At 69.0% G+C, this 56,446-nt stretch carries 51 protein-coding genes (1 of these 51 cut by a window edge); 28 read left to right on the top strand and 23 right to left on the bottom strand.

What is annotated here, in order from left to right; genetic code table 11:
* The 5 genes from DA1_RS22855 to DA1_RS22835 all read left to right on the top strand — a co-directional run.
* On the top strand, positions 1-418 hold the 3' portion of the coding sequence (locus DA1_RS22855) for a carboxymuconolactone decarboxylase family protein (RefSeq protein WP_034397208.1). 167 nt of this gene lie to the left of the window's left edge; the window shows 418 of its 585 coding nt (coding positions 168-585); its start codon lies beyond the left edge, outside the window; the stop codon is at positions 416-418.
* The gene (locus tag DA1_RS22850; RefSeq protein WP_034397206.1) at positions 408-1,514 is read left to right on the top strand and encodes an acyl-CoA dehydrogenase family protein; all 1,107 of its coding nucleotides are present in this window, start codon (positions 408-410) and stop codon (positions 1,512-1,514) included. The genes DA1_RS22855 and DA1_RS22850 overlap by 11 nt, the downstream gene beginning before the upstream one ends.
* Entirely contained in the window at positions 1,511-2,326 is an 816-nt protein-coding gene (locus DA1_RS22845) for an ABC transporter ATP-binding protein (RefSeq protein ID WP_013800535.1), read from the top strand. Before DA1_RS22850 ends, DA1_RS22845 begins: the two co-directional genes overlap by 4 nt.
* 93 nt (positions 2,327-2,419) lie before the next feature.
* Entirely contained in the window at positions 2,420-3,661 is a 1,242-nt protein-coding gene (locus DA1_RS22840) for an ABC transporter substrate-binding protein (RefSeq protein WP_016448371.1), read from the top strand.
* Positions 3,658-4,410 carry an ABC transporter permease gene (locus tag DA1_RS22835; protein WP_170962118.1) on the top strand — a complete coding sequence of 251 codons (753 nt, stop codon included), beginning with the start codon at positions 3,658-3,660 and terminating at the stop codon, positions 4,408-4,410. The genes DA1_RS22840 and DA1_RS22835 overlap by 4 nt, the downstream gene beginning before the upstream one ends.
* Positions 4,411-4,431: 21 nt before the next feature.
* Here DA1_RS22835 and DA1_RS22830 read toward each other — a convergent pair whose 3' ends face one another.
* On the bottom strand, positions 4,432-5,358 hold the full coding sequence (locus DA1_RS22830; protein WP_034397205.1) for a LysR family transcriptional regulator: 927 nt from the start codon (positions 5,356-5,358) through the stop codon (positions 4,432-4,434).
* Between the two features lie 165 nt (positions 5,359-5,523).
* Between DA1_RS22830 and DA1_RS22825 the strand changes: the two genes are divergently transcribed.
* The 8 genes from DA1_RS22825 to DA1_RS22790 all read left to right on the top strand — a co-directional run bounded on the left by DA1_RS22825 (position 5,524) and on the right by DA1_RS22790 (position 15,369).
* Entirely contained in the window at positions 5,524-6,540 is a 1,017-nt protein-coding gene (locus DA1_RS22825; protein WP_034397204.1) for a porin, read from the top strand.
* Positions 6,541-6,576: 36 nt separating this feature from the next.
* A complete protein-coding gene (locus DA1_RS22820; RefSeq protein ID WP_013800540.1) occupies positions 6,577-7,554 on the top strand; it encodes a Bug family tripartite tricarboxylate transporter substrate binding protein in 978 nt (325 codons plus the stop codon).
* Positions 7,555-7,565: 11 nt separating this feature from the next.
* Positions 7,566-9,425, top strand: coding sequence for a CocE/NonD family hydrolase (locus DA1_RS22815; RefSeq protein WP_034397199.1), 1,860 nt, complete (start codon positions 7,566-7,568; stop codon positions 9,423-9,425).
* An 82-nt stretch (positions 9,426-9,507) separates the two neighbouring features.
* Complete coding sequence (locus tag DA1_RS22810) at positions 9,508-10,320, top strand: SDR family NAD(P)-dependent oxidoreductase (protein WP_034397198.1); 813 nt, start codon at positions 9,508-9,510, stop codon at positions 10,318-10,320.
* A 109-nt stretch (positions 10,321-10,429) separates the two neighbouring features.
* The gene (locus DA1_RS22805; RefSeq protein WP_034397197.1) at positions 10,430-12,106 is read left to right on the top strand and encodes a VRR-NUC domain-containing protein; all 1,677 of its coding nucleotides are present in this window, start codon (positions 10,430-10,432) and stop codon (positions 12,104-12,106) included.
* Positions 12,103-14,457: an ATP-dependent DNA helicase gene (locus tag DA1_RS22800; protein ID WP_034397196.1), complete on the top strand. Its 2,355-nt coding sequence runs from the start codon at positions 12,103-12,105 to the stop codon at positions 14,455-14,457. Before DA1_RS22805 ends, DA1_RS22800 begins: the two co-directional genes overlap by 4 nt.
* Before the next feature lie 80 nt (positions 14,458-14,537).
* On the top strand, positions 14,538-14,891 hold the full coding sequence (locus DA1_RS22795; RefSeq protein ID WP_034397195.1) for an energy transducer TonB: 354 nt from the start codon (positions 14,538-14,540) through the stop codon (positions 14,889-14,891).
* Between the two features lie 88 nt (positions 14,892-14,979).
* Positions 14,980-15,369, top strand: coding sequence for a VOC family protein (locus tag DA1_RS22790; RefSeq protein WP_012207608.1), 390 nt, complete (start codon positions 14,980-14,982; stop codon positions 15,367-15,369).
* Positions 15,370-15,391: 22 nt separating this feature from the next.
* Here the strand turns inward: DA1_RS22790 and DA1_RS22785 are convergent, their stop codons facing one another.
* Complete coding sequence (locus DA1_RS22785) at positions 15,392-17,176, bottom strand: monovalent cation:proton antiporter-2 (CPA2) family protein (RefSeq protein ID WP_034397194.1); 1,785 nt, start codon at positions 17,174-17,176, stop codon at positions 15,392-15,394.
* 138 nt (positions 17,177-17,314) lie between these two features.
* On the opposite strand from DA1_RS22785, the gene DA1_RS22780 reads away from it, so the two are divergent.
* From DA1_RS22780 to DA1_RS22765, 4 genes are all read left to right on the top strand, one after another.
* Positions 17,315-18,175: an ABC transporter ATP-binding protein gene (locus DA1_RS22780; RefSeq protein ID WP_034397193.1), complete on the top strand. Its 861-nt coding sequence runs from the start codon at positions 17,315-17,317 to the stop codon at positions 18,173-18,175.
* 5 nt (positions 18,176-18,180) lie between these two features.
* Entirely contained in the window at positions 18,181-19,032 is an 852-nt protein-coding gene (locus DA1_RS22775) for an ABC transporter permease (RefSeq protein ID WP_034397192.1), read from the top strand.
* 5 nt (positions 19,033-19,037) lie between these two features.
* Complete coding sequence (locus tag DA1_RS22770) at positions 19,038-19,853, top strand: ABC transporter permease (protein ID WP_016452672.1); 816 nt, start codon at positions 19,038-19,040, stop codon at positions 19,851-19,853.
* A gap of 336 nt (positions 19,854-20,189) precedes the next feature.
* Positions 20,190-20,660, top strand: coding sequence for a RidA family protein (locus tag DA1_RS22765; RefSeq protein ID WP_034397191.1), 471 nt, complete (start codon positions 20,190-20,192; stop codon positions 20,658-20,660).
* Positions 20,661-20,683: 23 nt separating this feature from the next.
* Here the strand turns inward: DA1_RS22765 and DA1_RS22760 are convergent, their stop codons facing one another.
* The 7 genes from DA1_RS22760 to DA1_RS22730 all read right to left on the bottom strand — a co-directional run bounded on the left by DA1_RS22760 (position 20,684) and on the right by DA1_RS22730 (position 28,946).
* Complete coding sequence (locus tag DA1_RS22760) at positions 20,684-20,893, bottom strand: oxidoreductase-like domain-containing protein (protein WP_013800552.1); 210 nt, start codon at positions 20,891-20,893, stop codon at positions 20,684-20,686.
* Between the two features lie 97 nt (positions 20,894-20,990).
* Positions 20,991-25,256, bottom strand: a complete 4,266-nt coding sequence (locus DA1_RS22755; RefSeq protein WP_034397190.1) for an IPTL-CTERM sorting domain-containing protein — start codon at positions 25,254-25,256, stop codon at positions 20,991-20,993.
* A 30-nt stretch (positions 25,257-25,286) separates the two neighbouring features.
* Positions 25,287-25,829, bottom strand: coding sequence for a phage tail protein (locus tag DA1_RS22750; RefSeq protein WP_034397189.1), 543 nt, complete (start codon positions 25,827-25,829; stop codon positions 25,287-25,289).
* A gap of 23 nt (positions 25,830-25,852) precedes the next feature.
* On the bottom strand, positions 25,853-26,353 hold the full coding sequence (locus DA1_RS22745) for a phage tail protein (RefSeq protein ID WP_034397187.1): 501 nt from the start codon (positions 26,351-26,353) through the stop codon (positions 25,853-25,855).
* A gap of 19 nt (positions 26,354-26,372) precedes the next feature.
* Positions 26,373-26,894, bottom strand: a complete 522-nt coding sequence (locus DA1_RS22740; RefSeq protein ID WP_034397185.1) for a phage tail protein — start codon at positions 26,892-26,894, stop codon at positions 26,373-26,375.
* A complete protein-coding gene (locus DA1_RS22735; RefSeq protein WP_034397184.1) occupies positions 26,891-27,733 on the bottom strand; it encodes a GNAT family N-acetyltransferase in 843 nt (280 codons plus the stop codon). The genes DA1_RS22740 and DA1_RS22735 overlap by 4 nt, the downstream gene beginning before the upstream one ends.
* A 292-nt stretch (positions 27,734-28,025) precedes the next feature.
* A complete protein-coding gene (locus DA1_RS22730) occupies positions 28,026-28,946 on the bottom strand; it encodes a LysR family transcriptional regulator (RefSeq protein WP_034397182.1) in 921 nt (306 codons plus the stop codon).
* 83 nt (positions 28,947-29,029) lie between these two features.
* Here DA1_RS22730 and DA1_RS22725 point away from each other — a divergent pair, with 83 nt between their 5' ends.
* From DA1_RS22725 to DA1_RS22705, 5 genes are all read left to right on the top strand, one after another.
* On the top strand, positions 29,030-30,265 hold the full coding sequence (locus DA1_RS22725) for an alpha-hydroxy acid oxidase (RefSeq protein WP_034397181.1): 1,236 nt from the start codon (positions 29,030-29,032) through the stop codon (positions 30,263-30,265).
* Between the two features lie 52 nt (positions 30,266-30,317).
* The gene (locus DA1_RS22720) at positions 30,318-30,995 is read left to right on the top strand and encodes an RraA family protein (protein WP_034397180.1); all 678 of its coding nucleotides are present in this window, start codon (positions 30,318-30,320) and stop codon (positions 30,993-30,995) included.
* Positions 30,995-32,059 carry a hydroxyacid dehydrogenase gene (locus tag DA1_RS22715; protein ID WP_034397179.1) on the top strand — a complete coding sequence of 355 codons (1,065 nt, stop codon included), beginning with the start codon at positions 30,995-30,997 and terminating at the stop codon, positions 32,057-32,059. Before DA1_RS22720 ends, DA1_RS22715 begins: the two co-directional genes overlap by 1 nt.
* A 65-nt stretch (positions 32,060-32,124) precedes the next feature.
* On the top strand, positions 32,125-33,114 hold the full coding sequence (locus tag DA1_RS22710; RefSeq protein WP_034397178.1) for a tripartite tricarboxylate transporter substrate binding protein: 990 nt from the start codon (positions 32,125-32,127) through the stop codon (positions 33,112-33,114).
* A 44-nt stretch (positions 33,115-33,158) separates the two neighbouring features.
* Positions 33,159-34,115 carry a Bug family tripartite tricarboxylate transporter substrate binding protein gene (locus DA1_RS22705; RefSeq protein ID WP_034397177.1) on the top strand — a complete coding sequence of 319 codons (957 nt, stop codon included), beginning with the start codon at positions 33,159-33,161 and terminating at the stop codon, positions 34,113-34,115.
* 88 nt (positions 34,116-34,203) lie between these two features.
* Here the strand turns inward: DA1_RS22705 and DA1_RS22700 are convergent, their stop codons facing one another.
* The 9 genes from DA1_RS22700 to DA1_RS22660 all read right to left on the bottom strand — a co-directional run bounded on the left by DA1_RS22700 (position 34,204) and on the right by DA1_RS22660 (position 42,979).
* Positions 34,204-35,208 carry a fimbrial protein gene (locus DA1_RS22700; RefSeq protein WP_230590943.1) on the bottom strand — a complete coding sequence of 335 codons (1,005 nt, stop codon included), beginning with the start codon at positions 35,206-35,208 and terminating at the stop codon, positions 34,204-34,206.
* Positions 35,209-35,493: 285 nt separating this feature from the next.
* The gene (locus DA1_RS22695; protein ID WP_034397175.1) at positions 35,494-37,392 is read right to left on the bottom strand and encodes a family 2A encapsulin nanocompartment cargo protein cysteine desulfurase; all 1,899 of its coding nucleotides are present in this window, start codon (positions 37,390-37,392) and stop codon (positions 35,494-35,496) included.
* Between the two features lie 12 nt (positions 37,393-37,404).
* Positions 37,405-38,337, bottom strand: a complete 933-nt coding sequence (locus DA1_RS22690; RefSeq protein ID WP_013800566.1) for a family 2A encapsulin nanocompartment shell protein — start codon at positions 38,335-38,337, stop codon at positions 37,405-37,407.
* A gap of 82 nt (positions 38,338-38,419) precedes the next feature.
* Positions 38,420-38,692 carry a helix-turn-helix domain-containing protein gene (locus DA1_RS22685; protein WP_012207587.1) on the bottom strand — a complete coding sequence of 91 codons (273 nt, stop codon included), beginning with the start codon at positions 38,690-38,692 and terminating at the stop codon, positions 38,420-38,422.
* Entirely contained in the window at positions 38,689-39,603 is a 915-nt protein-coding gene (gene epsC, locus DA1_RS22680; protein WP_013800567.1) for a serine O-acetyltransferase EpsC, read from the bottom strand. Before epsC ends, DA1_RS22685 begins: the two co-directional genes overlap by 4 nt.
* Positions 39,604-39,615: 12 nt before the next feature.
* Positions 39,616-40,095, bottom strand: a complete 480-nt coding sequence (locus DA1_RS22675; protein WP_034397173.1) for a rhodanese-like domain-containing protein — start codon at positions 40,093-40,095, stop codon at positions 39,616-39,618.
* A 162-nt stretch (positions 40,096-40,257) separates the two neighbouring features.
* A complete protein-coding gene (locus DA1_RS22670; protein ID WP_034397172.1) occupies positions 40,258-41,628 on the bottom strand; it encodes an Nramp family divalent metal transporter in 1,371 nt (456 codons plus the stop codon).
* A gap of 45 nt (positions 41,629-41,673) precedes the next feature.
* Entirely contained in the window at positions 41,674-41,916 is a 243-nt protein-coding gene (locus DA1_RS22665) for a hypothetical protein (protein WP_034397171.1), read from the bottom strand.
* Positions 41,917-42,007: 91 nt separating this feature from the next.
* Entirely contained in the window at positions 42,008-42,979 is a 972-nt protein-coding gene (locus DA1_RS22660) for a ferritin-like domain-containing protein (RefSeq protein WP_034397170.1), read from the bottom strand.
* A gap of 312 nt (positions 42,980-43,291) precedes the next feature.
* Between DA1_RS22660 and DA1_RS22655 the strand changes: the two genes are divergently transcribed.
* Complete coding sequence (locus tag DA1_RS22655) at positions 43,292-43,855, top strand: fasciclin domain-containing protein (protein WP_013800571.1); 564 nt, start codon at positions 43,292-43,294, stop codon at positions 43,853-43,855.
* 41 nt (positions 43,856-43,896) lie between these two features.
* On the opposite strand, the gene DA1_RS22650 is transcribed toward DA1_RS22655, so the two are convergent.
* The 4 genes from DA1_RS22650 to DA1_RS22635 all read right to left on the bottom strand — a co-directional run bounded on the left by DA1_RS22650 (position 43,897) and on the right by DA1_RS22635 (position 46,898).
* Positions 43,897-44,841: a DMT family transporter gene (locus tag DA1_RS22650; RefSeq protein ID WP_099752836.1), complete on the bottom strand. Its 945-nt coding sequence runs from the start codon at positions 44,839-44,841 to the stop codon at positions 43,897-43,899.
* A 13-nt stretch (positions 44,842-44,854) separates the two neighbouring features.
* Positions 44,855-45,475: a GlxA family transcriptional regulator gene (locus tag DA1_RS22645; protein ID WP_034397168.1), complete on the bottom strand. Its 621-nt coding sequence runs from the start codon at positions 45,473-45,475 to the stop codon at positions 44,855-44,857.
* An 83-nt stretch (positions 45,476-45,558) separates the two neighbouring features.
* A complete protein-coding gene (locus DA1_RS22640) occupies positions 45,559-46,362 on the bottom strand; it encodes a helix-turn-helix domain-containing protein (RefSeq protein ID WP_034397167.1) in 804 nt (267 codons plus the stop codon).
* 8 nt (positions 46,363-46,370) lie between these two features.
* Complete coding sequence (locus DA1_RS22635; protein ID WP_034397166.1) at positions 46,371-46,898, bottom strand: winged helix-turn-helix transcriptional regulator; 528 nt, start codon at positions 46,896-46,898, stop codon at positions 46,371-46,373.
* A gap of 160 nt (positions 46,899-47,058) precedes the next feature.
* Between DA1_RS22635 and DA1_RS22630 the strand changes: the two genes are divergently transcribed.
* The 4 genes from DA1_RS22630 to DA1_RS22615 all read left to right on the top strand — a co-directional run bounded on the left by DA1_RS22630 (position 47,059) and on the right by DA1_RS22615 (position 52,674).
* Complete coding sequence (locus tag DA1_RS22630; RefSeq protein ID WP_034397165.1) at positions 47,059-47,865, top strand: SDR family NAD(P)-dependent oxidoreductase; 807 nt, start codon at positions 47,059-47,061, stop codon at positions 47,863-47,865.
* Positions 47,866-47,936: 71 nt separating this feature from the next.
* The gene (locus DA1_RS22625) at positions 47,937-48,353 is read left to right on the top strand and encodes a tautomerase family protein (RefSeq protein ID WP_034397164.1); all 417 of its coding nucleotides are present in this window, start codon (positions 47,937-47,939) and stop codon (positions 48,351-48,353) included.
* 56 nt (positions 48,354-48,409) lie between these two features.
* Entirely contained in the window at positions 48,410-48,862 is a 453-nt protein-coding gene (locus DA1_RS22620) for a GNAT family N-acetyltransferase (RefSeq protein WP_034397163.1), read from the top strand.
* A gap of 998 nt (positions 48,863-49,860) precedes the next feature.
* The gene (locus tag DA1_RS22615) at positions 49,861-52,674 is read left to right on the top strand and encodes a beta-helix domain-containing protein (RefSeq protein ID WP_034397161.1); all 2,814 of its coding nucleotides are present in this window, start codon (positions 49,861-49,863) and stop codon (positions 52,672-52,674) included.
* 4 nt (positions 52,675-52,678) lie between these two features.
* Here the strand turns inward: DA1_RS22615 and DA1_RS22610 are convergent, their stop codons facing one another.
* Complete coding sequence (locus tag DA1_RS22610) at positions 52,679-53,668, bottom strand: tripartite tricarboxylate transporter substrate binding protein (protein WP_012207573.1); 990 nt, start codon at positions 53,666-53,668, stop codon at positions 52,679-52,681.
* A gap of 234 nt (positions 53,669-53,902) precedes the next feature.
* Between DA1_RS22610 and DA1_RS22605 the strand changes: the two genes are divergently transcribed.
* Positions 53,903-56,116: a rhodanese-like domain-containing protein gene (locus DA1_RS22605; protein WP_034397160.1), complete on the top strand. Its 2,214-nt coding sequence runs from the start codon at positions 53,903-53,905 to the stop codon at positions 56,114-56,116.
* Positions 56,117-56,446: the final 330 nt, after the last annotated feature.

Below are 56,446 nucleotides of genomic sequence, written 5' to 3'. Positions count from 1 at the left end.
CGCCCAGCTCACGCTGGCCGAGCGCGAGGTGGTGCAGATCACGGCGGCGCGCATCCATGGCTGCGACTTCTGCGTGGCCGGCCACACCAAGCTGGCCTTCAAGCAGGCCGGCCTGACCCAGGCCGAGGTGGTGGCGCTGCAGGACGGCCGCGACACGGGCCAGCCGCGCCTGGACGCCGTGCGCCGCTTTGCCGAAGCCGTGATCGCCACGCGCGGCGCCGTCGCCGACGAGGCCCTGGCTGTCTTCCATGCAGCAGGCCTGAGCGAGCAGCAGGCGCTGGAGGTGGTGCTGGGCATCAGCCTGGCCACGCTGTGCAACTTTGCCAACAGCCTGGCGCAAAGCCCCGTCAACCCGCAGCTGCAGCCCTATCTGCCCGAACAGTTCCGACAACCGCAGGAGAACGCACATGCTGGCTGATTCGCTGCGGCAGTGGCTGGACGCCCATGCCGACTCCCTGGACGAAGGCCCCGCGCATGCGCACGAAGTGCTGCCCCGGCTGGCGCAGCACGGCCTGTTCGGCCTGGGCGTGCCCGTGGCCGAGGGCGGGCAGGGCGGCAGCCTGGGCGATGCGCTGGAGGCCATTGCCGGCGTGGCCGGGCATTCGCTGACGGCGGGCTTCGTGTTCTGGGCGCAGCGCGCCTTTGTCGAATACCTGCTGCAGTCGCCCAACGCGGCGCTGCGCCAGCGCTGGCTGCCGGGCCTGCTGCAGGGCACGCAGGCGGGCGCCACGGGCCTGTCCAACGCCATGAAGTACCTGGGCGGCATCGAGGCCCTGCAGGTCGAGGCCGCTCCCGTCGGTGCTGCAGGGCACGCCGGCTCCGGCAACGCCGACGACCTTGAACTGCGCGGGCGCGTGCCCTGGGCCACCAACCTGGTGCCGCCGGGTCGCTTCGTGGTGGCCGTTGCCGCCTCGCGCAGCGACGGTGCAAAGCCCTTCGTGGCCGCGCTGCCCGGCGATGCGGCGGGCCTGCAGCGCAGCGCCGACCTGGACCTGATCGCGCTGCGCGGCAGCCATACGGCGGCGCTGTCCATCGAGGGGCTGCAGATCGGTCCGGCCGATGTGATCCATGCCGACGCCAACCATTTCCTGCCGCGCGTGCGGCCCGCCTTCATGGGCCTGCAGCTGGGGCTGTGCATCGGGCTGGCGCGCGCCTCGCTGGCGGCGGCCTCGGCCCGTGCCGGCGCCGGGCGCGATGTGCTGGGCGGCCCGCTGCAGCAGCAGCGCCACGCGCTGGAACTGGCCACGGCCACGCTGCATGCCGGTCTGTCCGACGGGCGTTTTCTTGACCGACCTCAAGCCCTGTTCCGCCTGCGCCTGGAATTGAACGACATCGTGCAGCAGTCCCTGCAGCTGGAACTGCACGCCAGCGGCGGGCGCGCTTATCATCGCGACCAGCCGCTGGGATTTGCGCGCCGTTGGCGCGAGGCGGCCTTCATCCCCATCGTGACGCCCAGCGTCACGCAGCTACAGGGCGCGCTGGCTGGCGCGGCCCTGGCAACCACCAGTTCATGACCCAGACGGAAGCTTTCTCCCCTGACGCTCCCGCGCCCGTGCTGCAGGCACGCGGCGCGGGCTTTGGCTATGCGCCCGGCAAGGCCGTGTTCGAGGACATCTCCCTGAGCATTGCCCCGCGCGAGATCGTCTGCCTGCTCGGCGGCAGCGGCTGCGGCAAGTCCTCGCTGCTGCGCGTGCTCGGCGGCCTCGAATCGCCGGACGGCGGCGCCTGGAGCCGGGGCGAGCTCCAGTTCCTCGGCCAGCCGCTGACCGCGCCGCACCCGCGCGCGGGCTTCGTGTTCCAGCAGCCCAGCCTGCTGCCCTGGCTGGACGCGCGGCGCAACGTGGGCTTCGGCCTGGACTTTGAGCGCCAGCCGAAGCTGGAGGCCGAGGCCCGCCGCCAGCGCGTGGAGCAGGCGCTGCAGGCCGTGGGCCTGGGCGGCAGCGGCGCGCTCTACCCCTCGCAGCTGTCGGGCGGCATGGCCCAGCGCGTGGCCCTGGCGCGTGCCCTGGCCCGCGAGCCGCAGCTGCTGCTGGCTGACGAGCCGTTCTCGGCCCTGGACGCCATCACGCGCGCCGAGATGCAGGAGCTGATGGTGGACGTGGTCCACCGCTGGCACACGGCCGCGCTGCTGGTCACGCATGACATCGACGAGGCCATCCTTGTGGGCGACCGCATCCTGCTGATGGGCGGGCGGCCCGGCCACATCGTGCGCGAATGGCGCGTGGACATAGCGCGCCCGCGCGAGGACCAGGCCGCTGCCGTGACCGCGCTGCGGCTGGACATCCTCTCGGCCCTGCACGGCGTGCGCCATGCGGCCCAGGCCTGATCTCCCTCGCCTGCCTGCCTGCCCGCCTGCCCATCCGCTTGCAGATCCGCCATTTCTTCGACTTCAACCATGCTCTTCTGAAAGGTCTTTCGCATGAGCTTCCAGGACCACCCTTCCTACACCCACATCTGCGCCTCGTCGGACTGCGGCTGCGGCCTCACGCGGCGCGACATGCTGCGCCTGGGCGCATTGGCCACGGCCTCGGTGGCCGCGCCGCTGCTGGCCGCAGGCGATGCGCGCGCCCAGGCCTTCAAGGGCGATGACCAGCCCGTGAAGATCGGCTACCTGCCCATCACCGACGCCACGCCGCTGCTGGTGGCCCACGGCAACGGCCTGTTCGAGGCCGAAGGCCTCAAGGCCGAGGCGCCGCGCCTGTTCCGCTCCTGGGCCCAGATCGTCGAGGCCTTCGTCTCGGGCCAGGTCAACGTCATCCACCTGCTCACGCCCTCCACGCTGTGGGTGCGCTACGGCGCCAAGTTCCCCGCCAAGATCGTGGCCTGGAACCACGTCAACGGCTCGGGCCTGACCGTGCTGCCCGAGATCCAGAAGGTGCAGGACCTGGGCGGCAAGACCGTGGCGATCCCGTTCTGGTACTCCATCCACAACATCCTGCTGCAGGACGTGCTGCGCAAGGCCGGCCTCACGGCCGTGACCCGCGCGCGCGGCGGCGCCATTGCGGCCAACGAGGTCAACCTCGTCGTGCTGGCACCGGCTGAAATGGTCTCGGCACTGGCCGGCAAGTCGATTGCGGGCTTCATCGTGGCCGAGCCCTTCAACGCCGCCGCCGAGATCGCGGGCGTGGGCAAGATGCTGCGCTTCTCGGGCGATGTCTGGAAGGACCACGCCTGCTGCGTCACCTTCCTGGCCGAGCGCGATATCGCCGACAAGCCCGAATGGGCCCAGCGCGTGACCAATGCCGTGGTCAAGGCCCAGCTGTGGACGCGCGACAACCGCCTGGCCGCCGCGCGCCTGCTGTCGAGCACCGGCGAGCGCCGCTACACGCCCCATCCGCAGCAGACGCTGTCCAAGGTGCTGGCCGCCACCGACTACGCCAGCTACGAGGCCAGCGGCGTGGTCGTCAACAAGGGCTGGCACCAGCGGCGCATCGACTTCCAGCCCTATCCCTATCCCTCGTACACCGAGCAGCTGGTGCGCGCCATCAAGGCCACCAAGGTCGAGGGCGACACGCGCTTCCTCGACAAGCTGGAGCCCAGGTTTGCGGCCACCGACCTGGTGGACGACCGCTTCGTGCGCAAGGCCATCCAGGCCGTAGGCGGCCCGCAGGTCTTCGGCATTCCGGCCGATTTCTCGCGCCGCGAAACCATCGTGGTCTGAGCCAGGTGTTGCGACGTATTGGATTGCCGCTGCTGGGCGCGGCCCTGGTCCTGGCCCTGTGGTGGGTGGGCGGCGCGCTGCTGGCGCGCAGCACGCCCGTGGCTGCGGCCTTTGCGCCCTGGCCTTCCCTGCAGGCGCTGGGCCAGCTGCTGACGGGCGCCGACATCTGGATGCACACCCTGCTGAGCCTGCAGCGCGTGGCCGTGGGCCTGCTGCTGGCCTTCGTGGTCGGCGTGCCGCTGGGCGTGCTGGTGGGCCTGTCGCGCGGGTTCTCGCAGGCGTTCTCGCCCGTGTTCCAGTTCCTACGCATGATCTCGCCGCTGTCGTGGATGCCCATTGCCGTGATGGTGCTGGGCGTGGGCGACGCGCCCGTGTACTTCCTGCTGGCCTTCGCCGCCGTCTGGCCCATCTTGCTGAGCACGGCGGCCGGCGTGGCCCAGCTGGACCGCAACTGGCTGCTGCTGGCGCGCAGCCTGTCGGCCACGCGCACCGAGACCGTGCTGCGCGTGGTGCTGCCCGGCATCACGGCCCAGATCCTCACGGGCGTGCGCCTGGCCATCGGCATCATCTGGATCGTGCTGGTGCCCGCAGAAATGCTGGGCGTATCGGCCGGCCTGGGCTACTTCATCCTCGACACGCGCGACCGCCTGGCGTATTCGGAGCTGATGGCCGCCGTTGTGCTGATCGGCGCCCTGGGCTATGCGCTGGACCATGCGGCGCGCTGGCTGCACCAGCGCTGGATGCACTGAGCGGCCGGCATCACCGGGGCATCAGGCCTTCGGCATGTCGCCCACCGGGGCGGCATGCCCGGTGGCCACGATGGCCTGGACCAGCAGGGCGATCAGTGTGTCCTGCAGGGGCGACGGCACCGCCGCCTCCAGCGAGGCAATGGCCAGCTGGTAGCGGATGCGCGGCCTGAACGGGCGGCTGGACAGGGCGCCGGGCTGGCAGTAGCTGGCCAGCAGGCCGTTGACCATGGACACGCCCAGGCCCTGCGCCACATGGGCGCAGGCCTCGCCCACGGAATGCACCTCCACGGCCACGCGCGGCTGCACGCGCGCATGGCGAAAGGCCATGTCGATCTCCTGGCGGATCTCGCGCTGGCGGCCCAGCAGGATCAGCGGGGCGTCCACCAGATCTGACGGCGTCACCTCGTCCAACGCCTGCAGCGCATGGCCTTTGGGCATGATGCAGACGGCCTCGGACTCCAGGCAGGCCCGCGTGCGCAGGCCGGGCATGGTCATGGGCAGGCGCACCAGGCCGATGTCGGCGTCGCGGCTCAGCAGGGCCCGCTCGGTCTCGGTATAGGAGCCCGACAGCACTTCCAGCACCACGTCGGGATGCGCCTGCATGAACTGGTGGGCAATGGCCGGCATCAGCGAGGTGGCCAGGGTGCCGGGCACGGCCACCTTGAGCAGCCGGCGCTTGAAGCCGCCCAGCCGCAACTGCTCGGCATGGCGGCGAAAGCACTGGGCCGAATCCATGAGCACCTGGGCGTCGTGCAGCAGGGCCTCGGCCTCCTGCGTGGGCACCAGGCGGCCTTTTTCGCGGATGAAAAGCCGCAGGCCCAGGTCCTGCTCCAGCTGGGCCAGCAGGCGGCTGATGCCGGGCTGGGACAGCCCCAGGCGCTCGGCCGCACCCGTGGTGGAGCCGCTGAGCATGATGGCCTGGAAGGCTTCGAGTTGCTTGAAATTCATGGGTTGTACAGGCGGTGCTTGCATGATGGCAGCGCGGCCGGGGGCGCGCACGGCGCATCACGAATCGCATAGGGTAATACGCGTCCGTCATACCGTTGTGGTGGATGCGGGGGCTCCTGAGAATCGGCGGCGTCAGAACACGCACAACACAAGGAGCAAGATTCCATGAAGGCCCTGCCAAGCATTGCCGCCGTCTGCAGCCTGTCCATCGCGGCCCTGGGCCACCCGATTGCGCATGCGCAGGACATGCAGGTCTACGGCCAGATCCGGCTGACCGTGAACCACCTCAAGACCGGCAATGCCGGCTCCACCATGGAAGAGCGCGACAACGCCTCGCGCCTGGGCTTTCGCGGCAAGGAGGAGCTGGGCGGCGGCCTGCAGGCGCTGTTCGGCATGGAGATGGGGCTGGATGCGGACACGGGCTTGCTGACCACGCCGGCCTTTCGCAACAGCTACGTGGCACTGCGCGGCAGCCTGGGCACGGTGGCCCTGGGCCGGCTGGACTCGGCCAATCCCACGGGCTCGCCGCTGTACTCGCAGGTCACGGGCATCACCTCGTTCGCGGCCAATGACGCCGGGGCCACGGCCATCGGCACCTCCATGCTCAATGCGCGCAACCGCACCTCCAATTCGCTGGGCTACCAAAGCCCGTCATGGGGCGGCACGGTGTTCCGTGCGCGCTACTACCTGCGCGGCGATGCCAAGGCCCCAGGGCTGGAGGACGACGCCAGATCGCTGGACCTGGGCCTGAGCTACGCCGCAGGCCCGTGGACGGCCGGCCTGGGCTACGCCAAGGACACGCGCGCCGGGGGCCTGCTGGCCAACGAGTTCGACAGCAAATGGCAGATGGGACTGCGCTACAGCTTTGGTGCCATCGAGCCCTATGTGCTGCTGGGCCGCGACCGCTTCAACCACAAGCCCGGCGTCTCGCGCGCCGACGTGGACTACTGGATGCTTGGCACGCGGCTGCGCCATGGCGCACACGCCGTGGTGCTCAACCTGATGCAGCGCGACGTGCAGACCTCGCTGACCGGCAAGCGCAGGCGCCAGCAGCTGGCCTATACCTATGCGCTGTCCAAGCGCACCGAACTGCAGGCCTTCGTGGACCACGACGGCGTGGACTCCAGCCGCCCCAACGTGGCCGTGCGCGCCATCGGCGCGGGCGTGCGCCATGACTTCTGACCGTCCTGCACACCCGCATCAAGAATGGAGATTCCCATGACCCACTTCCAACGCTTCCTGTCCTTGGCTTTCCTGGCACTGGGCCTTGCGCTGGGCCTGGCGCCCTTGCCCGGCCATGCGGCCGAATTCCCGGAAAAGCCCGTGCGCATCGTCGTGCCATTCCCCGCCGGTGCCGCAGCCGATGCCGCCATGCGCGTGGTGGCCCGCAAGATGTCCGAGCTGTGGCGCCAGCCCGTGGTCATCGACAACCGCCCCGGCGTGCATGGCTTTCAGCTGGTGTCCTCCGCGCCGGCCGATGGCTACACCCTGCTGCTGGGCGCGGGCTCGGGCATGGTGACGGCGCCGCTGCTGTCCAGCAAGCTGTCCTACAACCCCTCGCGCGACTTCGTGCCCGTGGGGCGTGTGCTGATCAACGTGCCCATCCTCACCACGCACCCCAGCCTCAATGTGAGCACCGTGCAGGAGCTGGTGGCGCTGGCGCGCAAGAACCCCGGTGCGCTGAACTACAGCTCCAGCGGCAACGGCACGCCAGGCCATCTGTCCATGGAAATGTTCCAGGCCGCCACGGGCACGCGCATGCTGCAGATTCCCTACAAGGGCGGCGCGCCCGCCGTCAACGAACTGGTGGGCGGCCATGTGCAGCTGGGCATCAATGCCGTGCCCAGCGTGGTGCTGCAGATCAAGGCCGGCAAGCTCACGCCGCTGGCCGTGGCCAGCGCCACGCGCTCGCGTGCCCTGCCGCAGGTGCCCACCATGGCCGAGGCGGGCGTCAAGGACTTCGAATACGACATCTGGTATGCCCTGTTCGCGCCCACCGGCACACCGCCTGCGGTGGTGGCCAAGGTCAATGCCGCGCTGGTGCGCTCGCTGCAGGACCGTGAAGTGGCCAGGTTGCTGGAGGCGCAGGGCGCCGAGCCCGCGCCCACCACGCCCCAGGAGCTGGCGCGCTTCATGCAGGAAGACACGGCGCGCTGGGCCAAGCTGGTCAAGGAACGCAACCTCAAGCTCGACTGAGCGCCAGCAGCATGAGCCACACATCAATCACCCACCTGGGCGGCGTGGTCCGCCATAGCCTCGTTGTGCCCATGCGCGACGGCGTGCGCCTGGCCACCGACCTGTATCTGCCCGAGAACCTCGACCCCCACCATCCCGGCCCGCTGCCCGTGCTGCTGGAGCGCACGCCCTACGGCAAGAACGAGGAAACGCGCCGCGAGCGCAGCGCGGCCAACCCCCTTCCCATGCGCCGCGGCGAGGTGGCGGCCCGCTTTGCGCGCGAAGGCTATGCCGTGGTCGTGCAGGACTGCCGGGGCCGCTTCGGCTCCGAAGGCCAGTTCACCAAATACCTGGGCGAGGCCCACGATGGCGCCGACACCCTGCAATGGATCATGGAGCAGCCCTGGTGCAACGGCAGCGTGGGCACCTACGGCCTGTCCTACGCCGCGCACACGCAGACTGCGCTGGCCACGCAAAGGCCGCCGGGCCTCAAGGCCATGTTCCTGGAATGCGGCGGCTTTGCGAATGCCTACCGAGGCGGCATACGCCATGGCGGTGCCTTCGAGCTGAAGCAGGCCGTCTGGGCCCTGCGCAATGCGCGCAGCGGCAGCAACCACCTGGAGCCCGCAGCGCGCCAGGCACTGGAGCAGGCCGACATCGGCCAGTGGTGCCTGCGCCTGCCCTGGTCGCGCGGCGACTCGCCGCTGCAGTGGGCGCCCGAGTACGAGGACTACCTGTTCAGCCAGTGGGAGCGCGGCAGCTTTGACGACTACTGGCGCCAGCCCGAGCTGTACGCCGCCGGCCACTACGGCGCCTTCGACGGCCTGGCCGTGATGCTGATGTGCGGCTGGTGGGACCCGTATGCGCAGACCACCACGGACAACTACCTGGGCCTGTCGCGCGGCGATGGCCGGGTCCGCATGGTGCTGGGCCCCTGGACCCATGGCGAGCGCAGCGTCCCGCATGCGGGCGATGTGGATTTCGGGCCCGATGCCGTGCTCGACGGCGCGCTGGCCGACGACTACGTGGCCATGCGCCTGGCCTGGTTCGACCACTGGCTCAAGGGCCGACCCATGCCCGCGCGCCAGCAAGCCGCCGTGCGCTACTTCCGCATGGGCGGCGGATCGGGCGCGCGCACGGCCCAGGGCCGGCTGGACCACGGCGGGGCCTGGCGCAGCGCCGACCACTGGCCCGTGCCCGGCACGCAGGCCACGGCCTGGCACCTGCACGCCGACGGCAGGCTGGCCCGCGAGCCCGCGCCGCAGCCGGGCGTGCGCAGCTACCGCTTCGACCCGGCCTGCCCCGTACCCACCCGGGGCGGCTCCATCACCTCGGGCGAGCCGCTGATGTTCGCAGGCGCCTACGACCAGGTCACGCAAGAGAACACCTTCGCCGCCCGCCCGCCCTACGGCCCGCTGTCCGAGCGCGGCGACGTGCTGGTGTTCCAGACCGAGCCGCTGCAGCAAGACCTGGAGGTCACGGGCACCATCACCATCGAGCTGCAGGTGTCCTCGTCCGCGCCCGACACAGACTTCACCGCCAAGCTCATCGACCAGTACCCGCCCAGCGCCGACCATCCGCAGGGCTATGCGATGAACATCACCGACGGCATCCTGCGCTGCCGCTACCGCAACTCATGGGAGCAGCCCGAGCTGATGACTCCCGGCGAGGTGGTCTCCATCACCATCGAGCCCATGCCCACCTCCAACCTGTTCCGCAAGGGCCACCGCATCCGCCTGGACATCTCCAGCAGCAACTTCCCGCGCTTCGACGTGAACCCCAACACAGGCGCGCCTGAGGGCAGTGCGGGGCCCAGGCAGGTGGCGGTCAACAGCGTGCACCTGGGCGGCTGCCATGCCTCGCGCATCGTGCTGCCGGTGGTGGCGGTCTAGGCGGGGAACACGCGCGTTTGGCTGTCTGGCATGTTTCGCAATTTGGTTGTACCATGCAACCAAATTGCGAAGGAACATCGCCATGGACATGCAGCAGCGTCAGTTGGAACTGGCCGGCCCCCTGCCGGCCCTTGCACCATCGGGGCGGCTCCGGGGGCGTGTCTGCCTGGTGGTGGGCGCCACCAGCGGCATAGGCCGGGCCACCGCCCTGCGCATGGCCGAGGAGGGCGCTGCCGCCGTGGTGGTCACGGGGCGCCGCCGTGAGCTGGGCCTGCAGCTGGAGCAGGAAATCCGACAGCAGGGGGCGGACGGCCTTTTCCTGGCCTGCGATGCAACGCGGCAGGAGGACATGGCGGCGGTGGTGGAGCAGGCCGTGGCGCGCTTCGGGCGGCTGGACGCGGCCTTCAACAATGCGGGCTTCCAGGAGCGGCGCGCCGCGCTGGCCGAGCAGGATGACGCGGTCTTCTCCCAGGTCTTCGACACGAATGTGCGTGCGGTCTTCCACGCCATGCGCCATGAACTGGCGGCCATGCTGGCCGCGGGCGGCGGCACCATCGTGAACAACACCAGCGTCAGCGGCATACGCAATCCCAACCCGGGCCTGTCGCTGTACGGCGCCTCCAAGGCGGCGGCCCTGTCGCTGACCCGCGCCGCCGCCATGGAGTACGCGCCGCGCGGCATCCGCATCAACGCCGTTGCCCCTGGTCGCGTGGTCACGGACATGATGCTGGGCTCGGGCATTGCCGACATGCATGCCGTGGCGGCGGGCCTGCCGCTGCGGCGCATGGGCCATCCGCAGGAGGTGGCCACGGCCGTCGTCTGGCTGATGTCGGACGAGGCGGCCTTTGTGGTCGGGCACTGCCTGGCGACCGATGGCGGCTTCCTGGCCGGATGAGCCTGCCCGGGGCAAGTCCGTTGCGCGAAGTGAGCACTACCGGGTTTGATATGATGACTGTATAAAGATACAGTTTTCGAGCGGCCTGGCTGCCCGATCTGCCAGGCCCATGCTCCCTCCCCACCGCTTCTACTACTTGCACAACTTCCAGCGTGCGCTGGACTGGATTGGCCAGCGTTACGGCGATCTGCTGGACGCGCCCGAGCAGGCATTCCTCACCCGGTTCACGCAGCTGCCCCAGCCCTCGCGGGCGCTGATGGTGCGTTTGCTGATGCGGCGCGGGCCGTGGTTTCGGGCCGGCAAGCTGGTGTACGAAGAGATCCCCGGCATTGCCGAGGCAGCCGCGCCCCTGCTGGAGCTGGGCTGGCTGGACGCGGGCCACCCCATGGCGCTGGAGGAGCTGTTTGCGCTGCACACCAAGCCCGAGCTGCTGCAGCTGTTCGCAGGCGCACCCATTCATTCAGGCCTGCGCAAGGCCGAGCTTTTGCAGGCCCTGCAGCCCCTGCATGAGGCGCCCAGGCCCTATGCGCAGTGGCAGCCCCAGGGCGTCGCAGCCGGCGAAGCCGCCTGGCGCGTGATGGTGGGCGCGCTGTGCGAGCGCTTTCGGCTGATGTTCTTCGGCAATCTCTACCAGGACTGGTCGGAATTCGTGCTGGCCGACCTGGGCGTGTTCCGCTACGAGGCCGTGGCCTTCGATGCGGCGTCGCGGGCCTTCCAGTCGCGTGCCGATGTCGATGGCTACCTGGCCCTGCAGGCCTGCCGCGCGGCGCTGGATGAGGGCGTGGAGATCGATGCGCTGCTGCAGCAGGTGGCCGGCTGCGCCAGCGGCAATGCCTGGCTGGAGCAGCGCCGCGCCAAGGTGCTGCTGCGCATAGGCCAGGCCTGCGAGCGCATGCAGGACTGGGAGCGTGCCGAGCAGGCCTATGCGCAAAGCCGCTACCCCGGCGCCCGCCACCGGCGCATGCGCGTGTACGAGCGCATGGAGCGCTTTGCCGATGCCATGGCGCTGGCCCAGGCCGCCCAGGCCCAGCCCGAGAGCGACGAGGAGCTGCAGCGCGTGGCGCGCATGCTGCCGCGCCTGCGCCGCAGCCTGGGGCAGGGCGCGCGCGGGCGTGCGGCGGCGCTGGCGCCCGTGGTGGCGCAGATGCGCATGGACGTGGAGCTGGAGCTGCCGGCGCGGCCCAGCTCCGTCGAGTACGTGCTGCGCGACCACTGGCACAGCGACGCCGCGCCGGTGTTCTACGTGGAGAACGCGCTCATCAACTCGCTGTTCGGCCTGCTGTGCTGGCCGGCCATCTTCGCGCCGCTGCCGGGCGCTTTCTTCCACCCGTTCCAGAGCGGCCCGGCCGACCTGTCCGCGCCCGACTTCGTGCAGCGCCGCGCAGCCTTGTTCGAGGAATGCCTGGCGCATCTGGACGATGGCAGCTGGCGCGAGGTCATCGTGCAGCGCCATGCCGACAAGCAGGGTCTGCAGTCGCCCTTCGTGTTCTGGGGCACGCTGAGCGCGCCGCTGCTGGCGCTGGCGCTGGACTGCATTCCGGCCGCCCACCTCAAGCTGTTCTTTGCGCGGCTGCTGCGCGACGTGCAGGCCAACCGCACGGGCTTTCCCGATCTGGTGCGTTTCTGGCCGGCCGAGCGCCGCTACGAACTGGTCGAGGCCAAGGCCCCCGGCGACAAGCTGCAGGACAACCAGATCCGCTGGCTGCAGTACTGTGCCGAGCACGGCATTCCCGTGCGCGTGTGCCATGTCCAGTGGCGCGGCCAGCCGCTGGGAGAGGCCGCGTGAGCTACACCGTGGCCGTGCGCGCGCTGTGCGAGTTCACGGCGCGCGCGGGCGACCTGGACCTGCGCTTCACGCCCGCGCCCAGCGCGCTGGAGGGCATGGCCGGACACAGCCTGGTGCAGTCGCGCAGGGGCAAGGACTACGAGACCGAGATCAGCCTGGCCGGTGAGTACGGCGACCTGCGCGTGCGCGGCCGCGCCGACGGCTTCGACCCCCAGGCCGGCCAGCTGGAGGAAATCAAGACCTACCGCGGCCAGATCGAGGGCGTGCGCGCCCACCACCGCGCCCTGCACTGGGCCCAGGCGCGCATCTACGCCCATCTGCTGTGCCAGGCGCGCGGCCTGCAGCGGCTGCGCGTGGCGCTGGTGTATTTCAACGTGGGCAACTCGGAGGAAACCGTGCTGGTGCAGGAGGAAGACGCGGCCACGCTGCGCGCCTTCTTCGAGCAGCAATGCGCGCTGTTCCTGGACTGGGCGCGCAGCGAGGCCGCCCACCGCGCGGCGCGCGAGGCGGCGCTGGCCGCGCTGCGCTTTCCCATGCAGGGCTTTCGCGCGGGCCAGCGCGAGCTGGCCGTGGCCGTCTACCGCGTGGCGCGCGCGCAGCAGGGCGGCCAGTGCCTGATGGCGCAGGCGCCCACGGGCATCGGCAAGACGCTGGGCACCATCTTCCCCATGCTCAAGGCCATGCCCGACCAGGGCCTGGACCGGCTGTTCTTCCTCACGGCCAAGGGCACGGGCCATGGCCTGGCGCTGCAGGCGCTGGCCAGCGTGAACCGGCAGATCGCCGAGCAGCACCAACCACCGCCGCAGGAACCGGCTGCGCCACAACCGCTGCCCTCGCCACCCGCACCGCCCGCAAGGCTGCGCGTGCTCGCCATCCTGGCGCGCGACAAGGCCTGCGAGCACCCCGACAAGGCCTGCCACGGCGACTCCTGCCCGCTGGCGCGCGGCTTCTTCGACCGCCTGCCCGCCGCGCGCGCCGCCGCGCTGCAGCAGGCACCCTGGGACCCGCCTGCCGTGCGTGCCGTGGCGCTGGCGCACGACATCTGCCCCTACTACCTGGCCCAGGAACTGGTGCGCTGGAGCGATGTGGTCGTGGCCGACTACCACTACTTCTACGACAGCGCCGCCATGCTGTACGCGCTCACCCAGGCCCAGCAATGGAAGGTGGGTGTGCTGGTGGACGAGGCCCACAACCTGCTCGAGCGCGCGCGCCGCATGTACACGGCCGAGCTGTCGCAGTTCGCCCTGGCTGCCGCCCGCAAGTCCGCCACCGGTGCCGTGCGCAAGGCGCTGGACCGGCTCAGCCGCAGCTGGAGTGCGCTGAACAGGGAGCAGACCGCCAGCTACCAGGCCCATGAGGAAGTGCCCGCAGGCCTGCTGGGCGCCGTGCAGCGCGCCGTGGCCGCCATCGCCGACGCCAATGCCGACAGCCCCATGCTGCCCGGCGACCCGGTTCTGGACTTCTATTGGGAAGCGCTGCAGTTCATGGCGCTGGCCGAGCAGTTCGGCGGCCATGCGCTGTTCGATGTCCACCTGCTGCCCGGGCGCTCAGGTCCCCGTCGCACGCCGGCCTCCACGCTGTGCATACGCTGCGTGGTGCCCGCGCCCCACCTGGCGGCACGCCATGCGGCGGCCCATGCCTCGGTGCTGTTCTCGGGCACGCTGAGCCCGCCGCACTTCTACCGCGACATCCTGGGCCTGCCCGAAGGCACGCACTGGCTGGAGGCCGACTCGCCCTTCCAGGCCGACCAGCTCGATGTGCAGGTGGCCGGCCACATCTCCACGCGCTACCGCGACCGCGACCGTTCGCTGCGGCCCATCGCCGACCTCGTGGCCGCGCAGTACGCGCGCCGGCCCGGCAACTATCTGTGCTTTTTCAGCAGCTTCGACTACCTGCAGCGCGTGGCCGAATGCCTGCAGCGCGCCCATCCCGATCTGCCGGTCTGGCTGCAGACCCCGTCCATGGACGAGGAGGGCCGCGCGGCCTTCCTGGCCCGCTTCACCGAAGCCGGGCAGGGCGTGGGCTTTGCCGTGCTGGGCGGGGCGTTCTCCGAGGGCGTGGACCTGCCCGGCGAGCGCCTCATCGGCGCCTTCGTGGCCACGCTGGGCCTGCCCCAGGTCAATCCCGTGAACGAAGAGATGAAGCGCGCCATGGACCGCCAGTTCGGCGCGGACAAGGGCTATGACTACAGCTACCTCTACCCGGGGCTGCGCAAGGTGGTCCAGGCCGCAGGCCGCGTCATCCGCAGCGAGCGCGACCGCGGCGTGGTCTTTCTCATCGACGACCGCTATCGGCGCGGCGAGGTGCAGGCGCTGCTGCCGCGCTGGTGGCGGGTGGAGGGCATGCGATGATCCGGGGCCGCACCAGTCCGCGACTGCCATCCACACCCCCATCCAGTCCCCCATCCCGTCCCCATCCAGGAGCCTTCCGAATGCCCCGCATGCGCTGCGCCATCCTTGCATTGACCCTGGGCCTGCTGGCCGGCGGCCCGGCTGCGGCAGGCGTGGTGCAGCCTGTGCCTGACAGGCAGGCCAGCGAGAACAAGATGCCGGCCTATCCCAATGAAGCCAGGCGGCTGGAGCAGGAAGGCAAGGTGGTGCTGCGGGTTCTGGTGGGCGCCAGCGGAAAGGCAGTGGCCGTGGATGTGGCAGACAGCAGCGGCTATCCTCTGCTCGACCAGGAGGCGCTGGACGCCGTGCGGACGTGGCGCTTTGTCCCCGGCACGCGCGACGGCGTGCCGGACAGCATGTGGACGCGCGTGCCCGTCGTCTTCAGGCTGAAATAGAGGGCCTGCCGGTGGTGGCAGGTGTGTATCCGGTGCAGCCTGGTGCGGGTCCAGTGCGTGCCCTGCGCAGCGACACAAGGAGCATTCCATGAAGATCGTCATCACCAGCGTGCTCGTCGACGACCAGGACAAGGCCCTGGCCTTCTACCGCGACGTGCTCGGCTTCGTCCTCAAGCACGACATTCCCATGGGCGGCGATGCGCGCTGGCTCACCCTGACATCACCCGGCGATGCCGATGGCGTGGAGCTGCTGCTCGAACCCGACATGCACCCGGCCGCCAGGCCGTTCAAGACCGCCCTGCATGCCGACGGCGTGCCGGCCACCTTCTTCGGCGTGGACGACGTGCAGGCCGAGTACGAGCGCCTGAGCGCGGCCGGCGTGCGCTTCACCAGGCCGCCGACGCATCTGGGGCCGGTCACGATTGCGGTGTTCGACGACACCTGCGGCAATCTCATACAGATCAACCAGCGGCACTGAGCGCGCTGTGCCCGGGGCTGATTCAATCCATGGCGGTGGGCTTGTCGTGCCGGGGCGGATCGATGCGCTCGATGTTGCCCAGCAGCAGTGCGCGCCCCGCAAAGTTGCCGCCGGCGGTCTCCAGCGCAAAGCGCTCGGTGTCGCGGCCGCGCACTTCGGCCTCCAGCGTCTGGGCCTCGTCCTCGGTGGCGCCCAGGGCCAGCACGGCATGGCGGCCCATGAGCAGGGCGGACTCGAAGCTCTCGCGCACGACATGGTCGGCGTCCTTCTGGATGAGCTCCAGCGCGTGCTCGCGGTCATAGGCGCGCACGATGAGGCGGGCGTGCGGGCATTCGTGGCGCACGTTCTCCACGATGCGCGTGGCGGCGGCCTTGCTGTCCACGCAGACCAGGATGGCGCTGGCATGGCTGGCGCCGGCCGCATGCAGGATGTCGGCGCGCGCGCCGTCGCCGAAGTAGACCTTGAAGCCGTAGGGCTCGGCGTTGCGGATCACGTCGGGGTCGTTGTCGATGATGGACAGCTTGGCGCCACGGGCCAGCGGCCCCTGGCTGGCGATCTGGCCCACGCGGCCGAAGCCGATGACCAGCACGTTGCCGCGCAGGTCCTGCGGCGCCTCCACGCCGTCCAGCGACACGGCCTCGGCGCCGGCTAGGCGCTTGTGCAGCACCACCACCAGCGGCGTGATGGCCATGGACAGCACGACGATGGCCGTCATGTTGGCATGCACCTCGGGGTCGAGCACGCCGAGCTTGAGCGCCTCGGCAAACAGCACGAAGGCGAACTCCCCGCCCTGGGCCATGAGGATGGCGCGGTCCAGTGCATCGGCATGGCTGCTGCGCGCCACGCGGGCCACGGCATAGATGCACAGCGCCTTGCCCAGCATCAGCGCCACCACGCCCATGCCCACGATGCGCCAGTTCAGCGCAACCACCTCCAGGTTCAGTGCCATGCCCACGCCCAGGAAGAACAGGCCCAGCAGCAGGCCGCGGAAGGGCTCCACATCGGCCTCCAGCTGGTGGCGGAACGAGGATTCGGACAGCAGCACGCCCGCCACGAAGGCGCCCATGGCCATGGACAGGCCGCCCATCTCCATCAGCAGGGCGGCGCCCAGCACCACCAGCAGCGCGGCGGCCGTCATCACCTCGCGCGCCTTGGCCTTGGCCAGGATGCGGAACAGCGGGTTCAGCAGCCACAGGCCCGCGCCCACCAGCGCGCCCAGCGACAGCAGGGCCACGCCCGCGCGTTGCCACAGGGGCGAGGTGGCCACGGGCGCCGCATCGGCCGGGGCCAGAAAGGCCACGGCGGCCAGCAGCGGCACGATGAGCAGGTCCTCGAACAGCAGGATGGAGACGATGCGCTGGCCGCGCGGCGCCAGGATGTCGCCACGCTCGGCCAGCACCTGCATGACGATGGCCGTGGAGGTGAGCACGAAGCCCGCGCCGCTGACGAAGGCCACCTGCCACGGAAAGCCGAAGGCCATGCCCACGCCCGTGAGCAGCAGCGCGCACACCACCACCTGCAGGCTGCCCAGCCCGAAGATCTGGCCGCGCAGATCCCACAGGTGCGAGGGCTTCATCTCCAGCCCGATGACGAAGAGGAACATCACCACGCCCAGCTCGGCCACGTGCAGGATGGTCTGCGCGTCCGTCACCAGGCCCAGCCCGTAGGGGCCTATGGCCAGGCCGGCGGCCAGGTAGCCGAGCACGGCGCCCAGGCCCAGCCGCTTGAACAGCGGCACGGCCACCACGGCGGCCCCCAGCAGCGTGACGATTCCTACGAGCTGGCTTGCATTGCCTTCAGCTGCCATGTTGTGTTTCCTTTGTGCGTGCGTGCGGCAAGGCGGATTTCCATCCGCGAATTTGCGCGCAGGATAGCAAAGCCCGGTCCTGTGTAGAATCGCGCCCCCTCTGTGCCCCCCTCTGCGCTTACCTCACCGCTCAGCGCCATGCCCCAGATCCTCGTCCACGACCTCCGCAAGACCTACCGCATCCATGAGCGCGACCCCGGCGTGATGGGCGCGCTGCGCGCGCTGGTGCGTCCGCGCCACCGCACGGTGCAGGCTCTGGATGGCGTGTCGTTTGCGCTGGAGCGTGGCGAGTTGCTGGGCTTCATCGGCCCCAACGGCGCGGGCAAGTCCACCACCATCAAGATCCTGTCGGGCATCCTGCGGCCCGATGGCGGGCGCGTGGAGGTGGACGGGCGCGACCCCTTCGCCGACCGCCAGCGCCATGTGGGCCGCATCGGCGTGGTCTTCGGACAGCGCTCGCAGCTGTGGTGGGACCTGCCCGTGGGCGATGGCTTCAACCTGCTGCGCGACCTGTACCGCGTCGATCCGCTGCGCTTTGCGCGCACCCGCGACGAGCTGGTGGCCATGCTGAGCCTGGAGCGCTTGCTGGACCAGCCCGTGCGCCAGCTGTCCCTGGGCCAGCGCATGCGCGCCGAGATCGCCGCGGCCCTGCTGCACGAGCCCGAGATCCTGTTCCTGGACGAGCCCACCATCGGCCTGGACGCACCCTCCAAGCTGGCCGTGCGCGAGTTCGTGCTGCGCGCCAACCGCGAGCGCGGCACCACGGTGCTGCTGACCACGCATGACATGCACGACATCGAGGCGCTGGCGCGGCGCGTCATCGTCATCGGCCATGGCCGCGTGCTGGCCGACTGCGCGGTCGATGCGCTGCGGGCCCAGGTGGCGGCGGCGCAGCGCGATGGCACGGGCGATGGCGAAGGCGAGGGCGAGGGGCAGGACATGGCCATCGAGGCCGTGATCGCCCGCTTCTACGCCATGCATGGTGCCTCGGAGGTCTGAGCGCCATGGGACCGCACCACCGCCTGCGACACCTGCTGCGCCCCTACAAGGCCGCCTTCGCCTCGCGCTTTCTGCTGATGCTGCAGTACCGCACGGCCGCCTACGCGGGCTTTGCCACGCAGTGCTGGTGGGGCGCCATCAAGATCATGGTGCTGGCGGCGTTCTACGGCAGCGCCTCGGCATCGGCCGGCGCGCCGATTTCGCTGGAGCACGCCATCACCTACACCTGGGTGGCGCAGGGCCTGTTCGCGCTGCTGCCCTGGAGCGGCGACCCCGACGTGGCCCTGGCCGTGCGCACGGGCGCCGTTGCCTATGACCGGCTGCGGCCCGTGGATGCCTATGCGCTGTGGTTCGTGCGCTCGGCTGGCTGGATCGCCGCGCGCGTGCTGCCGCGCGTGGCGCTGATGGTGGCGTTTGCAGGGCTGGCCCTGCCGCTGATGGGGCTGGGCGACTGGGGCTGGCAGCCGCCGGCCGGCTGGGCCGCAGGCCTGGGCTTTGCCGCGTCCATGCTGCTGGCGCTGCTGCTGTCCACGGCACTGGTCATGCTGCTGAATGTTGCCGCTGCCGCCGCGCTCAATGAAAAAGGCATCAACACGCTGGCCGCGCCCGTGGTCATCGTGCTGTCGGGCAACCTGCTGCCGCTGGCGCTGATGCCCGATGCCTGGCAGACCGCGCTGCTGCTGCAGCCGCTGGCCGGCGTGATGGACATCCCTGCGCGCATCTATTTCGGCCAGATGGCCGGTGCGCAGATGCTGGCCTGCCTGGCGCTGCAAGCCCTGTGGATTGCCGTGATCGTGGCCCTGGGCCGCGCGGCCATGGCGCGCACCATGCGCGGCCTCGAAGTGCAGGGCGGGTGAGCGCCATGGCCAAGCACAAAGGATCGCTGTCCATGTTCCTGCGCCTGGCGCTGGCCTCGCTGGGCGGGCAGGCGCGCTACCCGGCCTCGGCGCTGATGCTGACCCTGGGCCAGTTCCTGGTCACGGGCATCGAGGTCATCGCCGTCTGGGCGCTGTTCCACCGTTTTGGCGAGGTGCAGGGCTGGCGCATCGGCGAAGTGGCCGTGTTCTATGGCCTGGTGAACTGCATGTTCGCCCTGGCCGATGCGCTGGGCCGGGGCTTCGACGTGCTGGGCACGCAGTTCCTGCGCACGGGCGCCTTCGACCGCCTGCTGCTGCGTCCGCGCCCCGTGTGGCTGCAGCTCATGGGCCATGACGTGCGCATCAGCCGCCTGGGCCGCCTGCTGCAGGGCCTGCTGGTGCTGGGCTTTGCCACGGCTCAGGGCGCCGTGGCGTGGACGCCCCAGGCCGTCGCCGTGGCGCTGTTCGCCGTGGCTGGCGGCGTGGCGCTGTTCCTGGGCATCCTGGTGCTGCAGGGGGCGCTCTCGTTCTGGACCGTGGAAAGCCTGGAAGCCGCCAATGTGCTGAGCTACGGCAGCGTCGAGGCCGCCCAGTACCCGCTGGCCCTGTACGCGCAGTGGTTCCGCCGCCTGCTGACCTTCGCCGTGCCGCTGGCCTGCGTGGCCTACTACCCGGCGCTGGCCGTGCTGGGCAAGCCCGACCCGCTGGGCGCACCGGCCTGGCTGGGCTGGGTCTCGCCGCTGGCCGGCTTTGCCTTCCTCTGGTTGGCCTCGGGCGCCTGGCGCATGGGGGTGAGGCATTACGCGTCCACGGGCAGTTGAAGCCGCCGCAGGCGCCGGTGCACCACAGGCTCTAGAGCGGGTTATGCACTTTTAAGTACCCGCGTTGGTTCTGCGCGCTGGTGATCGCAAGGCGCAGTGCGCCGCCAAGGCTCATGCCTTGGCAAGCGCTGCAACTTTGCTGAGCGCCTGTGCGCAGAGCCAACCCTTCGGGAAAGCCGGGAAAGGGGCCCGGCCCTTCGTTGCAGCCCGCTTGCGGTGTGGCAACCGCGGCGCGTGCTACGCCTCGTTCCGGGCCCCTTTCCCGGCTTTCGCGGGCACGTAAAAGTGCATAACACGCTCTAGACTGCGCGCTTGCCTTACTCCGGACACCAGACCATGACAGCAGATGAACGCTTCGCCCAGGCCGCCCTCGAGCTCGGCCACCGCTTCGATGGCGAGATCAAGATAGGCGGCAACTACAGCCCCGTCGTGCGCGACGGCCAGCAGCTGTTCGTCAGCGGGCAGATTCCCCGCGTGGGCGATGAAGTGCTCTATGTGGGGACGGTCGGCTCCGGGATCGACCTGGCATCGGCCAGAACGGCCGCCGCCATCTGTGCCATGCGGGCCCTGGCCTTCGTGCAGCGCGCGGCCGGCTCGCTCGATGCCGTGCGCGCCGTTGCACGCATCACCGTCTATGTGCGCTCGGCGCCCGATTTCACCCAGCAAAGCGAGGTGGCCGATGGCGCCTCCGACCTCATCGCCCGGGTGCTGGGCCCCGTGGGTGCCCACACGCGCACTTCGGTGGGCGTGCTGCAGTTGCCCAAGGGCGCGGCCGTGGAGCTGGACCTGATCGCCCGCGTGGACTGATCGCGCTACCCCTATCCCTATTCCTATCCCTGGCCCGCTGGCGTTTCGTTGCGCGCCTTCCAGGCGCGCAGCGCCTGGCGGTACTCGTCCATGGCCAGGTCATAGCTGTCGAAGATGCAGGGGTCGCAGCCATTGCCGCAGCAGGCGTCCAGGTCGGGCTGCTCGGGCGGTTGGGGCATGGGGTCGGCGGAGGCGGCGGGATCTGCGGAAACGGGAATCGGCGCGGTGGTCATGGGGGCGATTGTCTCGCGCCACGGGGCTTTCTGTAGAGCACCAAAAGCAAACCCGCGCTGCCGACATGCAGCAGCGCGGGTTGCTTGTTGACGCGTCTTACCGTCCGGTACGCTGCCTGCGCGCCATGCCCATGAAGCCGGCTGCTCCCGCCATCAGCGACAGCAGCAGCAGGCCCCAGCGGTCCAGCGTGGGGATGCTCTGCGCTCCTGCGGGGGCTCCAGGCAGGGCCAGGATGACGGGATCGACGAACTCGCCGTTGACCGTCTTGTCGTCATCGCGCAGGCCGCCGTCCACGATGGTGTAGCTGACCTGGTTGCCACTGATGGTGGGCGTGAAGGGCTGCCACTTGGGCGTTGCGGTGGCGTCGTACTTCATCAGCTGCGCGTTGGCGGGCACGGGCGACGCGAAGGTGAGGGTCACGGTCAGCGTGCTGCTGGGGGCGCACTGCTTGGCCGTGAAATCCACGGCGGCCTGCGGATAGGTGTAGCCCGCTGGCAGAGGACCCAACGAACCCGCCACGGCGGTGGAAGTGCTGAAGTTTGTGGAAGTCAGCGTGCAGGTGGGGCTACTGTTGGAAATGCCCAGATCCACGCCCAGGCCGGACGCGCTTTGCAGTGGCTCACGCGTCACCGTAACCACATAGGTCTTTTTGGTCGTGCCGTCCTGCGCCGTGACTTCGATGGACACGGTATTGCTGCCCACATTCAGCGCCACCGGGGTGGAGGCCGCTGCGCCGTTGACCAGGATCGTGGCGCCCGCACCGGCAGCGGTGGCTGTCACCGTGATGGTGCTGCTGGTGTTGGGCACGGTGGCCGTGTAGGCCAGGGTGCCTGCACCAAAGCCCGGTGCGAGCGTGCCGCTGCTCAGTGCCAGGGCGCTGAGGTCGGCGTTGGTGGAGTTCACCACCAGGGTGTAGCTGGTGCTGCCCGAGGTGAACGGAGCACCCGTGCCCGTGGAGGAGTCCGTGGCCGTGATGGTGAAGGTGAAGCTTCCCGCCGCGGTGGGCGTACCGCCCAGAACACCGGTGCTGGCGTTGAGCGTCATTCCGGTCGGCAGCGTGCCGCTGCTGGCGTAGGTGTAGGGCGCCGTGCCTCCGCTGGCAGTGAAGGTCTGCCCTGCATAGGCCGTGTTCAGCCTGGCAGCCGGCAGCGTGGAAGCTGCGGGCGTCAGCACCACCGTGGCTGCCGCCACGCTGCCACTGTAGGTGCGCTGGCCGCTGATGCTGCTGCTGTCGGTCGCCTGCACCGTGAAGCTGAAGGCCCCGGCCGCCGTGGGCGTGCCGCTGATCACCCCGGCGGACGACAGCGACAGGCCTGTGGGCAGCGTGCTGCCGCCGGCCATTGCAAAGGTGTAGGGCGTTGCGCCGCCGCTGGCGGTCAGGGTCTCGCTGAACGAGACGCCTACCTTGGGCGTGCCGGCCAGCGTCGCGGGCGTCACCGTGATGGCCACATAGGTGAACTGGCCTGCCGCGCCGGTGGCGCTGGTGCCACCAGTCGTTGTGACGCGCACATCGACCGTGCCCGCCGATCCTGCAGGCGCGGTGGCCGTGATCTGCGTGGCGCTGTTGACCGTGAAGCCCGTGGCGGCCGTGCCGCCGAAGGTCACGGCCGTGGCGCCGGTGAAGTTCGTGCCGGTCAGGGTGACCGTGGTGCCACCAATCGAAGAACCGCTTGCGGGCGAGACGGAAGTCACCGTGGGTGCGGGCACATAGGTGAACTGGTCGGCCGCGCTGGTAGCAGTGGTGCCGCCCGGCGTGGTCACGCGCACATCGACCGTGCCGGCGGCGCCTGCGGGCGCGGTGGCGGTGATGCTGGTGGCGCTGTTGACGGTGAAGCCGCTCGCTGCCGTGGCACCGAAGGTCACGGCCGTGGCACCCGTGAGGTTCGTGCCGGTGAGGGTCAGCGAGGTGCCTCCGGCCGTGGGACCTGCCGTGGGCGAGATGGAGGTCAGCGTGGGCGCTGCCACATAGGTGAACCGGTCGGCGGCGCTGGTGGCGCTGGAGCCGCCCACCGTGGTGACGGTGACATCGACCGTGCCGGCAGCACCGGCCGGCGCCGTGGCCGTGATCTGGGTGTTGCTGTTGATGGTGTAGGTAGCGTTCGTGGCCCCGAAGCGCACAGCGCCGGTGCCCGGTGCTGCGGCAAAGCCGGTGCCGGTGATGGTGACCGTGGTGCCGCCGCCTGCAGGCCCGGCCGTGGGCGAGATGGCGGTCACCGTGGGCGCCGTGACATAGGTGAACTGGTCTGCCGCACTGGTGGCGCTGGTGCCACCCACCGTAGTGACGCGCACATCGACCGTGCCCGGCGACCCTGCAGGCGCGGTGGCCGTGATCTGCGTGGCGCTGTTGACCGTGAAGCCCGTGGCGGCCGTGGCGCCGAAGGTCACGGCCGTGGCGCCGGAGAGGTTGGTGCCAGTGATGACCACGGAGGTTCCTCCTGCGGCTGGCCCTGCCGTGGGCGAGACGGAAGTCACCGTGGGCGCGGCCACGTAGGTGAACTGGTCGGCCGCACTGGTGGCGCTGGTGCCGCCCACCGTGGTCACGCGCACATCAACCGTACCCGTGCCTGCAGGCGCGGTGGCCGTGATCTGCGTGGCGCTGTTGACCGTGAAGCCTGTGGCGGCCGTGGCGCCGAAGGTCACGGCAGTGGTGCCGGAGAAGTTGGTGCCGGTGATGACCACCGAGGTTCCTCCTGCGGTGGGCCCTGCCGTGGGCGAGATGGAAGTCACCGTGGGTGCTGACACATAGGTGAACTGATCGGCTGCGCTGGTGGCACTGGTGCCGCCCACCGTGGTCACCGTCACATCGACCGTGCCTGCGCTGCCTGCGGGCGCGGTGGCGGTGATCTGGGTGTTGCTGTTGATGGTGTAGGTGGCGGTCGCGGCGCCGAAGCGCACGGCGCCGGTGCCAGGTGCTGCGGCGAAGCCGGTGCCCGTGATGATCACCGTGGTGCCGCCGCCGGTGGGACCTGCCGTGGGCGAGATGGAGGTGACCGACGGTGCCGCCACATAGGTGAACTGGTCGGCTGCACTGGTGGCGCTGGTGCCGCCCACCGTGGTGATGCGCACATCCACCGTACCCACGCCTGCGGGCGCGGTGGCAGTGATCTGGGTGTTGCTGATGACCGTGACGCCCGTGGCGGCCGTGGCGCCGAAGGTCACCGCCGTGGTGCCGGAGAAGTTGGTGCCGGTGATGGTCACGCTGGTGCCGCCCCCGGTCGGGCCGGCCGTGGGCGAGATGGAGGTCACCGTGGGTGCAGCCACATAGGTGAACTGGTCAGCGGCGCTGGTGGCGCTGGTTCCGCCCGCCGTGGTCACCGTCACATCGTATGTGCCGGCGCTGTTTGCGGGCGTGGTGGCGGTGATCTGTGTGTTGCTGTTGATGGTGTAGCTGGCGTTCGTGGCGCCGAAGCGCACGGCGCCGGTCGGCGATGCTGCGGAGAAGCCGGTGCCGGTGATGATCACCGTGGTACCGCCGCCGGTAGGTCCTGCCGTGGGGGAGATGGATGTCACCGTGGGCGCTGCCACATAGGTGAACTGGTCAGAGGCGCTGGTGGCGCTGGTGCCTCCTGCCGTGGAGACGGTCACATCGACCGTGCCGGCACTGCCTGCGGGGGCGGTTGCGGTGATCTGGGTGTTGCTGTTGACGATGTAGCTGGCGGTTGTGGCACCGAAGCGCACGGCCGTGGCTCCTGACAGGTCGGTGCCGGTGATGGTCACGCTGGCGCCGCCCCCGACAGGGCCGGCGGTGGGCGAAATGGACGTCACCGTGGGCGTCGGCGTGGCGCCGGCCAGCACCACGAGGTCATCCAGCGCGAAGGCGCTGCCTTCGGTGCCGCCGGTATTGGTGTTGGATATCCTCACCTCGTCCACATTGGCCAGGGCGCTGAGATCGACCTCGACGAAGCTCGTTTGCATTGCTGAGCTTCGGAGGAACGTCGTCGTTGCCCCTGCTACAGGATTGCCGTTGACATAGCCGGTCAATGTGAACTGGCTGATCTGACCGTACGCGAAGATGCGGGCGCTGACCAGGCTGAACCGGTCGCCGGCGTTGACCGGCTTGATGACGGCGCTACCAGTGAGGGCGTCCGAGGTAATGGCATCACCGTTGCTGTTGATGCCGTTCTGTGTGGCCTGCAGGTCTGCCTCGGTGAAGTAGACCCACTGCCCGCTGAAGTTCAGCTCGTTGTAGGGCGTGGCAACGTTGGCATAGCGAGTGTGGTTGTTGCCGAAGTCCAGCGTTCCAGGGGTGACTGCCGCCTGCGCGGGCAGTACCAGAGAAAACAGCAGTCCCATGAGCCAGGCAAACCACAGCCTCAGAAAACGGAAGGTGGAGGGGGGCGGGAAGAAGTGGTTGGTTGCCATGGCGATGGGACTGCGGTGCAGCGCTCGTGATCAGGGACGGATAGGAAAATCGCCGTAGAGGCAGATGCAGAAATTCAGCGCCTGGTAGGGCTGGAGATTGCTGTGGGACTGATTGCTGCCGGTCGGAAAAAGGGCCGTCGATGCCAGGGTGGAATCTGGCGCGACCACGGTGTAGGTCGGCTTGGCGCTGGTCCGTGGAGGCACGCCCTGGCCGCCCTTCGCCAGCACGTTGTCGCCGGGCACGGCCACGGAGGCGTCTGCGCCCTGTACGTTGATTCCGTGGTTGTGCGCAGGCAACTGAGTCAGAAGCAGCGTCTCTGTGGGACTGCCCACGGCCTCCCCGACCACGAACGGTGACAGGCCGGGACCCGTGCCGTTGCCCATGGCCACCCTGCTCCTCAGATCGGGCAGGAGGAAGTCAGTGGTTCCGTTTCCGCCGAACTGGACGCCGATGATGGAATACAGCGTGGAGTTCTGTTGGATCGGGATGCTCTGGCCCCAACAAAAGGCCCAGTTGACCGGAGCGTAGTTGAAGCCGAATGCACGGATCTCACCGGTGAAAGGATCTGCCATGTCGATGTTTCCTTGGAAGGTCTTCAGTTACGCGCCGGGAAAATGCCGCTGATGGCGATGCACCAGTTCACGACCAGCGAGGGCTGCATGTTCGGATGGGGCTGGCTGCCTCCGCCGAGGGCCACGGCAGTTGGGGCCAGGAAGGAGCCGTTGGGCACGCCATAGGCGCCCAGGCCGCCAGCGGCCTCTGCCATCACGGCATTGGTGGGATCGCTGGTAGTGGCTACCGTGCTGCTGCAAGACACCGAATGAGTGTGCTGGGGGATCTGGTTGACCGACAGCGTGACGGTTTCCGTGCCGTTGAGCAGGCCGAGCTGGTCGTTTGCGCTGAATCCCAGGGGTACACGGCCACGCAGATCGGGCAGGCCGAAGGTCGTTGTGCCGTTGCCGCCATATCTGACGCTCAGCAGGGCGAACAGTGCCTGGTTCGTGCTGACAGGCATTAGGCGTCCGTCGCACGGCAGCCAGTTTTTGGGGATCAGGCCGAAGCCGAAAGCACGGATTTCTCCGAGGAAGGGGTCCATGTGATGCTCCTGTCCAGCGTTAGGAGGTGCTGGGGAAGATGCCGTAGAGGCTGATGATGTAGCTCAGCACCAGGCTGGGCATGACGTTGTTGTGCGACTGTCCGCCGCCCTCGAATGACACGCTGGCGGGGGCCAGCTTGGCGGTGGGGGTGGCGGGGGCCGGCGCATACAGGTTGAACCCCGTGACCGCCGCCGGGACCTGTCCCGACGGCTTGCCGGTGCTGGCCGCAGCCGCGGCGGAGAATGCGTGGCTGTGTTGGGGTATCTGGTTGACGTTCAGCGTGACGTTTTCGGTGCCGATCTGCTGACCCAGAATGCGGTTGGTTCCGCCCAGGGTCTGGCCTTGGCCTATGGGCAGTCGGCCCCGCAGGTCGGGCAGTGCGAACTGGGTGACACCATTTCCGCCGTAGGTCGTGCCCAGCAGGGTGAACAGGGCGGAGTTGTCGTTGATGCTCAGCAGCCGGCCGTCACACGGTGCCCAGCCCTCGGGCGCGTAGTTGCCCGCGAAAAGACGGATTTCTCCAATGAATGCCTCGCTCATAGCGTGCCCTCCTCCTTGATCGATGGGTTCATGCGGGTGATGAGTGCCTGGTAGCTGGTCTGCCCCCGCTCTGTGCCCATGACGGGCCCCATGAACAGTGCAAAGCGTCCCAGGCGCTCGTGGGAAAGCAGATAGGTGTCATGGGCCGGGCGGGCTATGTCGGGTCCGCTGAAGTGCAGCGAGCAGTGCGAGGTATGCAGTCCCTGGCCGACCTTGGCCTCTTCCAGTCGCAGGGCCACGGACCCGGCACCGTACAGCTGCAACGCGAAATCGGTGCCGACCAGGCCGGTGAAATCCTCAAGGCAGGGCCTGCGCGCAGGCTGCGGCGCGCGGCGCATATACCAGTACACGCCGCGATCGGCCTCGGTGACAAAGCCCAGGCGCTGGTAGTGGCCGAGGATGGGGTTGTTCTTCTCCACATGCAGGCCCAGGTCAATGCCCAGGGCATCTGACTCATCCGTCAAAGCCTGCAGCAACTGCCGCCCCACGCCCTGGCGACGGTGCCTGGGAAGCAGGGCGATATCCACCACGCGGATTTCCTGCGGGCTGCGGTCCACATACAGCCGGCCCGCTATCTCGCCATCGCGCAGCACCAGATCGAAACTGGGGTTGGCGTAGGCCGTCGAATACTGGGTGTGCTGCGCCATGAACTGCTGGCGAATGAAGGCATTCCATTGCTCCTCGGGCCAGCCGAATTGTTCGCGCTCCTGCTCGCGTGTGGAGGCGAAGATGGCCAGGAGAGCGGCTTCGTCGCCGGAGCCAATGGGTTGAAGCGCCAGCGCACCGCAGGATTCGGGGTGAGGGCTGCGGAGACTGGTATTTGCAGGCGCAGTGCTCATGAATGGAAATCGACTGGAAACGCAGGAGTTCCAGTCGTGAATAATTGAAAAGAGTTGTTAAATCATAGGCAGTTTTTGCAAAGGATTGTCAAATTTCTTTGAGAAAGGATTTTCAGTATGCCAAGAAATCCATGCGAAAGATGAGTGCTCCCATAGGGAAAGATCTGAATCGATTGATATTTGAAATTGATAATGTCTTATCAATGTATTGATGAGTGTTTATTGTTGATATTGATTGTTCATTCAAATACTACAGGATTGCTATTTTGAATATCCCTGAAATCAGTGATATTCAACTCAAACAGCGCGGCGCCGGGAAATCGATCACGCTGCGGATGATCTCGCGTATTTCCGTGATCAGCGGCCGGGCATCGTCGCGGCGCCATTGCACGGTGTAGGTCAGCGGGGCCAGCGCGCTGTGCTTTGCGGCCTCGGCGCTGCCGTCCAGCACGCGCAGGCGGCCGCGTTCCTGCAGGGCCAGGGCCCATTGCTCGGGCATGTAGGTGAAGCCCAGGCCGTCCACCACCATGCCCACCACGGCGCCCCAGCTGTTGCAGGAAAGGCGCCGCTCCACGGCCAGGCCGTGGCGGCCCAGCCAGTCGTCCAGCGTGCGCGTGGCGCCCGAGCCGGTGGGCAGGGCGATCAGCAGTTGCTCGCGCACCAGGCGCCGGGGCAGGCCGGTGCCGGCGCGGGCGATGAAGTCGTCGCTGGCGGCCCAGACAAAGCGCACCTGGGCGACCTGCTCGAAGGCCAGGCTGCTGCGCGACGATGGCCCGGCGATGACCACGCAGTCCAGCTCGCCATCGACGATGCGCTGCTCCAGCACCTGGCCGATGTCGGTGTGGGGCTCCAGCTGCAGGTCGGGGTGCAGCTCGGCCACCCGCTGCACCAGCCGGGGCAGCCAGGTCAGGCCGCTGAGTTCGCCAAAGCCGATGCGGCAGCGGCCCTGCAGGCCCACGCTGCGGCCCGCCGCCTCGCGCAGCTGGGCGGCGCCGTGCAGCAGCTCGCGGATGCGCGGCAGCAGCTGCTCGCCCTGGGGCGTGAGTTCGGCGGCGCGGCCGCTGCGGTCGAACAGCTGCACGCCCAGCGAAGCCTCCAGCTCCGCAATGCGCTTGGACAGCGATGAGACCGACAGGTGCACGCGGTCGGCGGCCACGCTGAAGTTCAGGCAGGTGGCGGCCCAGTAGAAGGCTTCGAGCTGTTTGAGGGTCATGGCGACATTCTTCCAAAATCGAAATATCGATTCCTATTTATTTCGCTTTTCTTTGCAGGTTGGCCCTTCTACATTGGCCGGCAATGCCTGCCAACAACGTCCCCTCCACCACAGCTCCTGCAGCCGCTGCACCAGCCTCTGCCCGGCCGCCGCGCCGCCTGCGCCAGGTGCTGTCTCTCGATGATTTCGAGCGGCTGGCGCGGCGGCACCTGCCGCGCCCCATCCATGCCTACATCAGCGGGGCGGTGGAGGACAACGCCTCGCTGGCGGACAACCGCCGCGCCTTTGCCGAGCTGGCCTTCGTGCCGCGCGCGCTGGTGGGCGTGGCACAGCGCGACCCCTCCTTCGAGCTGTTCGGGCGCCGCTACGGCGCGCCGTTCGGCGTGGCGCCCATGGGCATTGCCGCGCTGTCGGCCTACCGGGGCGATCTGGTGCTGGCCCAGGCCGCACAGCAGGCGCGCGTGCCGGCCATCATGAGCGGCTCCTCGCTGATCCGGCTGGAGGATGTGATGGCGGCCGCGCCCCACACCTGGTTCCAGGCCTACCTGCCGGGTGATCAGGGCCAGATCGATGCGCTGCTGGACCGCGTGGCCGCCGCCGGCGTGCAGACCCTGGTGATCACGGTGGACACGCCCGTGGCCGCCAACCGCGAGAACAATGTGCGCGCCGGCTTCTCCACGCCGCTGCGGCCCGGGCCGGGCCTGGCCTGGCAGGGCATCAGCCACCCGCGCTGGCTGTTCGGCAGCTTTCTCAAGACCCTGTGGCGCCACGGCATGCCGCATTTCGAGAACAACTATGCGCACCGGGGCGCGCCCATCCTGTCGGCCAGCGTGATGCGTGATTTCTCGGACCGCTCCCACCTGGCCTGGCCGCATCTGGCTGCCATCCGCCAGCGCTGGCAGGGGCAACTGGTGGTCAAGGGCATTCTTTCGGCCGCAGACGCCGTGCTGGCGCGCGACCACGGGGCCGACGGCCTCATCGTCTCCAACCACGGCGGGCGCCAGCTCGACGGCGCCGTGGCACCGCTGCGCGTGCTGCCCGGCATCGTGCGCGCCGTGCCCGGCCTGCCGGTGATGCTGGACAGCGGCGTGCGCCGGGGCACCGATGTGCTCAAGGCCCTGGCCCTGGGCGCGCGCTGCGTGTTCGTGGGCCGGCCCTTCAACTACGCGGCCTCAGTGGCCGGGCCGGCGGGCGTGGCCCACGCCATGGCCCTGCTGCGCGAGGAGGTGCTGCGCGACATGGCCATGCTGGGCGCCACGCGCCTGGACCAGGTCACGCCGGACTGCGTGCGCCACGCGCAGGCCTGGGATGCGTTCTGAGCGGCAAGACAACGGTATCGACACAGACACAGACACAGACGGAGACACAGCAGTGAGCAAGATTCCCGGATTCCATATCCACGCCCGGCCCGAGGCCGCCCTTGGCGATGCGCTGCTGCAGCGCTACCGCGGCTTTCCGGTCGCCAATGTCAGCGACGCCATGAGCCGCACCACGGGCACCTCGGCGCTGCGGCCCTTCCATCGCCGCCAGGGGCCGCTGGTGGGCCGTGCGCTGACCGTGCGCACGCGGCCCGGCGACAACCTGATGGTGCACCAGGCCATCGACATCTGCGGCCCCGCCGACGTGATCGTGGTGGACGCGGGCGGCGCCGGGCCCAACGCCATCATTGGCGAGATCATGCTGGCGCTGATGATGGCGCGCGGCGCGGCCGGCATCGTCATCGACGGGCTGATCCGCGACAGCGACACCATCGGCCAGCACGGCCTGCCCGTGTATGCGCGCGGCGTCTCGCACCGTGGTCCCTACAAGGACGGCCCCGGCGAGCTGCATGTGCCCGTGAGCATCGACGGCATGGTGGTCCACCCGGGCGACCTGGTGCTGGGCGACGGCGACGGCCTGCTGGCCGTGCCCGCCGCCGAGGCCGCAGCCATTGCCGACCGCGTGGAGGCCATACAGCGCGACGAGGCCGACGTGCTTGCCGCCATTGCCGCAGGCCGCGCCGACCGTTCCTGGGTGGCGCGCACGCTGGCCGCCAAGGGGGTGCTGTGATGGACCGCCGCGTTGTCCGCTTCGACTACTGGCTGGATGCGGCCTTCGACCGCATCGTCTCGGCCGCGCCTGGCGTGCAACTGGTCACCTGCCGGCGCGAGGGCGACGATGCCGCCGCCTGGCAGGCCCTGGCCGGCGCCCGGGTCTACCAGATCACGGCCGCCAAGGACGAGCTGCCGCGCCACTGGTTTGCCACGGCGGACCTGCTGGCGCGCTGCCCCGATCTGCTGGCCGTGTCCTCCAGCGGCTCGGGCTGCGACACCATCGACATCGAGGCCTGCACGCGGGCCGGCGTGGCCGTGATGAACCAGTCGGGCGGCAATGCGGACTCGGTGGCCGAGATGGCCATCGGCCTGATGCTGTCCGTGCTGCGCCGCATCAACGAATCCGACCGCCTGCTGCGCGCCCCGGGCAGGGGCTTCAGCCGGGAAGACGTCATGGGCCACGAGCTGCGCGGCCGCACCCTGGGCCTGGTGGGCGTGGGCGAGGCCGGCAGCCGCGTCGCGGCCCTGGGCCGGGCCTTCGGCATGCAGGTGATCGGCTGCGACCCGGCCTATGACGCGGCCGGCCTGGCGGCGCGCGGGGCCGAGGCCGTCGGCTTCGACGAACTGCTGCAGCGCGCGGACATCGTCTCCCTGCACTGCCCGCGCGATGCCTCCACGCTGGGGCTCATGAACGCCGCTGCCTTTGCGGCCATGAAGCCGGGCGCCATCTTCGTGAGCACGGCGCGCGGCGGTATCCATGACGAGGCCGTCCTGCACACCGCCCTGGCCAGCGGCCACCTGGCCGGCGCCGGGCTCGATGTCTGGGACCAGGAGCCGCCGCCCGCCTCCCATCCGCTGCTGGCCCTGCCCCAGGTGGTGGCCACCTTCCACACCGCCGGTGTCACGCACGAGGCCCGGCGCAACAACGCCGAGCTGGCCGCCACCCAGATCGTGCAGTTGCTGGCCGACGGCCAGCGGCCCGCGCGCCTGGTCAATCCCGAGGTCTGGCCGCATGCGCGCGAGCGCATCGCCAGGGCCTTGGACCCGTCCCGTTCCCTGTCCTTTTCCCCGTCCCGTTAGCCGCTTCCTTCACCATGACTACAAAGCCTCTCAGACCACTGCAAGAGGCGACCCAGGAGACAAAGATGACACAGCAAGCAAGGCGCGCATTGTGCGCAGGCCTGGCCGCCGCCTGCATGGCGCTGCCGGCCCTGGCCCAGGCTCAGAGCGAGGCCCCCTATCCCTCGCGCAACATCGAGATGATCGTGGCCTACGGGCCCGGCGGCGGCACCGACCTGGTGGCGCGGCTGCTGGCCCGCCATCTGGAAAAGAAGCTCGGCGGCAGCGTCGTCGTGCTCAACCGCCCCGGCGCGGGCGGTGGCATCGGCTTTGGCGAACTGGCGCGTGCCAAGCCGGACGGCTACACCATCGGCTTCATCAACACGCCCAACGTGCTGACCATCCCCATCGAGCGCAAGAGCAGCTTCCACTGGAGCCAGTACGACCTGCTGGGCAACCTGGTGGACGACCCGGGCGGCTTCGCCATCCACAACAGCAACGCCATCACCACGCTGGCCGGCCTGGCCGCCTACGCCCGGGCCAACCCCGGCGCCGTGACCGTGGGCACCACGGGCACGGGCTCGGACGACCACCTGGCCATGCTGCTGTTCGCCAAGGCCACCGGCACGCAGCTCACCCATGTGCCCTACAAGGGCGCGGGCGAGGTGCGCGCCGCCGCCACGGGCCAGCAGATCACCATCGGCGCCATCAACGTGGGCGAGGTGCTGGCCTACCAGAAGGGCGGCACTCCCATCCGCCTGCTGGGCCAGATGTCGGCCGCGCGCAGCTCGCTGGCGCCGCAGGTGCCTACGTTCAAGGAGCAGGGCATCGATATCGAGCTGGCGTCCCTGCGCGGCCTGGCCGCGCCCAAGGGCTTGCCCGAAGGCGTGCGCAAAAAGCTGGTCGATGCCGTGGCCGCCATCGCGGCCGACCCGCAGTTCAGGCAGCAGGCCGAGGCCATGTACGCGCCGCTGCGCTACCTGGCGCCGCCCGCCTACGCGGCCGAACTGGAGCGCACCGAGGCCGGCTTTCGCAAGCTCTGGACCGAAATGCCCTGGCAGGACGGCAAGCCCTGAAGGCCCTGGCCATGCAAACCTTTGAATGGACAAGGACAACTGCCATGACCCCTCTGTCGCGCCGCAGCCTGGCTGCGCTCACCCTGTGCACGCTGGCCCTGCCGGCCCTGGCGCAAGGCCCCATCACCCTCATCGTGGGCTGGCCCGCAGGCGGCCCTTCCGACAACGTGGCGCGGCTGGCAGCCACGCGCATGAGCGAGGCCCTGGGCCAGCCCATCACCATCGACAACCGGGCCGGTGCAGGCGGCAACCTGGGCAGCGACGCGGCGGCCCGCGCAAGGCCCGATGGCAACACCATCATGCTGGCCACCGTGGCCTCGCACGGCCTGAACTCCGCGCTCTACGCCAAGCTGAACCACGACCCGCTCAAGGACTTCGCGCCCATCGGCATGATCACCACCTCGCCCAGCGTGCTGCTGGTGCCCGTGGCCTCGCCGCTGCGCTCGGTCAACGATCTGCTGGAGGCGGCGCGCGCCAGGCCGGGCCAGCTCAACTACGGCTCGGGCGGCGTGGGCTCCAGCCAGCACCTGGCGGGCGCCAGCTTCAAGCAGCTCACGGGCGTGGATGTCACCCACATCCCCTACAAGGGCACGGCCCCGGCCATGACCGACCTGATGGCGGGCCGCGTGGACTTCGTGCTCACCACGGGCGCCATCCCCTTCATCCGCTCGGGCAAGCTGCGCGCCCTGGCCGTGGCCTCGCGCCAGCGCCTGCCGGCCCTGCCCGATGTGCCCACGTTCGAGGAAGCAGGCGTCAAGGGCTTCTACACCGACTCCTGGTACGGCCTGGTTGCCCCGGCCGGCACGCCGCGTGCGGCGCTGGAGCGCCTGAACGGCGCACTGGCCACGGCGCTGCGCAATCCCGAGGTGCAAAAGCAGTTCATCGAACAGGGCTCGCTGCCCGTCAAGCCCATGGGCGTGGACGCGTTCTGGCGCTTCGTGCGCGAGCAGATGCCGGTGGCGGCCGAGCAGGTGCGGGTGTCAGGGGCCAGGGCCGAGTGAGCGCAGCCGGGGGCGGCCGCGCAGGATCGGCACGGGCGCCTGCACAGCCGCAATGCAGCCAGCGTGTCACTGGCAGGTCACTGGTAGGTCACTGGTAATTGAGCGTGAAGGTGGCCCGTCCGTTGGCCAGGCCTGTTGTGACGGAGGGCTGGGTCTGGACATAGCGCGCCGTCAATGGAATCACGTGGTTGCTGGTGTTTGGGGTGATGATGCCCGCCTGCCACTGGTTGGGATTGCCGAAGTTGGCGGAGTCCTCGCCGTAGCTGATGACCTTGTCGCTGCTGCGGATCTGGATGCCGATGCCGGCAGCCCCTCCGGTCACCGTCAGCACATCGGAGCGGTTGGCGGCATCGTTGGCATCCGTGAGCGTGACGAACGGGCGCAGGGTGGAATTGGCATCGCCCCCGGTGCAGATCAATTCCAGATCGAATGACTGGGGCGCGGAGGTAGCGCCTATCCCGTTGAACTGTGACCTGTTGATTCGCTGCAGGTTCACGGCGATGTTGCTCGTCTTCACCCGGCAACTGGCGCCTGTGCGCACCACGGTGCTGCCGGCCGCCATCACGGACCAGATATTGCAAAGGCTATTGCAGTCAAACCGGGCGGTTGCATAGCTGCTGACGCTGAAAGTGCCCGATTGAACGGCGCCTGTCTTGATGAGTTGCATCCATATGGTTTGCTCATGTACATCATCCTTTTGCCATCCCGTGGCTCCTGAATTGTTGGACGTAGTGGTGATGGACATGGTTTTGCCATTGGGGAAATTCCTGGCTTTCCATGTGGCACGCCAACGGATTCCTATTCCGCGCAAAGATGTGGAGTAGATATCGCCGTCCAGCGTAGTGGGGTTCATGATTTGGGGCCATATTTCTGAAGATGGCCCCGAAAGCACACTGTAGGAAATTGTGTCGAGAGTGGATTTGACCATGGGCGATTCCCATAGCACTGATCCATTCATGATATTTCCTGCGGGAACGTTGATGATTTCCGGTAATTGGACGATGGATACTGCCGGTGTAAACATGCCTCCATAAATGGAGCTTACAGAAAAGCAAAGCGTTGCCGGAATGAGAAAATATCTGATTTTTTTCATATGAATGAAACCGGAAACGATGCAGGAGAGTTTGTTGGGCGTGCTCCAAAGTCTATTCCTATGATTTATGAAAATCCATAGGATCATTCTGATATTGGCAATGCTTTTTCATGACTCCAATGCCGTGTTCCGTCCGCTGCCGTGGCGCGGCATTGCCACCGGGGCCGGCCTGCGGCACACCTGGCGCAAGCGGCGCCAACGACGTGGCGGCCGCCTGGGCATGGTCGCCTGGGCACGGCCACCACGGGCGACGCCTTTGCAAGACGCCTGGGCTGAGCCCGTGGCTCAACCCCGCCTGCGCGCCGCCAGCCCCTGCACCACGGCCGCCAGCCGGTCGATTTCCTCGGTGGTGTTGTAGAAGGCCAGCGAGGGCCGCACGGTGGTCTCCACGCCGAAGCGCCGCAGGATGGGCTGGGCGCAGTGGTGGCCGGTGCGCACGGCGATGCCTTCGGCGTTGAGCGCCTCGCCCACCTCGGCCGTGGTCCAGCCCTTGAGCACGAAGGACAGCACGCTGGCCTTGTCGGCCGCCGTGCCGATCAGGCGCAGGCCGGGGATGGGCGCCAGCGCCTGCGTGCCGTACTGCAGCAGATCGTGCTCGTAGCGCGCGATGCGCTCCATGCCCAGGGCCTGCACGTAGTCGATGGCGGCGCCCAGGCCCACGGCGTCGGCAATGTTGCCGGTGCCGGCCTCGAAGGTGTTGGGCAGGGGCTGGTAGACGGTTTTCTCGAAGGTCACGTCGGCGATCATGTTGCCGCCGCCCTGCCAGGGCGGCATGTCCTCCAGCACCTCGCGCCGTCCCCAGACCACGCCGATGCCCGTGGGGCCGAAGACCTTGTGGCCCGAGAACACGAAGAAGTCCGCACCGATGGCCTGCACGTCCACGGCCATGTGCGAGACCGACTGCGCGCCATCGACCAGGGCCCGTGCGCCCGCCTGGTGGGCCAGCTCCACGATCTGCTGCACGGGCACGACCGTGCCCAGCGCGTTGGAGACCTGGGTGACGGAGACGATCTTGGTGCGCGGGTTCAGCAGCCTGCGGTATTCATCGATGAGCACCTGGCCCGAGTCATCCACCGGGATCACGCGGATCTTCGCGCCCTTGGCGGCCGCCAGCTGCTGCCAGGGCACGATGTTGGCGTGGTGCTCCAGGTGGGAGACGATGATCTCGTCGCCCTCGCCCACATGCTGCCAGCCCCAGCTCTTGGCCACCAGGTTGATGGCCTCGGTGGTGCCGCGCACGAAGATGACCTCGTTCACGTCGGGCGCGTTGATGAAGCGGCGCACGCGCTCGCGCGCGCCCTCGTAGGCGTCGGTGGCGCGGGCAGCGAGTTCATGCGCCGCGCGGTGGATGTTGGAGTTCTCGTGCTCGTAGAAGTGGCGGATGCGCTCGATCACCGCGCGCGGCTTGTGCGTGGTGGCCGCGTTGTCCAGCCAGGCCAGCGGACGGCCATTGACGCGCTCGGACAGGATGGGAAAGTCCCGGCGCACGGCATGCACGTCGAAGGGCGCCTGCACGCCGGCCGTGCCATGCCTTGCCCCGTGCGCAGCCTGCTGGCGCTGCAGCGGATGGGCCGGCGTGGTGTAGCCGGCGGGCAGCACCACGGGATCGACAAAGTAAAAGCGCGGCTCGGCCGAAGGCACGGTGGACGCAATGCCGGGCCCTTCGGTGGGCACGCCGATGCGCGGCACGGCGGGTGACGCAGGTGACGCAGGTGCCGTGAACGGGAGCGCGGCCAGCGCATCCAGCGGATCGCCCTGGCGCTGGGGCACGCCCAGCACCTGCGATCCCAGGCGCGGCTCGTAGGCGGGCAGGGCGCTCACGACATGGTCGGGCACGCCGTTGCCGGCCTGGGCATGGGGCAGCAGCGCGGGCGCGCGGTGGGCCAGCGAGGCCAGCGGCGCGGGCGAGGCCGGCAGCAGGTTGCTGCCCGGCGCCACGCCCTGCGGGATGGGCGTGCCCGGCACGCCGGGGCCCAGGCCTGCCGGGCTGGCCAGCGGCGAGCCGGGCGGCGCCACGTTCACGGGGGCCTGGACGCCAGCAGGCAGGCCGGGAAGACCCGGAAGACCCGGTAGGGCAGGAGCCGATCCCGGTGCGGCGGAGAACAAGGCGTTGGCCATGCGCGCCAGCGCCTCGGGGTCGAAGGGCGCCTGGGGCGCCACGGAGGTGATTGCAGACACGGTCAACGCCCGGCCTCTTTACTTGTAGGTGTCGGGATAGTCGTGGTACTTGCCGATCTCGACATCGTCGAGCACGGCCAGCGCGTCGGGCGTGAGCACGGCCAGCGAGCAGTACAGCGAGATCAGGTAGGACGCGATGGCATGGTTGTTGATGCCCATGAAGCGCACCGACAGGCCCGGGCTTTGCTCGCCCGGCAGGCCGGGCTGGTACAGGCCGACCACGCCCTGGCGCTTGTCGCCCACGCGCAGCAACAGGATCTTGCTCTTGCCATCGGCCACGGGCACCTTGTCCGAGGGGATCAGCGGAATGCCGCGCCAGGTGATGAACTGCGAGCCGAACAGGCTGACCGTGGGCGGCGGCGTGCCGCGGCGCGTGGCCTCGCGGCCGAAGGCGGCAATGGCCAGCGGATGGGTCAGGAAGAAGGCGGGCTCCTTCCAGACCTTGGTCAGCAGCTCGTCCAGGTCGTCGGGCGTGGGTGCGCCGGTCAGCGGGAAGATGCGCTGCTCGTCCGTGACCTGGGCCAGCAGGCCGTAGTCGGGGTTGTTGATCAGCTCGCTTTCCTGGTTCTCCTTGATGGTCTCAATGGTCAGGCGCAGCTGTTCCTTGATCTGGTCATGCGGGCTGCTGTAGAGGTCGGAGATGCGCGTGTGCACATCCAGGATGGTGGAGACGGCGTTGAGGAAGTACTCGCGCGGCTGCTCCTCGTAGTCCACATAGGTGCGCGGCAGCTGGTTGTCTTCCTGCTTGGCCGTGCAGGTGACCTTGATGGCCTCCGGGTTCTTGACGCGGTTGAGGCGGTAGATGCCCGCCTCCACCGGCGACCATTGCAGCAGGTGCGTCAGCCAGCGCGGGCTGATGGTCGAAAGCTGGGGAACGGTTTTGGTTGCGTTGGCCAGTTGCCGCGCGGCGTTGTCGCCTAGCGCGGTCGTGCCGCCCACTGTTGCCGACATGTGCAGACTCCGTGATCAGTTCAGGAAAAAGGGAAGGGGAAGGAGGGAAACAGGGCCAGTGTCCCGGCCCGCGCACATGTCTTCAACATGCTATAGCCGCCAACCGCAGGCCGCGCACCAGCTGGTCGTGGGCCACGGTTTCGCCGCGCATGACCAGGGCCGAGGGCTGCACGCCCAGCGAGACGGCCAGCTTCTCCACGGTCAGCAGCGAGGCGATGACGCGGCCGCGCTCTATCTCTCCCACGTAGGAGCGGTTCAGGTCCGAGTGCTCGGCCAGCCGCTCCTGCGACCAGCCATGGGCCTCGCGCGCCTGGCGCACGGCAATGCCGAAGCTGGTGACAAGACGGGTGCTCATAGGGCCACCTCCCGGGGCTGCTGCGCGTGCTCGCGCGCATGGGCCTGGGTGACGTGGGCGCCGGGCGGCACGTCCTCGGTCACCCAGACATTGCCGCCGATGACGGCGCCGCGCCCCAGCGTGACGCGGCCCAGGATGGTGGCGCCCGCGTAGATGACCACGTCGTCCTCCACCACCGGGTGGCGCGCCAGGCCCTTGCGCAGGTGGCCGTGCTCATCGGTGGGAAAGCGCTTGGCGCCCAGGGTGACGGCCTGGTACAGCCGCACGCGTTCGCCGATCACGGCGGTCTCGCCGATCACCACGCCCGTGCCGTGGTCCATGAAAAAGCCCCGGCCGATCTTCGCGCCCGGGTGGATGTCGATGCCCGTCTGCGCATGCGACAGCTCGGCCACGATGCGCGCCAGCAGCGGCTGCTCCAGCAGGTACAGCTGGTGGGCCAGGCGGTGGTGGATCATGGCCAGCACGCCCGGATAGCACAGCAGCACCTCGTCCACGCTGCGCGCGGCGGGATCGCCCTGGAAGGCGGCCAGCACGTCGCTGTCGAGCAGGCGGCGGATCTGGGGCAGGGACTCGGCAAAGGCGCGGGCGATGTCCAGCGCCATGGCGTCGGCGCCCGCTGCCGTGTGGGGCGCGGACAGCCGCAGCTCCAACCGTATCTGGCCCAGCAGCGCATGCAGGGCCGAGTCCAGCTGGTGGGCCACGAAGATGTCCTCGCTTTCCTGGCGCAGGTCGTGCGGGCCCAGGCGCATGGGAAACAGGGCTGCCTTGAGCTGGTCGATGAGGGTGGAAAGCGCGTCGCGCGAGGGAAACTCGCGCGCCCCGGGCTCCTGGGTGCGGCCGTGCGCCTCGCGCCATTCGCGGCGCGCCGCATGCAGGTTCTGGGTGAGTCCGGCAATGTCGAAACTGGCCATCTGCGTGCTCCTTCAGTCTTGAATCCAGGGCAGGCCGTGGAAGCGCCAGCCGTCGTTTTTGCCGCGCTGCTGACGCGCGTCGATCTCGCCCTCGAAGCCTTCGAGCACGTTGAACACATGGGCGAACCCGGCCTGGGCCGCCACCTGGGCCGCCAGCACCGAGCGCTTGCCGCTGCGGCACAGCAGCAGGGCCACGGCCTCCTTGCCGCCGTGCGGTGCCAGGCGCGCTTCCAGCTCGCGGGCAAAGCGCGGGTTGCGCGTCAGCGCCGTGCCCGTGGCCCAGGGCACGTGCAGGGTGTCCTGCACCTGGCCGACGAACTTGCGTTCCTCGGCCGTGCGCACATCGACCAGCACGGCCTGGCCGGCCTGCACCAGCGCCCAGGCCACGGGCGGGCGCACGCCGCCTGCGTGGCCCAGCCCCTGTGCGCGGGCGTGTTCCTGCGCCTCTTCCAGAGCCTGGGGCAAGGCGGTTTCCAAAGTGAGGGCTGTCATGTCGTCGTCCTTGCGGAGAATTCGCGGGTTGGTGGCTATAGGCACCAATCTAAGAACTTCGCGGCAAGCCACCAACGAACAAGAGCGGCGTTTGATAGAAGCAAAACGTCTATGAAGGTGCCGCGTGGCGCCGGGGCCACCTCGGGACAGCCTCAGGGCGCCTCAGGCCATCAGCAGCCGCTGCAGCATCCACAGGTTCAGCGACACCACCAGGGCCGCGCAGCCCCACAGCACCGCCGACATCCTTGGGCCAAAGGCCAGCTCGCCCAGCGTCTTGCGCCGCGTGGTGAACAGCAGCAGCGGCACGATGGCAAACGGCAATTGCAGGCTCAACACCACTTGGCTGAACACCAGCAGGGCGCTGGCGCCGGTGCTGCCGTACCAGGCGGTGGCCACCACGGCGGGCACGATGGCGATGCAGCGCGTCAGCAGGGCGCGCAGCGCGGGCGACAGGCGGATCTGCAAGAAGCCCTCCATCACGATCTGCCCGGCCAGCGTGCCCGTGACCGAGGAACTCAGCCCCGAGGCCAGCAGCGCCACGCCGAACACCGCGCTGGCGATGCCCACGCCCAGCAGCGGGGACAGCAGGTGGTAGGCGTCCGACAGCTCGGTCACCGGTGCCTGGCCGGGCCGGTTGAACGCGCCGGCCGCCACCACCAGGATGGCGGCGTTCACGAACAGCGCCAGACCCAGCGCCACCGTGGAGTCCAGCGTGGCCAAGCGGATGGCCTGCCGCGTGCCCTGGGGCGTGGTGTCATGCCGGCGTGTCTGCACGATGGACGAATGCAGGTACAGGTTGTGCGGCATCACCGTGGCCCCCACGATGCCCACGGCCAGGTACAGCATCTGCGGATTGGCCACGATCTCCATGCCCGGCAGCAGGCCGCGCAGCACGGCCGCCACGGGCGGCTGCAGCCACACCAGCTGGGCGGCAAAGCACAGGCCGATCACGGCCACCAGGGCGATCACCACCGACTCCAGGCAGCGAAAGCCCCGGCTTTGCAGCGCCAGGATCAGCATCACATCCACCACCGTGATGCACACCCCGGCCACCAGCGGCAGGCCGAACAGCAGGTTCAGGCCGATGGCCATGCCCAGCACCTCGGCCAGATTGCAGGCCACGATGGCGATCTCGCAGAAGAACCACAGCACCAGGTTGATGCGCGGGGAAAACTGCGCGCGGCAGGCCTGGGCCAGGTCCCGCCCGCTGGCCAGGCCCAGGCGCACGGCCGCCGCCTGGAACAGCATGGCCATCAGGTTGGAGGCAAAGATCACCGCCAGCAGCGAGTAGCCGAACTGCGAGCCGCCCGCGATGGAGGTGGCCCAGTTGCCCGGGTCCATGTAGCCCACGGCCACCATGTAGCCGGGCCCGGCAAACGCCAGCACGCGGCGCGCGTTGTCCGAGCGGCTGTCGCCGCGCGGCACGGCAATGCTGCGATGCACCTGCGGCAGGCTGGGCGTGCCCGCGTGGCCGTTGTCCGGCTCGATGGCGCCGAAGCGGCCCTGTTCGGCCGCAAGCACGGTGTCGTTCATGGGGGCCTTTCCGCCGGCGGGGGCACGCGGTTGCAGGGGGGATGCCTATCGGGTGGTTGGCACCAGGCCGCTGGCGGGTGCCATGGCTGCGGCGGCGGGTGCGGCATCAGTGCCTGCGCCGCGCCACAGCGCCACGAGATCTCCGGTCACGATGACCGCGCCGGCCAGCAGAATCAGGCTGCCCACGCAGCGGCGCGCCACGGTGGCAGGTTTCAGGCGCCGTGGCGTGCGGGCCGGAGTGTGAGCCGGCGTGCTGGGGGCGGATGAGGAAGGCAGAAGGGACATCATGGCAACTCCTTGGCAGGGGAACGCTTGTCTCGGGCCAGCCCCGGGGAAGCCCGCCTGCCCCGGCCGGCGCGGGGCAGGCGGGCAGTCCGCGTCAGGCGTAGGCGCTGCTCATCACCAGCGAGCCGTTCACGCCGGCCGGGAAGAACCCGCCCTTGGTCGCCGTGTCCTTGGTCAGGTACACGATGTTCAGCACGTCGCCCGGCGAGCGGCTGAAAGCGATGCCGTTGGCATCCAGCGGCACGATGTTGGACGTGGTGGCGTCCCCCGTGATGCCCTGGTCCACGTCGGTGGAGCCATCCAGGCTGTCGCGCGCATCCGAGATGGCGCCGGCCGCCGTGCGCAGCGCGGGCGTGGCCAGTCCCTTGGCGTACAGCACCGTGCGCACCAGACCTGCGTGGTAGGCCTCGGCGGCCAGGATGCCGGCGGCTGCCTCCAGATAGGTCTTGTTGGTGATCAGCGGCGATGCGCCCTTGTAGGCGGTGACGCCCACGTCCTCGAAGATGAAGGCCCCCAGAAGGAAGTTCTCGTCACTCGCATAGGGATCGAAGGCCGTGCCCGCGCCCACCAGCCCGGCCGCTCGCGCCGCCACCGAGAAGGCGCCGTTCGGGTCGGTTCCGCCGATGTCGATCTGCGGCTGCGCCACCGCAGCCGAGCCCAGCGCCGCGCGCAGGAAGGCCACGTGGGCGATCTCGTCCTGGGCGATCTCCTTGGCGTACTGCGCCACCACGGGGTCCTTGAAGGCCACGGCACGGCCGCCCGTGATGGCGCCCTGCGTGCCCACGCCCGACTGCAGGTTGGCGGGCAGGCCGGTGCCGAACACCGCGTAGTGATAGAACTGCGACTCCAGATACTCCAGGTTGAGGGCGAAGTTCAGGATCTCCGCATCCGTGGGCCCGTTGGCCTGCGCATTCGCATCGCCCCCGCCGCCGCCGCAGGCGGACAGGATCACCCCGCCCGCCATGCCCACGGCCACGCCGCTGGTCTTGCGGAAGAACTGGCGCCTGTCCTCCAGCTTCTTGGCACGTTTTTGCAAAACCCCGATCAACACTGATTCGTCGGACATGATGGTTCCTCTCGGTTCGCGGCAGGCGCGAACGGTCAACGTGAAGAATGCGCCTCCGGCCGAAAGCACACGGGTGTGGCGAAAGCGCGTTCCACTGAAGAGGTGGCCACCTGCTCCAGCGGAATGGGATGCGTCCCCGCTATCCGGCAGTACGCAGGCCGCGCAGGTCTGGATGTGCCGCAATTGAAAGCGCAGGTAACGGTTTGCGGATGCAGCCGTTTCTTTTTCTTTTTTGAATCCAGACCCCGCTGCGCTGCGTATCCAGATCAGCCGGAATCGTTCGGCTTGTCATCAACCCGCTAGGAGCATTCCATGGTCTCGATTCAAAACACCCGCAAGCTGGCCTCGTTCGGCCTGGCCATCGTGATGTCGGCTGCCTCCGTGGCCGCCATGGCCGATGTGATGGTGGGCGGCGCACCCATGCTGCCGTCCAAGGACATCATCGACAACGCCGTCAACTCCAAGGACCACACCACCCTGGTCGCAGCCGTCAAGGCGGCGGGCCTGGTCGATACGCTCAAGGGCCCGGGTCCGTTCACCGTGTTCGCGCCCACCAATGCCGCCTTCGAGGCCCTGCCCGCAGGCACGGTGGACACCCTGCTCAAGCCCGAGAACAAGGGCACGCTGACCACTGTGCTGACCTACCACGTGGTGGCCGGCAAGTGGGATGCAGCGGCGCTGTCCAAGATGATCAAGGACGGCAAGGGAATGGCCAGCATCAAGACCGTCAGCGGCGGCACGCTGGTGGCCAAGTCCAGCGGCTCCAAGATCATGCTGACCGATGAAAAGGGCGGCACGGCCACGGTGACCATCCCCGACGTCTACCAGTCCAACGGCGTGATCCACGTGATCGACAAGGTGCTGCTGCCCAAGTGAGCGGCACAGGCAGCGAGCGGGCCGGCCACTGACCGCCGTGGTCAGTGGCCGGAGCCTTGCGCCTTCGCCATGCGCCTTGCGGGCGCTCCGCCAGAGGGCGCGCCCCCATAGGTCGATCCCGCATAGATGGCCGCCAGCGTCAGCGCCATGCCGGCCAGCGCCATCGGCGTGGGCCGGGCGGTGAAGAACAGCACGTCGATGGCATAGGTGCCTATGGGCTCGGCCAGCAGGATGAGGCCGGCCAGCGAGGCCTTCACATGCGGCACGGCCGTGCTCACCATGAGCCAGGCCACGCCCTGCACCAGCAGGCCGTACAGCAGCAGCGTGCCGAAATCGGCCGCACTGGCAATGGCCAGCGATTCGCCCTCCAGCCACGCGGCTGCCAGCAGGCAGGGCGCGGCGGCGGCGCACAGCACGGCCATGTTCACGGCCGGATGCGTGGCGTGCGGCGGGGTCTGCCCCTTCTTGATGAAGACCACGCACAGCGCATAGGCCGCAGCCGAGGCCAGGCCCAGGGCCACGCCCAACCAGTGCTCGGACGCCGAATCCGGGCCTGAGGCCACGGGCAGCCCCGCGCCCGACACCATGAGGATGCCGGTGGCCGCCAGCACCAGCGCCACGAAGTAGACGACCGTGATGCGCTCGCGGAACACCGCCCAGGCCAGCCCCGCCAGAAAGAACGACTGGCAGTTGGTCAGGATGGCCCCCAGGCCCGGCCCCACCATGCGTATGCTCTTGTGCCACCAGTACAGGTCCAGCGCCAGCGCGGCGCCTGCCAGGCAGGCGTACAGCAGGGCCTGGCGCGTCATGCGCCAGCGCAGGCCCCGCCACAGGGCAAAGCCGGCCAGCCCCAGGCCGCCCAGCAGCATGCGGTAAAAGCCCATGGCGCTGGTGCCCATGCTGCTGAAAGCCACGGCCACGCCGGACAGGCTCAGGATCAGCCCGCCCACGGCCAGCAGCGCCAGGTAGCTTGTCTTTCCGTTCATGCGCATGGCTCCGTCACGCTTGCCGGTCGGCGGCATTGCGCCGCCGGTATTCGAGCTGGCGCGCCGTCTCGGCCGCGATCTCTGCGCCCAGCAGGCGCTCCACCAGGTGCAGGGCCATGTCGATGCCCGCCGCAAACCCGCCCGAGGTGACGATGGCGCCCTCATCGATCCACAGCCTGTCGGCGCTCACGCGGGCAGCCGGCGCAATGGCGCGCAGGTCTTCCGTGTCCTCGAAGTGCGTGGTGGCCTCGCGCTGGTCCAGGAGCCCTGCCCGCCCCAGCAGGAAGGAGCCTACGCAGACGGAGCCCGTCACCTCGCTGCTGCCGGCCACCTGCCGCAGCCAGGCGGCAACCTCGGGCGCGGCCAGTTCGGCCTGCAGCGCGCCGCCGGCCACGATCAGCAGGTCCAGCGGGGGATGGTCCTGCAGGCTGGCCTGCGCCTGTATGCCCACGCCTTCGCGCGTGCGCACGGCGGCGCCGCTGCGGCTGATCACCACGGGCTGAAACGGGGGCGAGGCCGCCAGCCCGCGCCGCACTGCCACGCGCGCGGCCACGTCGAACACCTGCAAAGGCCCTGCAAACTCCAGCAGCACCACGCCATCAAAGACGAAAAATCCAACGGTCCGTGTCTTCATCCACCACTCCTGTCTGTCGAGGAGTGGCAGCTTAGGCAGGCCGCAGCGCGCGGTCTTGGATGGAATTGATCAGGCCGTGCCGCTCAGGGCCGCATGGCCTGGCGGTACTGCGAAGGCGCCACGCCATGCGCGCGGCGGAACCAGTTGGAGAAATGGCTCTGGTCGTAGAAGCCCAGCGACAGTGCCACCTCGCTCAGCGCCAGCGTGCCGCGCAGCAGGCCGCGGGCGCTTTCGGCGCGGCGGGCCTGGTGGTAGGCATGGGGCGTGATGCCGTAGCGGCGGCTGAAGCTGCGGATGGCGTGCTCGGGACTGAGCCCGCAGACGGCGGCCAGCCGCGCGGCGCCCAGCTCCTGGTCCGCATGGGCATCGATGAACTCGCGCAGCAGTGCCGCGCTGGCGCCATCGGGCGCATGCGGCCGGCCGGGGCTGTGCACCACGCGGCGCAGCAGCGCCAGCAGGGCCTCGTCGGCGGCCAGGCCGTCCTGCGGGCCTTGCAGCAACTGCCGGGCGCAGGCCCGGGTCTGCGGGTCGCGCAGGCTGACGGCGTCGAACCAGCCATCGCGCACGCCCAGCAGCGCGTGCATGCGGGCGGGCTCGACATGCAGCATGTCGTAGGTCCAGCCCTGCTCGCCGCCCGGGCGCCCGTCGTGGATCTCGCCGGCGTTGAACAGCGCGATATCGCCACCCGTGAACTCGCGCTCGGCGCCCCGGCTCCAGCACAGCTCGCGCCCGCCGTGGATGACGGCAATGCCCATGGTGTCGTGGAAGTGGCGCGGATAGCGGTGCTGCACGGCATGGCCGCTGAGAATCTCCACGCCGCCCAGCGCGCAGTGGCGGCGGTAGGTCAGGGCGCGTTGCGGGCGCTTGCCGGGTATGGGCGCGGCCATGGCCGGTCTCAATCCGCGCCGGGGGCCGCTGCCGGCGTCCTGGCCTGCGCGGCCAGCTTGGACAGCCGCCAGCGCGTCAGGTCGTCCGCGCCGGGGCCGGCCTCCACGCGCAGCTCGGAAAAAGGCACGCTGCGGCCCGACTCCTCCTCCACCAGCGCCAGCCGCAGGTGCGTGCCCGATTGCGCACGCACAAAGCGCATGGGCGGCTGGGCCTGCTGCTGCAGGCGCCACCGGTCGCCGACCTGGGCCAGCGCCTGGATCACCAGGGACAGGTCGCGGCCCTTGGGCGTGAGCAGGTACTCGTAGCGGTCCGGGCCGCTTTGGTAGAGGCGGCGCTCGACCAGGCCGGTCTGCTCCAGCTGGCGCAGGCGGTCGGTCAGCGTGGCATTGGTGATGTCCGTGGACTTTCTCAGGTCGTCATAGCGGCTCAGGCCCAGCATCAGGTCGCGCAGCACCAGCATGGCCCAGCGGTCGCCTACGGCCTCCAGCGCGGTGGCGATCGAGCAGGCCATGCCCTCGAAGCTCTTGGATCGCATGGGGTTTCCCTTGTGTGTTCGCGGTTGTCGCAGGCCTGGAGTGTCTCAGCAAAACGCAAGCCCGGCCCGCAAAGGTGGATTGCGTGCTTGTAACTCTAATGATTGGAGTTTATATTTGGAGCCACTATCAACCACGGCTTTTCAAGCAAGGACTTCCTTCATGAGCACGCATCAAGGCACCGCCATCGTCACTGGCGCCTCATCCGGCATTGGCGCCGTCTACGCAGACCGCCTGGCCGCCAGGGGCCATTCCCTGATCCTGGTGGCCCGCCGCGAGGACCGGCTGCAGGCGCTGGCGCAGCGCCTGCGCAGCGCGCATGGCCGCGAGGTCGAGGTGGTGGCCGCCGACCTGGCCGACGCCGCCGGCCTGCAGCGCGTGGCGGCGCTGCTGTCGGGTGAGCGTGACATCCGCATGCTGGTGAACTGCGCCGGCCTGGGTGCCCTGGGCCCGGCCGCCCAGGTGGATGCGGGCGAGGTCGATCGCATGGTCATGGTCAACATCCATGCACTGACGCGGCTGTCGCTGGCGGCAGCGCGGCTGTTCGCCACGCGCGGCCGGGGCACGCTGATCAACATCGGCTCCATCCTGGCCGTGATGCCGGTGCCGGGCGCCTCCAGCTACGGCGCCTCCAAGGCCTATGTGCTGAACTTCACGCGCTCGCTGCAGGCCGAGCTCGCTTCCAGCGGCGTCATGGTGCAGGCGGTGATGCCCAGCCTGGTGCGCTCCGAATTCTTCGGCGGCAAGCCCGCGCCGTTTCCCGAGCACCTGTTCATGTCGCCCGAGTCCTTGGTGGATACGGCCCTGGTCGCACTCGACCAGGGCGAGGCCATCTGCTTTCCCACGCTGGGCAGCACGACCGCCTGGCTGGACTTTGACCAATCGCGCGCCAATCTCGTCAAGGCGCTGACGCTCAGCGGCGTGCCGGCAGCGCGCTACCAGGGCGCGGATGCAGGCCAGCCCGCCTGACGCCTGACGGCCCGCCGCGTCGCCACCCCGGATTTCCCGAAACCTCCTCTTTTTTGCACCCGGAGAAAACCATGCCCCTGTGGAAGATCTACCACCCCGAAAACGCCTTCAGCGATGAAGACAAACAGGCCATCGCCCAGCGCATCACGGCCGTCTACGGCGACCTGCCGCGCTTTTACGTGGGCGTGGTGTTCGAGGCCGTCGCGCGCACTTCGTTCTTCATCGGCGGCGAGCCTGCGGATGATTTCGTGCGCATCTCCGTGGACCACATCGCGCGGCAGATACGCGACGAGGAGACCAAGACACGGTTCCTCGAAGGCGTGCGGCGGCAGCTGTCCCCCTTCATCGCCGACCGTGGCCTGCGCTGGGAGATGCATGTGGACGAGACGCCCTTCAGCCTGTGGAGCATCCAGGGCCTGCGCCCGCCGGTGCCGGGCACGCCCGAGGGGGAGAAGTGGCGCCTGGACAATCGGCCTGAGGCCTACTGAGAGGCTTGCGGGGGAGGGACCGGGGGCAGGCCCCGTGGCCCTTGCACCTTTTCCCCATGCACATTCGTCCCGCACACATCGAAGACGCCGAAGAGATCAGCGCGCTGGTCTCCAGCGTTTCGCACCTCTTCACCCTGGACTCCGGCAGCCAGGGCGCGCAGGAATTCCTGAAGGCCCTGGGGCAGGAGGCGTTCAAGGCCTACCTGCAGGACCCCCGCTACCTCTTCATCGTTGCCAGGCAGGGCGATGCCCTGGCAGGCATGGCGGCCCTGCGTGACGGGCGCCATCTGTTCCATCTGTTCGTTGGCCTGCCGTTCCAGCGGCAGGGACTGGCCAGGCGGCTGTGGCAGGCGCTGCAGTCTGTCATCCACTCGGACGCCGGCAGCGTCACCGTCAACTCCACGCCGTTTGCCGTACCCGCCTACGAAAGGCTGGGTTTTCGGGCCACCAGCGCGCCGCTGGAGAAGAACGGCGTGGCCTTCGTACCCATGCAGATGGAACTGGCGTAGCGAACGTGACCGCAGACCTGGCCGACGCCTGCGCCGTTTCCCAAGCATGTCTTCATGTTGGCCGAGACCCTGGTGGATACGGCCCTGGCGGCACAGGACCAGGAACCGTTGCCTTGTACCCAGGGCAAGACTGGGTCTATCTGGAACATCCCCCGACAAGGGACATGCGTTCAGCGGTGAGGACAAGCAGGCCGTCGACCGGTGCATCACGGGTATTTACAGCAAACTCCCGAATTTGGACGTGGGCGTGGTTTTGGAAACCCTGGCCAAGGCTTGCTGCTTCATTGGCGGATAACCCATCGATGATTTCGTGCGTATTGCGGCGGACCCCATCGTGCCGCATATTCAGGAAGAGGCAACGGGGCCGCGATTTCTGAGCGCCGCTGCCAACTTCACCTGCCCACCATCGCCGACCCGCTCCAACCTGCGATCTGCGCAGCCTGGCGGGCCTCCGTGCGGGAAATGGCGGCAGGACAACCGGACTTCAGCGTTCGATTGGCCGCCGCAGCGGCCGGCTGTGCTGGCGGCCCTGTCTTGCTTCTTATGACGCAGCGCATACGGCCGGTTATGGGTAATGCAATGGATTTGGTTGGTATGCAATTGAACAGGCCGTGATCTGGAATGGCTGAATGCTCGGATGAATGTGTGTCCATGGTCAAAAATCCAGTCAATGGAATTTGATGCGGCGACAAAGCGCCAATACAATGGCCGGCCGGTAAAGAGAGCCGGTCCTGCCGGGGGAGTTTCAACCCCTCAGATATCCTGATACCAAAACCATTGCCGAGGGAGCGCCAATGCGCGTCAGTCTGCCGGGAGGAGGCGCATTGCTGCAATGCGCCCTTGTTTCTACCTTTCCCATTTCCCGCAACTGCGGCGGGCATTCCCTGCCGGGACGGCGCGCCAAGGTGGCGCAGATCCAGTGTCCGCGGAAGGCTTTGTTCCTGCTGCGCAGGGCCGCCTGTCTGCTCGCGTGGATGGTTGTGGGGTCGCTTTTTTGGATGACCGCCATGCTGCCGGCCCAGGCGGGCATGCGTATCTCCGGGTCCATCAGTAGCAACGCGTCCTGGCCGGCAGCCAGTTCGCCCGTGCTCCTGCAGGGGGATGTGGTGCTGGAGTCCGGTGCCACGCTGACGCTGGAGCCCGGGCTCGTCATACAGATGGAGCCGGGTGCCAGTTTCACCGTGCGGGACGGCGCCGTACGCGCAATGGGCACAGCGCAGCAGCCGATCACCATCACTTCTTCGCGGCCCCAGCCCGCGCCCGGCGATTGGGGCGAATGGCGCTTTCTCGCGGGGACGCGGAGCGGGGCCACGCAATGGGCCCATGTGCGCATCGAGTACGGCAGTGGCCTGGTCGTCGAGGGGGCCTCGCCCGGCCTGGACCAGGTTTCCATCCTCCACCACAAGGGGCCGGCCCTGCGCGTGGACCTGCAGTCCTCGCCTCGCGGCAGCGGCCTGCGCGCCGAGGGCAATGGGCTCGATGCCGTGCTGGTGCCGGCGGGTGTCATCACCACCTCCGTCCAATGGGCGCTGACGGGCATTCCCTATCTCGTGGAGGGTGGCCTGATCGAGGTGGGGCGCGCACCCTTCTCCATCGAGCCTGCCGAGATCACCGTGGGCAGGAACAGGACCGGCACCATGACGCTGCACCTGGGCGTGCCGGCACCTGCGGGCGGCCGGACCGTGAGCCTCGCGACTGGTGCCACCCACATCGCCAGCGTCGGCTCCAGCCTGCATCTGGAGGAAGGCCGGACGCAGGCCGATTTCAACGTCACAGGCTCCGCTTACAACCTCGGAACCACGCGGGTCACGGCCAGGCATCCCGATCTGGGCGAGGCCGTGGCCAGCATCACGGTGGCTGACCTGCCACGGGTCGGTCTTCAAGTGCCGCACAGCGCGATGCTGATCGGTCATCCCCACCGGGCCTCGGTCCAGCTGTCCCACCCCGCGCCTGCCGAAGGCGTGGAGGTGCAGCTGACCAGCACGCCCGAGGGCCGGGTGGTGCATCCCGCCAGCGTCAAGGTGGCGGCAGGGGAGACGTCCAGGGAGATCCAGATCCAGGGCACGGCGGCAGCGGTGGGTGAAAGCGCGCAGCTTTTTGTCAAGGCGCGCAACTACCTGAGCGAGGAACCCGTCTGGCTGACGTTCACGGACAAGGTCCGCGTCGGCCTCGACTACGCCCCCAGCATCCTCGTCGTGGGCGAGGAAGAGACCTTCATCATCGCGCCGGTGCTGCCGCCCCCGCCCGCAGGAGGGCTGAAGGCCCGCCTGTCCAGCTCCAATCCTGCGGTCCTGGCTGTGGCCCCCGCCGAAACGCAGCTGGCCGAAGGCCAGATGTACCAGTACGACGCGCCCGTCACGGTCAAGGGCGTCGGCCCGGGACGGGCCAGCGTGCTCGTGCACGGCGATTTTGCGGAAGGCGAGTCCCGCGAGATCGAGGTCTGGATGCCCACGGTGCTGTCGCTTGCGGCCACGGCCGACAGCGGCAAGGTGGTGGTCGGCCAGGGCCTGACGGCGCCGCAGGCGGTGCGCGTGTCGTGGCGCAAGGATGCGGACAGCCTGCACCAGTATTCAGGCGTGTCAGTCGATTTGCGCTGCGAGAACCCGGAGATCTGCCAGACCGTGCGTTCGTCTGTGCAGATGTCGGAGTGGAGCACCTCCGAGTACGTGGAAATCATCGGCCTGGCCCCGGGCACCACGCGCCTGATCGCGGGGGGGCGGCAACTGACCACGGCCACCATCCCCGTCGAGGTGGTGGGCCCGCAATCCGTAGCACTCATCGTCCAGGACGAGATGTCCACCCGCAGATCGGCCGAGATCTCCAGCGCGAGCTCTGCGCTGACCCCGCAGCGCTACATGTCCCTGCGCCAGGGCTTCCATGCCTGCCTGTCCGTGCCCGAGGCCGCGCCCTACGACCGGCAGCGCCCCGTGGCCCCGGACATGCGCGTGGACGTGGGCCTGTACGATCGCTCGCCGGCCGATGTGGTCCAGCACATCCGCGACCTGAGGCAGGACGGCGATGTCGTGGACAAGGCCTTCATCCAGACCTGGAGCGGCTGCACACCGGCGCTGTTCGTGGAGGAGGCCACGCAGCCGGGCAGCTACCGCATCGGGGCCGACCTGCCGGGAGGCCAGGGTGCACGCAGCGAGACCATCCGTGTCCTGCCGGACCGGGGCCTCACCGTCAACCGTCCCTGCGGCGACTGCAGCGACATGGCTGTGGCCCGGGGGTTTGCGTCCGATGTGGTGCTCAGGCCCACCTATCTCGGGAGCGAGGAGCTTCCCGAGCAGCCCATGCAGGCGCGGCTGCGCTGCGTTGATGCGGCCATTTGCTCCGCGCAGGAACAGGTCGAGATCGCGCCCGACGGCAACAGCGGCACGGCCCGGGTGCTCGGACTGGCGCTGGGCGCGACGGACCTGGAGGTCTCGGCACCCTCCATGCCCGATCTCTATCCCGAGCCGGGCCGCGAGCGCATTGAGGTCGTCGAGCCCCGGCTGTCTTTCGATCGCTGGAAGTGGGATGACCCCGATCGGGCGAATGTGCAGATGACCGTGGGCGACCAGCAGTCCTATGCCATCTGCCTGGGCGATACCTCATGGGCCATGCTCAGCTATCCGCTGGCCGATCTGCAGGCCAGCGTGGTCTCTTCCCAGCCTTCAGTCCTTGGCGTGGGCAGTGCCAGCGTTGCGTGGCCCGCAGGCCAGCCGTGCATGGACCTTGCCGTGAAGGCGCTGGCTGTCGGCAGCGCGGACATCACGGTGGTCCTGCCCGGCGTGGCGCCGCACACCAAGCGTTGGAGCGCCGTGCCCTAGCGTCTCAGCGCAGCGACAGCCCCGCCGACTGAATCGCCCGGGCGTAGCGCGGGCGCTCGCTTTGCAGGCTCTGGCCCAGGTCGGCCGGTGAGCCGCCCGCCACCTTGAAGCCCATGTGCTCCAGCTGGGCGCGCACATCGGGGGCCTGCAGCACGGTCTGCAGGTCGCGGTTGATCTTGGCGACGATGGGCGCGGGCGTGCCGGCCGGCGCGAAGTAGCCCTGCCAGCTTTCCACCGAGAAGCCGGGCACGCCGGCCTCGGCCATGGTGGGTACCTGGGGCAGGGCGTCGGAGCGGTAGGGCGTGGTCACGGCCAGGGCGCGCAGCTTGCCGGCGCGCACGTACTCGGTCACGGCGGCCAGCGTGATCAGCGTGGCGTCGGTATGGCCGCCCAGCACGTCCAGCGAGGCCGGGCCACCGCCCGGGTAGGGGATGTAGTTGACCTTGGCGCCCGTCTCCTGCGTGAGGATTTCATGCGCCACATGGGCAATGCCGCCATTGCCGGGCAGGCCCAGGCTGATGCTCTGCGGCTTGGCCTTGGCGCGCGCCAAGTAGTCGCCCAGCGTGTTCAGGCCCGTGGCGGGGTTGACCACCAGCACCTGCGGATTGACCACGGCCTTGATGATGGGCGTGAAGGCCTTTTGCGTGTCGTAGGGCAGCTGGGCGAACAGCAGGCCGTTGAGCGTGAGGCCCTCGCCCTGCTGCAGCAGCGTGTAGCCGTCGGGCGCCGCCTTGGCCACCTTGGCCGCGCCGATGGTGCCGCTGGCCCCGGCCACGTTCTCCACCACCACCGACTGGCCCCACAGCGCGGCCAGCTTGTCGGCCAGCGTGCGCGTGAGCTTGTCGGCGCTGCCCCCTGGCGCCACGGGCACGATGATGCGCACCGGCTTGTTCGGAAAGCTGTCGGCCGAGGCCAGGGCCGCAGGCGCGTGCAGGGCCAGGGCGGAGAACAGGGGAAGCAGCAGTGCGCGCAGCGCAGACGGGGTGCGGATCATGGGAGTGCCGGAGTGCAGAGAGTCGATGCCCGCAGTCTGGGAGGCTCCTGGCGCGGCGTGAACTAAGCATTGCGGCTATGCATATGCGGCTGCCGCACAACGTGCGTCACGCTTGCGCCACGCATGCGCGCGCAGTGCCCAAAGCTCATATCCATATCTGCAATGCGTCGTTGGCGCCAGGGCGGGAGAGGCCTAACTTCGTGTCCTCCCGCGAACGTCCTCCCAGGCACTCCCATGACACAGACCCATCTCTCCATCGACTTCAGCGGCAGCGACGTGGCCAGCCGCCGCGCAGCCGCCATCACCGGCTTCATCGCCACGGCCCGGCGCCTGCTCCCCAACCCGGAGCACGCCACGCCCGAGCAATTGCAGGCCGTGGCCCGCGAGCTGGAGGCGCTGGGCCTGCAGCGCGAACTGTTCCCGCACGCGCACTTCCCCGTCTCGGCCAGCAACCCGGCCCAGGTCTACCGCCTCAGCGAAGACCTGGGCGGGCGCTATGCGTTGTACCTGTCCACCGGCCTGCCGGGCAAGTCCCAGCCGCCGCATGACCACACCACCTGGGCCATCATCGCGGGCGTCGAAGGCGTGGAGCGCAACGTATTCTTCACACGCGGCAAGACCGACGACCCGCTGCGCGACACCCTGGCGGTGGGCCGCAGCGTCGATGTGGGCAGCGGAACCTCGGTAGTGCTCACGCCCACCGACGTGCACACCATCGAGCTGATCGGCGAGGAGCCCGGCCTGCACCTGCACTTCTACGGGCGCGGCCTGGAGCGCATGCCCGAGCGCGTGGTCTTCGAGAGCCTGGAGGGCGGCAGCTTCCGCACCTTCGGCCCGCCCAAGTCGATTCGCCATGCGCTGGTCACGCCCGCTGCGCTCCGGCAGGCCCTGGCCGACGGCGAGGAAATCGCCGTGCTCGACGTGCGCGAGGCCGGTGTCTTCGCGCACCGCCACATCCTGTTCGCGGCGCCCGCCCCGGCCTGGCGGCTGGAGCAGCTCATCGACCGCCTGGTGCCGCGCCGCGGCACGCGCATCGTGCTGGTGGACGCAGACGGCTCCCTGGCCCATGAGGCTGCGGCCAAGCTCGTGCGCCTGGGCTGGCCCAATGTCTCCGTGCTGGAAGGCGGCACCGAAGGCTGGGCGGCCGAGGGGCTGGAAATCTTCAGCGGCACCAACGTGCCCAGCAAGGCCTTCGGTGAAGTCATCGAGCATGAAAAGCACACGCCCTGGATCACCTCGGACGAGCTGGGCGCGCGCGTGCAGCGCGGCGACAACATCGTCGTCGTCGACAGCCGCACGCCCGAGGAATTCGCGGCCTTCAGCCTGCCTTTCGCCCTCAGCGTGCCGGGGGCCGAACTGGTCTACCGCATCGGCGAAATCGCCCCGGACCCGCAAACCCTGGTCGTCGTCAACTGCGCGGGCCGCACGCGCTCCATCGTGGGCGCGCAGACCCTGATCGACGCCGGCATTCCCAACCCGGTCGTCTCGCTGCGCAACGGCACCATGGACTGGCTGCTCACCGGCCGCAGGCTGGCCCATGGCCGCCGCACCCCGCTGCCCGAGCCCGGCGCCGTCGCCCTGGCCACCGCCCGCGAGCGCGCAGCCAGCGTGGCACAGCGCGCGGGCGTGCAATCCATTAATGCGGCCGAACTGGCCCGCTTCGAGTCCGAAGCCACCGAACGCACGCTCTACCGCTTCGACGTGCGCACCCGCGAGGAATACCAGGCCGGCCACCTGCCCGGCTGGCGCTGGGCTCCTGGCGGCCAGCTCGTGCAGGCCACCGACGAATACGCGGCCACGCGCGGCGCACGCATCGTGCTGGCCGACTGGGACGGCGTGCGCGCCCTCACCACCGGCGCCTGGCTGGCCCAGCTGGGCTGGGAAGTCTTCACCTACGTTCCGCCCACGCTGGCCACCCTGGAGGTCGGCGCCGAACCCGTGCGCGTGCTCGCATCCCACGCGCCTGCGCCCCAGCTGTCCGTGCAGCAGGCGCAGGAGCTGCTGGGCGAAGGCCGGGCCATCGTCTTCGACGTGGACAGCCGGCCCGCCTTCGAGAAGCAGCACATCGCCGGTGCGCGCTTTGCCGTGCCTGATCGTCTGCCCTCCTTCGTGCAGGCCCTGCCGCCGGCCCAGGTCGTGGTGCTCACCTCGCCGGACGGCGTGCTGGCCCGTGGAGTGGCGGCCGAACTGGCGGCGCGCACGGGGCGCGATGTGCGCTCCGTCGTTGGCGGCACTTCTGCCTGGGCTGCTGCCGGGCTGCCGCTGGGGCAGGGGGATGCGGATGTGCTGACGGGGGATGATGACCAGTGGTACAGCCCTTATGCGCATCGGGATCTGGGGTTGAGGGATGCGGGGTTTCGGGCTTATCTGGATTGGGAGTTGGGGTTGGTGGGGCAGTTGGAGAGGGATGGGTGGGCTGCTGGGATTCGGCTGGTGCCTGCTGTTTGAGGTGAGGCTGGCTCTTGGTCTGCTTTTACCCCTGCCGGGTGGTTGTTTTTCGAGGCCGGGTTTCGGCCCGGCGGCCGACCTACTTTCTTATCGCGCGATAAGAAAGTAGGCAAAGAAGCGCGCCCCAAACTGCCCACGACCCTTCGCTTCGCTGCGGGCGACCTGCGTTGGGCGGGATGCGGGGTGTGCCGCAGAACTCGCTTTGCGCTTCGCGCGCCGCTCAAACAACTGCGGCAAGTCAGATGACGGAGCAGCCCTGTCCTTCGGCAGGGCTGCCACCCCGCATCCCGCCCAACGCAGGCGTGGGCAGAAGGGGGGAGGCTGAGGGAC

It is taken from the genome of Delftia acidovorans NBRC 14950 (assembly GCF_001598795.1).
Lineage (GTDB): Bacteria > Pseudomonadota > Gammaproteobacteria > Burkholderiales > Burkholderiaceae_C > Comamonas > Comamonas acidovorans.
This window is presented reverse-complemented; position numbering and strand designations above follow the sequence as displayed.

Bases quoted from the DNA above. Each gene is read 5' to 3' on its own strand.
- DA1_RS22780 (WP_034397193.1), top strand. From the start codon at position 17,315: ATGCCCCAGATCCTCGTCCACGACCTCCGCAAGACCTACCGCATCCAT.
- DA1_RS22775 (WP_034397192.1), top strand. From the start codon at position 18,181: ATGGGACCGCACCACCGCCTGCGACACCTGCTGCGCCCCTACAAGGCC.
- DA1_RS22685 (WP_012207587.1), bottom strand. From the start codon at position 38,692: ATGAGCACCCGTCTTGTCACCAGCTTCGGCATTGCCGTGCGCCAGGCG.
- DA1_RS22815 (WP_034397199.1), top strand. From the start codon at position 7,566: ATGAGCCACACATCAATCACCCACCTGGGCGGCGTGGTCCGCCATAGC.
- DA1_RS22670 (WP_034397172.1), bottom strand. From the start codon at position 41,628: ATGAACGACACCGTGCTTGCGGCCGAACAGGGCCGCTTCGGCGCCATC.
- DA1_RS22630 (WP_034397165.1), top strand. From the start codon at position 47,059: ATGAGCACGCATCAAGGCACCGCCATCGTCACTGGCGCCTCATCCGGC.
- DA1_RS22675 (WP_034397173.1), bottom strand. From the start codon at position 40,095: ATGACAGCCCTCACTTTGGAAACCGCCTTGCCCCAGGCTCTGGAAGAG.
- DA1_RS22615 (WP_034397161.1), top strand. From the start codon at position 49,861: ATGACCGCCATGCTGCCGGCCCAGGCGGGCATGCGTATCTCCGGGTCC.
- DA1_RS22790 (WP_012207608.1), top strand. From the start codon at position 14,980: ATGAAGATCGTCATCACCAGCGTGCTCGTCGACGACCAGGACAAGGCC.
- DA1_RS22750 (WP_034397189.1), bottom strand. From the start codon at position 25,829: ATGGCAGATCCTTTCACCGGTGAGATCCGTGCATTCGGCTTCAACTAC.
- DA1_RS22845 (WP_013800535.1), top strand. From the start codon at position 1,511: ATGACCCAGACGGAAGCTTTCTCCCCTGACGCTCCCGCGCCCGTGCTG.
- DA1_RS22715 (WP_034397179.1), top strand. From the start codon at position 30,995: ATGGACCGCCGCGTTGTCCGCTTCGACTACTGGCTGGATGCGGCCTTC.
- DA1_RS22735 (WP_034397184.1), bottom strand. From the start codon at position 27,733: ATGAGCACTGCGCCTGCAAATACCAGTCTCCGCAGCCCTCACCCCGAA.
- DA1_RS22745 (WP_034397187.1), bottom strand. From the start codon at position 26,353: ATGGACCCCTTCCTCGGAGAAATCCGTGCTTTCGGCTTCGGCCTGATC.
- DA1_RS22840 (WP_016448371.1), top strand. From the start codon at position 2,420: ATGAGCTTCCAGGACCACCCTTCCTACACCCACATCTGCGCCTCGTCG.
- DA1_RS22825 (WP_034397204.1), top strand. From the start codon at position 5,524: ATGAAGGCCCTGCCAAGCATTGCCGCCGTCTGCAGCCTGTCCATCGCG.
- DA1_RS22795 (WP_034397195.1), top strand. From the start codon at position 14,538: ATGCCCCGCATGCGCTGCGCCATCCTTGCATTGACCCTGGGCCTGCTG.
- DA1_RS22625 (WP_034397164.1), top strand. From the start codon at position 47,937: ATGCCCCTGTGGAAGATCTACCACCCCGAAAACGCCTTCAGCGATGAA.
- DA1_RS22805 (WP_034397197.1), top strand. From the start codon at position 10,430: ATGCTCCCTCCCCACCGCTTCTACTACTTGCACAACTTCCAGCGTGCG.
- DA1_RS22620 (WP_034397163.1), top strand. From the start codon at position 48,410: ATGCACATTCGTCCCGCACACATCGAAGACGCCGAAGAGATCAGCGCG.
- DA1_RS22650 (WP_099752836.1), bottom strand. From the start codon at position 44,841: ATGAACGGAAAGACAAGCTACCTGGCGCTGCTGGCCGTGGGCGGGCTG.
- DA1_RS22655 (WP_013800571.1), top strand. From the start codon at position 43,292: ATGGTCTCGATTCAAAACACCCGCAAGCTGGCCTCGTTCGGCCTGGCC.
- DA1_RS22850 (WP_034397206.1), top strand. From the start codon at position 408: ATGCTGGCTGATTCGCTGCGGCAGTGGCTGGACGCCCATGCCGACTCC.
- DA1_RS22610 (WP_012207573.1), bottom strand. From the start codon at position 53,668: ATGATCCGCACCCCGTCTGCGCTGCGCGCACTGCTGCTTCCCCTGTTC.
- DA1_RS22765 (WP_034397191.1), top strand. From the start codon at position 20,190: ATGACAGCAGATGAACGCTTCGCCCAGGCCGCCCTCGAGCTCGGCCAC.
- DA1_RS22665 (WP_034397171.1), bottom strand. From the start codon at position 41,916: ATGATGTCCCTTCTGCCTTCCTCATCCGCCCCCAGCACGCCGGCTCAC.
- DA1_RS22810 (WP_034397198.1), top strand. From the start codon at position 9,508: ATGGACATGCAGCAGCGTCAGTTGGAACTGGCCGGCCCCCTGCCGGCC.
- DA1_RS22640 (WP_034397167.1), bottom strand. From the start codon at position 46,362: ATGGCCGCGCCCATACCCGGCAAGCGCCCGCAACGCGCCCTGACCTAC.
- DA1_RS22740 (WP_034397185.1), bottom strand. From the start codon at position 26,894: ATGAGCGAGGCATTCATTGGAGAAATCCGTCTTTTCGCGGGCAACTAC.
- DA1_RS22660 (WP_034397170.1), bottom strand. From the start codon at position 42,979: ATGTCCGACGAATCAGTGTTGATCGGGGTTTTGCAAAAACGTGCCAAG.
- DA1_RS22820 (WP_013800540.1), top strand. From the start codon at position 6,577: ATGACCCACTTCCAACGCTTCCTGTCCTTGGCTTTCCTGGCACTGGGC.
- DA1_RS22725 (WP_034397181.1), top strand. From the start codon at position 29,030: ATGCCTGCCAACAACGTCCCCTCCACCACAGCTCCTGCAGCCGCTGCA.
- DA1_RS22705 (WP_034397177.1), top strand. From the start codon at position 33,159: ATGACCCCTCTGTCGCGCCGCAGCCTGGCTGCGCTCACCCTGTGCACG.
- DA1_RS22605 (WP_034397160.1), top strand. From the start codon at position 53,903: ATGACACAGACCCATCTCTCCATCGACTTCAGCGGCAGCGACGTGGCC.
- DA1_RS22635 (WP_034397166.1), bottom strand. From the start codon at position 46,898: ATGCGATCCAAGAGCTTCGAGGGCATGGCCTGCTCGATCGCCACCGCG.
- epsC (WP_013800567.1), bottom strand. From the start codon at position 39,603: ATGGCCAGTTTCGACATTGCCGGACTCACCCAGAACCTGCATGCGGCG.
- DA1_RS22830 (WP_034397205.1), bottom strand. From the start codon at position 5,358: ATGAATTTCAAGCAACTCGAAGCCTTCCAGGCCATCATGCTCAGCGGC.
- DA1_RS22690 (WP_013800566.1), bottom strand. From the start codon at position 38,337: ATGTCGGCAACAGTGGGCGGCACGACCGCGCTAGGCGACAACGCCGCG.
- DA1_RS22700 (WP_230590943.1), bottom strand. From the start codon at position 35,208: ATGAAAAAAATCAGATATTTTCTCATTCCGGCAACGCTTTGCTTTTCT.
- DA1_RS22785 (WP_034397194.1), bottom strand. From the start codon at position 17,176: ATGGCAGCTGAAGGCAATGCAAGCCAGCTCGTAGGAATCGTCACGCTG.
- DA1_RS22710 (WP_034397178.1), top strand. From the start codon at position 32,125: ATGACACAGCAAGCAAGGCGCGCATTGTGCGCAGGCCTGGCCGCCGCC.
- DA1_RS22730 (WP_034397182.1), bottom strand. From the start codon at position 28,946: ATGACCCTCAAACAGCTCGAAGCCTTCTACTGGGCCGCCACCTGCCTG.
- DA1_RS22760 (WP_013800552.1), bottom strand. From the start codon at position 20,893: ATGACCACCGCGCCGATTCCCGTTTCCGCAGATCCCGCCGCCTCCGCC.
- DA1_RS22755 (WP_034397190.1), bottom strand. From the start codon at position 25,256: ATGGCAACCAACCACTTCTTCCCGCCCCCCTCCACCTTCCGTTTTCTG.
- DA1_RS22645 (WP_034397168.1), bottom strand. From the start codon at position 45,475: ATGAAGACACGGACCGTTGGATTTTTCGTCTTTGATGGCGTGGTGCTG.
- DA1_RS22770 (WP_016452672.1), top strand. From the start codon at position 19,038: ATGGCCAAGCACAAAGGATCGCTGTCCATGTTCCTGCGCCTGGCGCTG.